Here is a 57,671-nt window from a genome sequence, read left to right as displayed (position 1 = left end):
GAAGAAGAAAGGTTGACACTCAGCGTATCGAGTGCAAAGGCTGGATAGTTGGCAGAAGGATGGTAGCTGAAAAAACAATTGGAAACTGTGTCTATGATTGATTTTGTAAGGACGGAACGGAAACCTATAGCGTTTGCAGGGGCCAGGGTATGGGCAAGGATATAAGCTTTTTTACCATCGGTAACAAAATCTCTGATCCGCAAATGTTGAGTTGTGCTTACAATCGAAGGCCGGATCAGCGAGATCGGATTATTTCGTTCGATGGTAATACGGTTGTCGGTCAGAAAGGCGATCTGGTTGCCAGATGCTTTGAGGCTTACCCGTGGGATGTTATTGGCTGCGGGGAACGGGTCGAGTCTGCCCCAAAGCTGGTTGCCATTGGCGTCGAGTTTGATCAGCCCTACGGCTCCAAGGAGGTTGTTGAGGTAAATAGCCAGGCCATTGTCGGAGGGCGTAAGTTCCATCGCGAGCATAGGCCGGGATTTGTATTGTTTTTCCCAGACGAGGTTGCCGGTATTGTCGAGCGCCTGAATGGAAATGCCCCGGTTGAGGACATTGGCGGCAGAGTCATAGCGGAAAAAATTCCACCCCGCGATGATCGTTCCGTTGTTCTGGATCACGAGGTTGGAGTTAGGACCATCAATAAGCAAAGGATTAGGCGTAATCAGGGCATTTCCCAGTCTTACTGCACGATGCCACATGATATTTCCGGCTGTATCGAGTTGCACTACGGTTCCGTGCATATTGAGGCCGGACGCTGTCAGCGGTATATACATATGCGCAGAAAATACGATGGTTCCGTCGCCATTGATTTCCAGTCCGGAAATGACACCTGCTTTGTGATTGGCTTTATAATAGCTGCGGGCCCACTGAAGCGCGCCGTTGGCGCCAATGCGGAGAATAACGATCTCCGAACTATCGGGGCTGGCCGGATCGAACAACGAATAACCACCGATGACATACCCACCGTTGGGATGATTGCGGATAAATGAAGCGTGGTCGCGGCCGGTATGGTGATAACCCACGGAGCGAACAACCGTCCCGGTGGTATCCAGCTTCATAAAGGAGAAGTCCGTCTGATTCTGGAAATACATATCACCAGCCACGATCAGGCGGTCGCCATCCCATTCGATATTTTGTCCTTTGACACGGGCGTCATAGACTTTCGTGAAGACAGCCTGTGCCTGGAGCAGACTGTGAGCAAAAGCGAGCAGAAAACTAAGCGTAAGGATCGAGCGTTTTGTATTCATGATTCCGGTATTTCTTTTTACAAAACTGAAAAAACATTTGCCAGACAACAATTACAAAAACGAGTGTTTATCGGGAAGGTTTATTTTAAAAAAATATTCAATTTAACACTATTGGCATTTTTATTCACAAAATTTATCCCATTTATCGATATTCCATTTTAACCAGGATCAAAACAATCAAAATTTCAGACAGAATATATGCCCAACCCCAAAGTGTAATTGTCTGAGAATGATAAATAGCTAACCCCAGGGACAAAACACAGTACAGCAAATTGGCAATGGCAATGGCGCGCAAAAAAACTGCGGGCCTTTCTTTTTGGGTCCGGTAGCAATAAAAATCATACACAGCAAAAAGAACCGGCAGTGAAGCCAGCAAATACAAGATGGACGCAGGAATGCCAAACACTTGCTCCCACCTGACAAGAATCACACCCAACAGAAAAGCTGATACCAATGCCCCGGCACCATCCACGAGGAATAGGATTTCAGGATGAGCGTTGAGCGTTTTTTGGAATGTTTTGATCCCCATTTTCCTGTATTTTTTATTTATCTGCCTGCGGTAATTTACGCACAATACCGGGAAACCCCTTTTTTCTTTCAGGCTTTCACTCCGGCATACCGGTTTCCCGGTAGAGGCTCCGTATTTTCCCGGTAATGTTTTCGGGCGATTCTCCTCCTACCTTTATCGTATCATTACTACAGGTAATCGAATTATTTTTTATATTTCTTATAGATTCCGGCAACCCATTAACCAAAATTCTACGATTATGATGAGTCTAAAGCCCTATCTCAGCATTCAGAAAAGAACCTACTATTCAGGTGATGCTTCACAAACGACGCTGTATATCGGTATTAATGTGCTGGTTCCCGATGGATATGTCCTGTATCTCCGCCACCCGGAATCAGGTAATACTACGGCAGCGGTATGTAACATTTACCTCGAACTTTTGCGTGCGACTTCTCACCAGCATACCAGCCCGCAGGACTATCTGATCGGACTGGACAAATCGCAATGGCCGGCTCTGACTTCGGTTGCTGTAAAGGTTGTGTATCATAAAAATAAAGCCCAAGGTGGCCTGCACAACCCCAACCAGCCCATTTCAGAAGATCAGGTGCTCTGTGTAGGAAGCGCCAGAGCTGAATATGCTACTGCCGGAGACCTCCTCAACGAGGAAGGACTCATAGAAGTACCCGGATATGATATCTCATCTATGAATGCCAGAGCCATTCCGCCATCCAATGGATATGATACAACGCTCGACGATCCTATGCCTATATTGACCCGACTGAACAAAAAACATGCGAATATTGGCAAGGCTGTAGGCGCGAAAGATCCGGTGGAGGGTGGAAACTAACCCTTTTTTACTCGCTTTTCAATCGCCAGCCGACAATGAAATTTTCAATATGAACTATGTGAGCAGGTATATTTTTCCCCTAAGAACCATACTTCTTTTTGGAGTATGGTTCTGCTTTTCTTTTGTATTTGCACAACCCGCCAGGCTTCAGGAAATAGAATCCCCCCGAATAGTTATACAAAAAATTAAGGCTCTTACCGACACAATAGCTCAATTGAATGATCTTCAACTGGAAAAAAAACTTGAACTGAGCAAACAAGCATACGAATTGGCCTTACTTCAAAATGACCAGACGGTGCTGGCTGAAGTATTATTTACCCTTGCCGGGATTTACCGAAGCCAGGCATTTTACGATATCGCAGGCAGCCACTACAACCAGAGTCTGGCGCTGTTTCAGTCAGCAGGAGATTCATTGGGACAAGCCCGCGTACTCATTGAAAGAGGGTTCAACTATCTTCAACGATCTGATTTTGATGCCGCACTCACCGATTACCAGGATGCTTTGCACGTCCATGAAGCGCGGAAAGACTCCGCAGAAATCGTAAATGATTACCTCAATATCTGTTCGCTGTTTCTGACTTATTTTCAGCGCAAAAAAAATGCTTCCGCCCTCGAAGATTCGACCCTGTTTATGGCGAAGGAATATTACAACCAGGTGCAACCTTATCTGAAAGGCGTTTCCCCGGCCATACAAGCCAAAGCCTATAACCTTCAGGGGCGGTTGTTGCGGTCTGAAAAGAAGTTTGATGAGGCAGAAGCCGCTTTTCTCGCCTGTATTCAGATTCGCAATGCTATCGGAGATTCCATCCGGCGTACCAGTTCAGAAATCAGCCTCGGGGTTCATTATCTGTATTGGGGTGATTATCTGCGGCAATCAGGCAAGCCGGAAGAAGCGAAAACTCAGTACAGGAAAGCGCATCCGCTGTTTACCAAAAGCCTGATTTTCAAGCAGAAAGCCAACGACAATCAGGGAATCGTAGATGCTTATATCAATCTGGGCGGAATGAATAAACGGATGCAAAATTACCCATCCGCCATCGACACCCTGCATCTCGGCGCCAAAATCGCATCCGACCTGAATCTGACCGGCGACCGGGCACATATCTCACGGTTGTTATCCGAAATTTTTGAGGAAAAAGGTCAGGCCGATTCGGCCCTTCACTATCACAAATTGTATAAAAAGATTCAGGATGAGATGTTTAATAATCAAAGCGAGCAGACCATCCGCTTTACGGAGGTACATTTTGAAACGGAGAAAATAGAAAAGGAAAAACTCATCGCCCAGCAGCAAAGTCAGCAAAAATCTGCCCAACTCCGCCTCGTTTTTATCGTCGGTACTTTACTGGTTATGATGATTGGCGGCATAGGGTTTTACTACTATCAGCGAAACCAGACACAGAAACAACTCATGGCCCAACAGCGGGAAATCAACAGTCAACTGGTCGTTGACCTGATGAAAGAACAGGCAATTGAAAACCTCAACTCCCGTCTCGAAGGTCAGGAGTATGAGCGCGAACGCATTGCCCGCGACATTCACGATCAGCTTGGGGGCACATTATCAGCAGTAAAGTTGAGTCTGGAGGGAATAAAAAACCGGCTCTCTCCTGGCAGTGAGTTGCATTTTGACCGCACCTACCAGTTACTCGATCAGGCCTGCACTGAAACCCGGCAGCTCTCTCACGACATGATGGCGCTTTCGCTCAAACATCTGGGCCTTGAAGCATCGGTAAAAGAACTTTGCCATACGCTCAACAACAGCGGAAAACTGCATATTGACTTTCAGACGCTTTATCCACAGCCCGTCAAACTCCCGCAAAAAACCGAACGCCACCTTTACCGGATTGTGCAGGAACTGATCCAGAATGTGATCAAACATGCAGAAGCAACCCGGATTGTTTTGCAGATTAGCATCAGTGAAGGTCTGCTTACCATGGTGCTGGAAGACAACGGCAAAGGATTTGATCCTGACAAAACCGGCAAAAAAAGCGGAATGGGAATTTCCAATATTCAGGCACGGCTGAAGGACATTTCCGGCCATATGGATATTGACAGCCAGCCCGGAAGAGGCACAACCATTATTATTGAAGCGCCCGTCAACCCTTAATACACACCTTCCATGACCCGAATTCTGATTATAGACGACCATCTGGTGTTTGCTCAGTCCCTGGCATTTCTGCTTCAGGATAAAGCAGATTTTGAAGTTGTCGCCATTGCAGGCAATGAAGATGACGCGGAGGAGATAATGCAGGAAAAAACCATAGACGTTGCCCTGGTGGATATCCGCATGTCGGCAGGAGAAACCGAGGGCCTCGATCTGGCCGAACATATCCGAAAAAACTACCGCCATACGAAGGTGATTATGCTGAGTATGCACAGACACGGAGCCTATATCCATCGGATGTTTAATGCAGGCATAGCGGGCTATCTGCTCAAACACGCAGAGGCAAAAGAAGTGATCGAAGCAATTGAGCAGGTGAGTAAAGGGCGGCGTTATTTTCCGCCAGAGATTCTGGCAGCGATGGATGAGTTTATTATGAACAGCGACGAGCCTGTGCCGCAGGATTTTCACCTGACCCCCACAGAGCAGTATATCCTTGAGCAGATCGCCGAGGGGCTTTCATCGGGAGAAATTGCCCAAAAGATGGGAAATAAGGAATCCACGGTTGAAGTTCACCGGCGAAACCTGATGGCCAAATTTGGCGTCAGTAAAGTTACAAAAATGGTTAAAGAAGCCATTCGCAGAGGCTTTCTGAATGTGGAGGGTTAATTATGCACCAAACCAAACTCATCCGCCTGCTCAAGACCTTTTCTGCCTGGGAAATCCGCGCTTTTGATGATTTTGTTCGTTCGCCTTTTTTTAATAAAAATCCTTCCGTTACGCGCCTCTGGCAACTGACTAAAGAATTTGCTCCCGCTTTTGACCAGCCCGAACTGGAAAGAAAACTTGTGTTTACCGTGATTTTTCCGAAGGAAGCATTCGACGAACAAAAACTCCGCTACCTCATGACCGACCTCACCCGGCTCATCGAAAATTTCTGGGTGTATAAGTACCGGGAGAATCATTCCGTTCGGTTTCAACAGGATATCACAGAAGTTTTCCAGGAAAGGAACCTCACCAAAGACCGGGAAGAATCTGCCGCAAAACTCGGGAAAATGCTCAATAAGCTTCCCGTCCGCAAAACTTCTGACCTCCTGCAAAAATTTCTATTCGAAGAAAACGAATATCTCCAACAAGCCCACTCCCGCGACCGCCATCACTCTTCTTCGGTGAGCCAGGTCATGGATTCGCTCGACCATCTCTACCTCGCCAAAAAACTCCGATACAGCTGTGAAGTGGTCAACCGGGCCAATATCCTGCAACAGGAAGCGCGTTTATTCCTGACAACAGAGATTCTCCAACAAATCGATTCCTTTTCTGCCAAAGATTCTCCCCTCATTCATCTCTATCACACTACCCTTCTTACGCTGACTGACGGCGCAAATGAAAACCATTACTTTACGCTCAGGCAACAACTGGAAAATTCACTCCAAACCCTCGACAAGGAAGAACTCAATCACCTCTATGCTTTTGCGCTCAACTACGCCATCAAACAATTTAATACCGGGCGCAGCGAATACGGAAAGGAAATATTTGACCTCTACAAAACCCTGATCGAAAACCGGATCATTTTTGAGGGCGAACAACTCCCTGTGCCACATTTCAAAAATATGGTCGCCATCGGCACAAGGTTGAGAGAATTTGTGTGGGTGGAATCCTTTATCGAAAACTATGAGAAACACCTCCCCGAATCCGACCGTTTCAACGCCTATACCTATAACCTGGCTTATCTCCTGTTTGAGAAAAAAGAATTCTCCCGCGTCCTGCGGATGCTCAGCAGTGTGGAGTTTTCCGACGTGTTTTACCAGACCGACGCCAAAACTGTATTGCTGCGCACTTACTACGAAATCGAAGATTTTGACGGGCTGACGTATCTTATGGGCAGTTTCCGGATGTTTTTGAGGAGGAATAAACAACTCTCTGACTACCAGCGCAAACTTTACCTCAACCTCATCAAAGTAACACAATTACTGATGCGCTACCGGTTGGGGGAAAAAGTAACCATATACCAGATCAATCAACAAATCGAAAAGACGCCAGACATCGCCGGCCTGAACTGGGTTAAAGCAAAAATTGGAGAGTTAGCGCAATAAGCCCCTCCCATAACCCGCTGTATGGTATTGTCTGCTTGCCTAAATTTTGACCAGCTATGGATTTAATATAATTTTGCGGTAGCGGCAATCCCATCCAGATACGGGGTAGGTTTCATCGAAAATTTCCGGTCAAATTTGCTGCTGTCAAACAGATAATCATCTTCATTTTGATATAACATCTCGATACTTTCACCTACAGGCGGGATAAAAAGCCCAACTAGCCGGAGCATAAACTTAGAAAGAACAGAATATTTGGGTGGCACACCAAAAGCAGCAGCAACGTTTTCTATAAACTCTTTGCCAGTGAGGACTTGCTTGTCCGTGGGAAGATGCCAGACCTGATTGTATGCGTCAGGCGTATTGCCGAGCATAGCAGTAGCTTTTCCCGCATCAGGAATATAGGTATAAGAGTGTCTGAATTTATCGCTGATCATACATTGGGCAGCTTTTCCTTTGGCATAATTTTCAAATACCATCACACTGGCTACGCTCAGTGGTGACTTTCCGTAAAAATCTGCAGCGCGGGCGATTTGGGCAGTGAGTTTTCCTTTGGCGACTTCTTCCATGATCATGTCGGCGATTTTTGCCCTTACGGCCCCTTTTTTGCTCGTGGGGTGATGCGGCGTTTCTTCAGTCATCCATCCCTTTACCTTACCATACATATATACATTGTCGAAGAACACCAGTTTGGCATCGTGTTTTTTACAACCCTCAATGACATTCTTCATGATTAATGGCCACTGGTTTTCCCAGATTTTCAGCTTATAAGTAAGTCCGGCGGTAAGATAAACCACTTCTGAGCCGGCGATCGCATCAGCGGTTTGCCTTGCATCAGTCAGGTCGGCGGGGAAAAGTTCATCGCTGGCGTTTACAGCTTTAGGATTACGGCTTACAAGGCGGATTTGGGAAGTATATTGCGGCAATGTGCGGGCAACTTCTGTCCCGATCACACCATTTGAACCAAGGATTGTTTGCATACTGGGTTGTATAGGGAAGTATAAATATGAGTAAATAGACGGAAACACAATCTTTTTATTGTAGGAATCCGTAATAAACTTTCAAAGATAAAAACGAATGTACAGGAATTCACAGTTCTTTAAATGAACCTACTTCCTGTTTTTTCTTTTGATTTTTTGATTTTGGAATAATTAATATATTTGGCGAAATCAATTAGATGAGCAGAACCAGTCATCATAAGTACTATGAGCGTAAATAAACCGAGGGTAGTAAAGGATTTTGAAAAATTATCCGAAGAGTTGCAGGAGCAGATCAAGCTGAACTATCCCGATGGATTCAGCACACACCTGATCAGATACAAAAACGCCGAAGGGAAAACCGTCAGCGCGCTCCCATTTGAAACCGAAGACCGGTATTATCTGGTAAGGATGACACTGGCCGAAGCAAAAGAAATCATCGAAAACGATGCGGATTATGATGATTCAGGGCAGTTGAAAGACGATGTCAAAGACGAATACGAAGATAAATATGGCGACGGGGATGGCGAAGAAGAGTTCGTTGACTATAACTCTGACAATGAACCTGCCGACGATTTTGACGATTATTAATCGGCCTCCCAATACTGGTCAGCCAGCCTGTGTGCGCGTCACTTGTATCTGACTGACATGCTGGCGCTTTCTATCATATTATATATTGCGGCAACCCTTCTTCTGGGCTTCCGTGCATCCCGAAGGGTTAAAAATACGCTTGACTATACACTTGCTGGAAGGAGCCTTCCTGCAATTATGGTGGGGATTACCATTTTTGCTACGTGGTTTGGGCCGGAAATGATCATGGGTGTCCCAGGTTTATTTGTTCAAAAAGGTATTCAGGGAATTATCATTGACCAGTTTGGTGTATGGCTCTGTCTGATTTTGCTGGGGTTATTTTATACCCGGCCGCTATACCGGCTGAAAATTGTCACCATCAATGACTTTTTCCGTCTTCGCTACAACTCCGGCATTGAGACTGCCTCCGCAGTCATTAATGTGTTTACCTATTTTTCCTGGATCGCCGCGCAATTTCTGGCCCTGGCGTTGCTATTCAACACCATCCTTGACCTGCCTGTCAACTGGGGGATTATTATCGCAGCCAGCGTTGTTCTCCTTTATACCTACATCGGCGGTATGTGGGCAGTCTCTGTCACCGATCTTGTTCAGTCTATCCTGATTGTCGTCGGTCTGTTGTATCTGATGTTTTTGGTTTTGGGAAAAACGGACGGGATCACCCCGCTGATAGACAAAACCCCTGAAGGTTTCTTTCGTTTTTTTCCCGAACCGGGATTCTACAACTGGATGGACTACATGAGCTATTGGATGGTATTTGGCCTCGGCACCATCCCCGCGCAGGAGCTGTATCAACGGGTACTGGCTGCCAAAACCGAACAGGCCGGCGTCAATGGCGCCTATATCAGTGGCATACTTCTTTTCGTATTCGGTTCGGTACCACTGGTAATCGGCCTCGCAATCAATCAGTTGTACCCGGAACTCATGCTGGAGAACGACGGCCAGAATATGATTCCCAACATGGTTTTTCAATATACCAGCCTGCCTGTCCAAATGCTATTTTTTGGTGCGCTGGTTTCTGCTATCCTGAGCACTTCCAGTGGTGCCATGCTGGCACCGGCAACAGTGATAGGTGAAAACCTCGTAAAGCCATATTTCCCGGCTATCACAGACAAACAACTATTGCTGGTAACGCGATTGAGCGTAGTATTGGTAGCTGTCATTTCATCAGTCATGGCTTTTTTTAATACCAACATTCACGGGCTGGTGGTGGATTCGGCGACTTTGATTCTGGTATGCCTGTTTGTGCCTTACACCGCAGGTATTTACTGGAAAAAATCATCCAATGCGGGCGTTTGGGCTGCGATAATGGGAGGAGGAATGATATGGGCGCTTTGTGAATATCTGCTGGAAACCCGAATTGACCCCATCATGTACGGAACACTGGCAAGCCTGATAAGTATGGTGGGCGGGAGTCTGATTTTTCCTGACGAGAGTTATGCTGACTTTGTAAAACAAACACAGCCTGGGTAAGAGAAATTTTAAAATGATAGTTGTTGATAATCAGGATTTTTCTATATTTAACCAACAACAATTTCATTCTATTTCACTGTTTCATCCTTATACTGGAGAGCTAGAGGAAAAAGCAGTGTTTTGCACCTACTCAAAACTCAAACGTATGAAAACTCTGTTACCCATTCTTTCTGTTTGCCTCATCTTGTTTAGCAGTTGTGCGCAAAAACAAATCATCCCGCCCATCGTCGAAGAAGAAGCTGCACTTACCTGCGGGTTTTCCACTACAGGTATTGTTCAGGTAATGACCCTCAACGAAAGTGGATCTGATTTTTTCTATTACCTCGAGCTCTCCACGCCTGCAGGTACTTCCAATGTGGTTTTTCCTGCCAGTCTTGACGCCAGATTCAAAGAAGCAGGTGTGAAAGTCACGGTTTCATTTAACCTGACAGAAGAACAACACAGCTATGTAATCTGCAAAGACGGACATGTATATGATCCGCTGAATCCCGACAGCCACGAGATGCCGGTAGTTCAGATTTGTACGGTGGAGAAGGCGCCATCGTAGGTAGGATCGTTTCTCAAAAGATTGAAAGATACACCTCTCTGGAAATAGACTTCAGAGAGGTGTTCTGCTTTATTAACCATAGATTTTTTCAGGAAAATTCCTCAAAATCTGCTCAATTTTCTATCTTCCCCCCATGTATCAGTCACTCACCACAGCTGTTGCCGGCACAGGGTTTATCGGGCCGGTTCATGTCGAAGCGCTCAAACGCCTTGGCGTACGTGTCAAAGGCATACTGGGAAGCAATCCTCCCAAGTCTGAAAAAGCCCGCCAGTCCCTGGCGCTGGAAAAAGCCTATACCTCATTTGAAGAAATTCTCTCCGACCCCGAAGTTCAGAGCGTCCATCTCGCCGTGCCTAACGTGCAGCATTTCCCCATGGCCCAAGCGGCCATTCTCGCAGGAAAACACGTCATGTGTGAAAAACCGCTGGGCATGAATTCTGCAGAAACCCGCGAACTCGTCGCGCTGGCAGCACAAACAGGGCTCGTCGCAGGGGTAAATTACAATATCCGATATTACCCGCTCAATCTCGAAGCGAGAAACCGCCTCCGCGAAGGCGGCGACAACCGGGTGTATTCTATCACCGGTAGTTATGTCCAGGACTGGCTGATGTACGACACGGACTACAACTGGCGCGTTTTGGCCGAACACGGTGGCGCACTCCGCGCAGTGGCCGACATCGGTACCCACTGGATCGACCTCGTCTCGTCCGTTACCGGGCTGGAAGTGGAAGCTATATTCGCCGACCTCCAAACAGTTTTTCCCGTGCGAAAACGCCCCAAAGGCGAAGTGGAAACATTCTCCGGGAAAATCGCTGCGCCTGAAAACCTCGAAGAAGTAACCATCGACACCGAAGACGCAGGCTGTGTGATGTTTCGCTTCAAAGGTGGTGCCCGCGGTATGCTCTGGGTATCGCAGATGACCGCAGGCCGCAAAAACTGCCTCCGCTACGAAATCGCCGGTTCGAAAGAATCTCTGGCCTGGAACAGCGAGTCCCCCAACGAACTGTGGATTGGCCACCGCAATACACCCAACGAACTCCTGCTCCGCGACCCGGCACTTGTGAGCCCGCTTTCCGGTGGATTTATCAATTACCCCGGCGGGCACAATGAAGGATTTCCCGATACCTTCAAACAATGTTTTCGCGCATTTTATGATGCGATCCTTCAGAAAGTTCCGGCAGAAAAGGTACTTTACCCCACGTTTGCCGAAGGACATAAGGAAGTAGCAATTTGTGAAGCTATTCTTCTCAGTCATCAGCAACAAACCTGGGTAACACCCCGATTCGACTGATTCAAACAAAACAGACATGAAAAAACTACTCACGATTGTACTCATGACTTTCTCGCTTTCACTTTTTGCAGAAGATTTCTCCCTTCAGTCACCCGACAAACAAATCACGGTGAAGGTAAAATCTACCGATAAGGTATATTATTCTGTAGATTTTAAAGGGGAGAATGTATTGTGGTTTTCTGCCATTTCCATGACCCTTGACGGAGGGAAGGTATTGGGACAAAATCCGGTAATCAAAAGTAAAAGCACCCGTAATGTCGATGGGAAAATACAGACTGTATGGGGTACGCGGGCAGAAATCACCGAACAATACAACGAGTTGACACTGGACTTTGAAGGCAACTATTCCCTCATTTTCCGCGCATACAATGACGGGGTAGCGTATCGCTTTAAAACCGATATCAACGGGCAGATCCAGATTATCGGTGAAGAGGCAAACTGGCGGTTTCTGAAAAACCACGCCCTCATGGCACATGTCGTGGGCGACTTTCAGACCTCCTACGAGAAACTCTACACCAAATACAAAATTTCGGATGTGGTGGAAAAGGATTTTATCAGCCTCCCGCTGGTCATGGACCAGGGAAACGCAAAAATTGCCATTACCGAATCAGACGTTTACGACTATCCCGGCATGTATATACAGCGCCAGGGCAACAATAACCGCTTTGACCTTCAGGGCATTTTTCCCGCCTACCCTACCCAATGGGTGCCCGGCGGCTGGTGCCAGTTTAACCTCACCGTCACTGAAAGAGCTGAGTATATTGCAAAAACCTACGGCAAACGCGAATTTCCCTGGCGGGTGATGATCATTGCCGATGAGGATAAAAAACTCGCCGACAACGACCTGGTGTATAAACTCGCACGGCCTGTCGCTATCAAAACTGACTGGATCAAACCCGGCAAAGTGTCATGGGACTGGTGGAATGCGTGGAATCTGGAAGGGGTAGATTTTGAAACCGGCATTAACAACAAAACCTACGAACACTATATCGATTTTGCCGCCAAAAACGGGCTCGAATACATCATTATGGATGAAGGCTGGTCAGACCAGTTTGACCTGTTCCTCTCCAAACCCGGCATTGATGTACAGGCGCTGGTAGAATACGGCAAAAAGAAAAATGTGAAAATTATTCTGTGGTGTGTCTGGCACCCGCTCGACCGGCAAATGGAAGCCGCAATGGATATGTTCCAAAAATGGGGCATCGCAGGGTTGAAGGTGGACTTTATCGACAGAGACGACCAGATTGCCATCAACTTTTACGAACGGCTGGTCAAAGCCGGAGCAGAACACAACCTGCTGATCGACATTCACGGATGCAGCAAACCGACGGGGCTTCACCGCACCTACCCCAACCTCATCAACTATGAGGCGGTGAGAGGAAATGAATACAATAAATTTGCCACCGACGAAACACCCGGGCACAATGTGGACATCGTTTATACCCGTATGCTGGCAGGGCCAATGGATTATACTCCTGGCGCAATGCGCAATTCAACCAAAGGCAATTTCCTGACCGACAACGAAAACCCCATGAGCTACGGTACCCGTTGTCATCAGCTGGGCATGTATGTGGTCTACTTTGCGCCTTTGCAAATGCTGTGTGATGCACCGACACAGTACAATAAATATCCCGATATCCTGAACTTTTTGTCCAAAGTGCCGGTAACCTGGGACGAAAGTGTGCCCCTCGCAGGCAAACTCGGCGAATATGTAGCCATTGCCCGCCGAAAAGGCAACAACTGGTATATCGGCGCACTCAATGACTGGACCGAGCGCACATTGGAACTGGATCTGTCCTTCCTTGGAACCGGCAAGTACCAGGCAGAAATGTTTGTAGATGGAATCAATGCCAATCGCAAAGCCGAAGACTACCGGATGGAGAAAAAAGAGGTAACAAAAAGTACAAAAATACCCCTTACACTCAAACAAGGCGGTGGGGCAGCAATAGTCCTGCGCAAACAATAAAACGTTTCAAACGCCAGTTTTTAGTTTTTTTGGGGGATTCTTTGGATATTAACCCTGCAAATACAAAGTGTCTGCTGCAAATACGCCCATAAAATGGCCAAAAAATTTCTAAACAGCCTGAAGAGCCTTTTTATAGTTGACGAAACGGAGATCGAAACACCTCCTGCATTCGACAAAAAAAACCCGTCGCCTAAACCGATGAATCAGAAACCGGTTGCTCCGACGCCCCGGCCAAATCCGATCATCAAAAAAGAGCAGCCCAAAGAATCCCCAAAACCCGATTTTCCGGAAATAGAACCGATGGAAAAAAATGTCGTGTCAGCATCTCCGGAACTAAAAGAAATCATCAAAACTGCAGCGCCCCCCCCGAAACCCAAACCACCGGCAAAAAAAATCAATCAGGAATATGCGGATGTGCTCTTCAAGGCCATGCAGCAGAATAACCAGGAAGGGTTTGACTATCTGGAATTTAAGGAATCACTGGAGGCATTGACCAAAATTACTGCGGATGAAGAAACCCGCTATAAGTCAGCGTATGCAGTTGTATCGGCCATGGGAACCAATGTGTACAAGCTGATCGAATCTGCACGGCATTATGTCGATGTGCTCAATAAAACAAGAGATAAATTCAACCAGACTGTATTGAAACAGATGCAGGACAAGCTGGTGAACAGAAAAAAAGCTGTAGAGTCACTGGAGAAAAGCATTAAAACTAAAAAAGAACAGATCCAGAAGCTCACGCAGGAAATCGACGAAACCCAGCGTCAGATGATTGTAGAGATGGCACAGACAGAGCAATATGCAGAAACTGTTGCATTGGCGGAGCTTGAGTTTGCCAACACTTTCGACATGATCAAAGGAAAAATAGATCAGGATGTAAAAAACATGCGCGAATACCTGACGACCAAAGCCGTAAACCCACTCGAAGAAGACCTGGATATTGAACCATAGGTTTACCCAGTTCCAACATTTATATTTGAAAGCAATCTTTTATAAAAACCGGCCAACCGGACAATAAAAACTAAACCACACATCTCAATATTTATGGCAACAACGTTTAAACTCACTAATTTTTCAAAATTCCTGATTTTTCTTTTTGTCGTTGCAGGAATTGTTTTTGGACTTTCCAAAATGAAAAAGTCGGGTTTTTTTGACAATCTCATTCCCAAAGACAAAGCAGAAGGCACCCATCATGCAAAAGATGCAGATGTCATTAATATTGGAGTAGTAACCTGGGGAGGATATGCAGGCGGGCAATACTTCAACGAAGGATTTGAAGCCAGTGAAGCTTCGCGGTTTTATAAAGATTACGGTTTACTGGTCAACTTTAAAGTACTGGATGATTACGACGCTTCAAGGGAAGCATTTAAGGCGGATGAGGTAAACCTTCTTTGGGCCACTATTGATGCGTTTCCGACTGAAGTTGAAGGGCTTAAAGACTATGACCCGCAGGTAGTATTTCAGGCAGACTGGTCCAGAGGAGGAGACGCGATCGTCGTTCGGCGAGGGATCAACAATGTCAGTGACCTGAAAGGCAAAAAAATTGCCGTTGCCCCCATGAGCCCTTCCCATACCTTCCTCATCTGGCTGCTCGAAGCCGGAGACCTCAAAACTTCGGACGTGGAAATCGTACAGGTTCCTTCTGCGATTGATGCAGCAGATGCCTTTAAGTCCGGCACCGTTGATGCGGCAGTCGTATGGAGCCCTGATGATCAGGACTGTGTGGAAAAAGTGCCGGGAGCAAAAATTCTTGAAAATACCAAAAATGCTTCTCACATCATTGCAGACGTATTTTATGCAAAAAAATCATGGCTGGATGCCAACCGTGATAAAGTAGCCAAACTCTATGAAGGCTGGATGATCGGTGCCGGAGAAATCAATAGCTCAGAGGAAGCCAAACAAAAAGCCGCAAAAATCCTGTCAGAAGGACTCAAGCAGCCCGAAGATTTTTGCTACAATGCCATCAATAATGTGCGGCTGGCTACCCACGGTGATAACCTCGACTTTTTTGGTCTCAATCCTGAATACAATGGCGTAACCGGCGAAGCGCTATACAATAAGATGAAAACCACCTATGCAGAACTGGGGTTTGCGCCTGAAAGAGTGCCGAGCTGGCGCCTCGTCGCCTATCAGGATCCTGTAGCCAGCAACCGCAACCTCAATACGCCGGAGCAGGCAGCAGAAGGACAAAAATCATTTGCAGCGCCTTCTACAGAAGATGTAAAACGCGAAGCGATTTCTACGAAAAGGGTAAGTATCAGTTTCCGCACCGGAGAGTTTATCCTCGACGAAAATGCCAAATATATCATTGACAAAGAATTTGTGGATATCGCCAGGGCATTCTCCAACTCCCGTATCCGTATTGAAGGAAATAGCGACAATGTAGGTTCGCCTCAGATGAATACCGAACTCTCCCGCAAGCGTGCGCAGTCTGTCGCTGATTATCTGCAAAAAGAACACAACATGCCTGCCAACCGGTTTATCGTTATCGGAAATGGCCCTAACAAGCCCGTAGCGGACAACAGTACCGAGGCAGGACGTTCGCAAAACCGCAGGACAGATTTCGAACTTGTCGCCAATTAATTGCTTATGTTCCGATCCTTATTTGAACTGGGCGGTGAGCTCGGGAAAAGAGAAAAATGGATACTGGTTTTTGCCGGGGGAATTATCCTGATCCTCTTCTGGGCTTTGCTTGCCGAAGTATTTGTACAAAAAAAACTGGTCCCGCTTGAAAATGCACCAGTCACAGATAAAACCTATCTTCAAAATGATTCTCTTCTCCGGGATGACTATGACAAACTCCTTGCAAAAACCAGTGATGAACTGGCTGCTTTGGGTCTGACAACCGAGAAGGTGTACCCTGTTTTGCCTACACCACTCAAGGTATTGCAGTCGTTTAAGGAGCTTCATTTTGAGGACATGCTGATTTGGAACAGCCTGAAATCCATTTGGCTCAACCTGTTAGGCTATTTCTTTGCCATTATTATCTCTATCCCGCTTGGATTTATGCTGGGATTGATTCCATTTTTCAGAGGACTTTTTGGGCGAATGTTTGATGCGTTGCGATTTATTCCCCTCACAGCAGTTACCGGTATATTTGTGATGTGGCTGGGTTTAGAAAGTGAAATGAAAGTGGCATTCCTCGCTTTTGGTATCGTTGTTTACCTGGTACCTGTGGTTGTCCAGCGTATTGATGAGGTAGATGAAGTATATGTTAAAACTGTCTTTACCCTTGGTGCAGGCAACTGGGAAAAAATCCGGACTGTTTATTTCCCTTCCGTAGTTTCGCGCCTCTCCGACGACATACGTGTGCTTACCGCCATTTCCTGGACTTATATCACCATCGCCGAAATGCTCAACCGGAGTGGAGGCATCGGCGAACTCATCTGGATCGCCCGGAGGCAAAGCCGGATTGACAAAGCTTTTGCCGTGCTGATTGTCATTGTCCTGATCGGAATTGTGCAGGATCGCCTGTTTTTATTCCTCGACCGGCTGATTTTCCCTTACAAATATGTACAGGACAAAGAAAACTAATATCGTCGCAGTTGATATTCAAATAGCTAATCACCATGGTCATTTTTAACGATACAGAGCTGGATAATATCATTGAGCTCCGCGATATTAAACAGAGTTATGATGAAGGCAAATCCTATATTATTCAGGATTTAAATCTTCTGATTGAAAATAAACCCGGGCAGGGCGAATTTGTGGTAATACTGGGAATGTCAGGCTGTGGGAAATCAACACTTCTCCGCTATATCGCCGGCTTGCAGGAGCCTACCGAAGGCACAGTGAAAGTAAATGGAAAACCTGTCGGCCCCGACAACCGGGTAAGTATGGTTTTTCAGCAGTACTCTTCCCTACCCTGGATGAGCGTTCTGGATAATGTTTCCCTCGGGCTGCGCTATAAAGGTGTACCCAAAAAAGAGCGGGACGAAAAGGCGATGGAAATCATTCGCAGTGTAGGACTCCTCGGTCATGAAAAAAAATATGCCCAGTACCCCAATCTCTCCGGGGGGCAATTACAACGGGTAGCCATTGCGAGAAGTCTGCTGGCCAACCCGGAAATCCTGCTCATGGATGAGCCATTTGGCGCACTGGACGTCAAAACCCGCCTGCAAATGCAGGATATGCTTGCCAAAATCTGGTCAGAATTTCACCCTACGGTGGTTTTTATCACCCACGATATTTCGGAAGCCGTTTACCTTGCCGACGATATCTATATTATGAAGTCTGCCCCCTCTCATTTTGTCGAACATATCCATGTAGATCTTCCCCTTGACCGGGACCGGTCCACGAAACGAAACCCGTTGTTTACAGAGCTGGTTCATCACATTGAAGACAAAATGATTGAGCTTGGAGATTAAGGTATCCTGGGTAAACCATCGCTTAAAAAATTATAGCAATCATTCCTGTATGAACCATCTCAAAGTAATTGCATTTGATGCGGACGACACCTTGTGGATCAATGAACCACACTTCCAGGAGGCAGAAAAACAATTCTGCGATATGCTTGAGGACTATCTTCCCCACCATACCGTCTCGCGCGAATTGCTAAAAACAGAAATCGGGAACATCAGCTACTATGGCTATGGGGTGAAAAGTTTTTTACTCTCGATGATCGAAACCGCCATTCGTATCACCGACGGAACCCTTGGCATTCACGCGATAGAAAAAATCATTCAAAACGGAAAAGCACTTCTCGACAAAGAAGTCGAAAATATCGAGGGCGTAGAAGAAGTACTCCAACAACTTCAGGGTAAATATCGCCTCGTCATGGCAACAAAAGGCGACCTGCTCGACCAGGAAAGAAAACTCATCAAATCAGGACTGGGCAAATATTTCCATCACATCGAAATCGTCTCTGAAAAAAAGGAATCTGAATACCAAAAACTCATCCGCCACCTCGATATTGCCCCCTCCGAATTTCTTATGATCGGCAATTCATTGAAGTCCGATATACTTCCTGTCCTGAATATTGGGGGCTACGGCTTCCACGTGCCTTTTCATACAACCTGGGAACTGGAAAAAGTAGAGAAAAACATCGAACATCCCAACTTCCGGGAACTGGCCAATATCAGGGAAACGCTTCAATATATCGCGTTATGATTCAAAAACTGGACATATCTTCATGGGCCAGAAAAGAACATTTTCAGTTCTTTAGAAAATTTGAAGAACCTTTCTTCGGTATATGTGCAGAAGTAGATTGTACGCAGACTTATCAGCATGCCAAAGAAAATAACCTTTCGTTTTTTCTTTCTTATCTCCACAAATCCATCGTAGCAGCAAACCAAACCGAGCCTTTTCGCTACCGGATTGTGGGAGAAGAAGTGATCATTCACGATACAATCGCAGCTTCCTCTACCATTAACCGTGACAATGGCACTTTTGGTTTCAGCTATATTCCCTATGCAGAAGATTTTGCAACATTTGTAACAGGTGCACAACAAGAAATAGAACGTGTAAGAAACAGTGACGGCCTGAAGCCAGCCAATTCTTCCGAAAATGTGATTCACTATTCCTCACTTCCATGGATAAAGTTTACCGCGATTTCACATGCCAGAAAATTTTCTTTTCCGGATTGTATCCCTAAAATTTCATTCGGAAAAATCACACGCGAAACAGGAAAAATCACCATGCCTGTATCAATTCATGTACACCACGCTTTAATGGACGGATTCCACGTTGGAGAACACCTTCACCGCTTCCAGGAATTGCTAAACCAACCATAAGAAAAGGTCGCTCCTGTCTGGAACGACCTTCTTGTACATTACTCAATTTAGGTTAGACTGTTTATTATCAGAACTGCCGTACGCGCTGGCGAATCTGCTCCTGTGATTGGATTGTTCTGCGGGGCGCTGTTCCGGTTTGTTCTTCCATTTTCGGTTTTTCTTCCACTTTGGGCTTTTCTTCTTCCATTTTTTGCACCTTATTTTGCTCAACCGGTGCGGGCTGTCTTTGCACTTCAGGCAGCTTTTGTACGGAAGGTCTTTGTTCAACTTCCTGCTTTTTCAGTTCTACCTGTGCAGGTTTTTGTTCTACAGGACTTTGGCGTACACTTCCTGATTCCATCTGACGTTTTTTCACGGACTGAATAATTGCCTTATCAAAAGTCTGTGCTTCTTCTACCTGTGGCTGCGGTTTTTGCATGGTCGTTCCCTGTGTAGAAGCAGGTGTCCGTACGGGTTGGGTTTTCACTTCCGTTTGTACATTCTGTTTGGCTGCGGAGCGAATGTCAGACTGAATACGTACCCGTTCTGCTTTTTTCTGAGCGATATAGTTTTTTCTCTGGGGAACACTCATGTTGCGCATTTCAGAAGGAAGGTCATTAGGCGAAATGTTTTCAATACTGACAATACCTGCATCAATCGCATCAATCAGATCCCATTCTTCATTGCGGTAGCTATTGGAAGCTTTGGTAAGCGTACGCTGAGACTGGTTTACCTTTCCATAGCGGTTGGCGTTCCGGTCCTGCTCAAGCTGCCGCTCCTGAAATTTCCGTCCGTTGGATCCATAAGGAATATAGGTAGCATTCAGCCGGGTATTCATTTCATAATAGTAGTTATCCTGTGGGGTAGGATCATAGTGAATATGGTAGTTGTGGTCAATATTCATATAATCACCATTTCCATAGTCGGCTGCACGTTTCCAGCCAAAACTGATCCCTTTCTGGTAAGTGCCACAATAGATGGTATTCACAATTACATCTTGTCTTACCGCCATTCTGATAGCATCGCGGAAATCAACTCTTCCCTGATCAAAATCCTCATTTCCGGCAATATACATCAGTTTCAGATCCGAAGGGCGACGGCTCCAGTTGAGCTGGTCCATAGCCATCATTACAGACTCTCCATAGTATTCATACCGGCCACCTGTACGGAGGTAAAACAATTCTTCGGAAAGCCAGTCAAGGTTTTGGGTAAATGGTACGACCTGGCGCATATACCCGTTGCGGGAGCCTAAATTTTCATTTCCCAATTCATAGAGGGCAATTTCCAGCACGGGTCCCCGGCCATATTCGTAGTCCATCATCAGACCATTGACAATGTACCAGAGTTGGGAGCGGGCCTGATCGAGCAATCCTTCCATACTTCCGCTGACATCCAGTATCAGTGCAATTTGAATTTTTTCCTGACTGCGATTCCCATTGTGATAGTGAGAGCCGCCTGCATGGTCATTGTACGAATAGTCGTCGTTGTTACTTCTGTAAGTTCCGCCATACTGAGCGCTGAGCCCAAGGGAAACAAACAAAAAAGCGAGGAGTAAAATATTCGATTTCATAAGCGTAAGATTACTGTGTCTGTTTGTTATTCTATACAGTTCTATACGCTTTCCAAAACCATGTGTTTTCTTTTTTGGTCATCGGAGTGTAGCCCAAAATGGGCACCTGCTGTTGTTTCAGGCGGTTTTGTTGTCGGGAAAAAAGGACAAATGTGAAGAAAAAAAATTATCCGTGATTTGAAAAAAAAATAAAAAAAGTGGGAGAAAGCCTATCAAAACCCTATTGTCCCGTAAGTTTTGCCTCTATTGTTTTGTATTTTTTATAGGTTGCCATTTCATTAAGCTGCAGAGATATTTGCAGAATGGCGCGGACGGTATTGAGTTCTTCGGGTTTTACAAGGTATGCTTTTTCCAACCAGGAAAGTGCCTGTTGAAAATACGCATTTCCTTTTCCGGCTAATTCGACTGCCAGTTTTGCGTCAGCAGTTTCATTGGACTGGCGTTGTAAAACCATGCCCTTATTGACCAATAAAGCACCAAGATTAAACAATGCCGTTTCCTGCTTATCATCCAAAGCGATTGCCTGCTGGTATTGCGAGATGGCTTTATCTATATCGACCGATTCGAGTAGCGAAGCATAAGCTACACGGAGCATATAATTTTGGGGGTCGTCTGCGATTGCTTTTTCAAACTTAGCCTGCGCCTCGGGATATAAATCCGGGGAATTGAGATATAAATCCAGCTCCATCGACCGCAGGTTGTTGATGGCATCCTTATATTGCCGGTCCATTCGTTGTACGCGGAGGTTTTCCATTCCCCCACTCCACTTCTGAAGTTTTTCGTATTCCTGGTCGAGCACGGCCAGTCCGGCCTGCAATTCAGCCAATGCCTTTTTCTTATCATTTTTCAGATATCGGTGGAGGATTGAGGCGCGATAATAAATATATCCCACAAGCAAATCCGGCATTTCGGGGGGGAATCTTTTGTAGAGATCAATCGCTGTCAGGAAGTCGCGCAGCGCACCCAGCGAATCTTTCTGAGCAAGCCGCACCTGTCCCAACAGGTCGTAATTGATATATCCGTGGGGAACAAGCTCCGTTAATGCTTCAAAATAGTCGAAGGCAAGGGTCAATACCACCGATTTTTCACGTCCGGAGAGAGAAGACCCTGTACCCATACTCATGTAAGTAAGCCCCGTTTGGGTAAGCATGGGCTCAAGCTCATTCATCTGAGCGAGTGTTTTTTCTTTCCAACGCCCGGAGGCATCCGTTTCCAGAGACCGGCGAAAATTGTGATACGCCATGAGGGAAGGTTCCGGATAATTTTTGAGAATAGCCGGATTATTCTCTAAAACAGAAGCCTGATATAACCGCACATAGGTCATGCCCAGATAATAATGTCCGGCAGCAAGATTATCCGGTTTTAATACTTCCGGTACCCCCAGCCCCTCTTCCAGCAGAGAAGCAGCTTTCTCATAATCCTGAGATTCATAGCTGACAATACCGGCTGTTATTTTTGTATCCCCCTGAGCAAACAGAGAAACAGAGAACAGATAGGTAAGCGAAATAATACAGAAAATCCGAACGAAGTACAGCATATAGTGAAAGGTTGATTGCATTAATGGTAAAGAAAAGTAATGGTTTTCAGCCGGTGTAACAAGGCCTCTGTCAGAAATAGGCCCTAATCATCCGGAAAAGCGGAAAATGAGTAATTAAAATACGAAAATCAATTGAAACGAGGAGTAAAACACCTGATACTGGTTATGTTACCATTTACACAAAATGGTATTTGCCCGGCCAATATTTGTCTCTAAGTTTGTAATAACAGGACGGTAATCCTGGAATTACAAGAGCAAGGGCTAGGGTCGATTCTGCTACAAGGCATTGAATCCCCTAGTTTTTTTTTGCCCTTTTCCCGACTGATTTTCCCCCTAAACATTTCATCCCGATAAATCATTCCTTTTTTTCTCCGAAAAAACCGAAATATTGTAAGAGTTTTTTAATGAATGGGTGTAATATTCCCACACTTCCCTTACAAAATATCGAAATTACCTCCACCCTGATTTATATTAAATAAATGAATATCAATACTTTAGGGCAAATTATACAGGGAAAGTACCCACCGCTGGGGTATGTAACCAATCACCCAAAAAGAGATTTGCCAACCTCCAATTCCTGCCTATGTTTGTATTGTAACAGGACGGTAATCCTGGAATTACAAGAGCAAGGGCTAGGGTCGATTCTGCCACAAGGCATTGAATCCCCTAGTTTTTTTTTGGTTGAAATTTCCTGTTTAATAAATATTTACCGGCGACCACTAATCCATAGACACAAGCACCTCCGGCATACAAATTAACCATTGATACAAAAACCCGACAATCGCATAGCGAAAAGTTATACGTTTGTATTATTACAGGACGGTAATCCTGGAATTACAAGAGCAAGGGCCAGGGCGACTCTCCCTGTGGGATCGAGTCCCCTGGTTTTTTTCAAAAAATGATTTCAGGGCAGAAAGTTGTTTGTCAATCGTGCGATTTGCATCTAATTTTACAGGATAAAATTCCATGCCTTGATCATCACTACCTATTCATTCCCCCGCGCCGCTTTGATCGGCAACCCTTCCGACGGATATTATGGAAAGACGATTGCTTTCGTCTTTAGAAACTTTCACGCGAAGGTACTTTTATACGAAACGCCCGAGTTGGAAATTATTCCACAGGAACGCGACCGAAGCACTTTTTTGAGTGTGGAAGGTCTGTGCCGGGATGTCGAAATGTATGGATACTATGGCGGTATCCGGCTGCTAAAAGCGGCAATCAAAAAGTTTTATGAACATTGCCAGGACAATGGGATTAAACTGTCGAATAAAAACTTCACGATTCGCTATTCGACCACCATTCCCAACCGCCTTGGCCTCGCAGGTTCCAGCGCTATCATTACAGCCTGTATAAAGGCACTGATGCGCTTTTATGAGGTGGAGATTCCTATTCCTATTCAGGCCAATCTTGTACTCTCTGTCGAAACAGAAGAACTCGGGATCGGAGCCGGCCTGCAGGACCGGGTTGCCCAGGCCTTCGAAACGCCAGTGTATATGGATTTCGACAAAACGGTGATGGAACTTCAGGGGTACGGCAATTATCAAACGATTGAACCCCGCGTACTTCCGCCCTTGTATATTGCCTATCGCACCGACCTGTCGGAAGGCTCAGAAGTCGTGCACAACAACCTGCGTGAACGCTACGATTTGGGCGATGAAAAAATTCACCAGGCGATTAAAGGATTTGCGGATCTTACCACTCAGGCAAAAGCCTGTCTCGAAAGTGGGGATTCTGCACGGCTGGGAGAACTACTAAATGCCAACTTTGACCTCAGATGCAGCATTATGGAAGTCAGTAGTGCCAATAAACGTATGGTTGAGCTGGCACGCTCTGTAGGGGCAAGCGCCAAATTTACGGGATCAGGTGGCGCGATTATTGGCACATATAAAGATGAGAAAATGTATAAAAAACTTGCGGATGTATTTGAATCAGAACAAATCGCCGTATTAAAACCAGAAATTATTTCCTATAAAACTCAGAAAAAGTAAGTCAACTCAATGGTTAAAAAAGCTGTTATTCCCGCCGCTGGCTTCGGCACCCGCTTGCTCCCGCTCACCAAATCACAACCTAAAGAGATGATCCCGATTGTGGATACGCCAACCATACAATACGTAGTGGAAGAAGCCGTCGAATCAGGAATAACGGATATTCTGATGGTCATCGGAAAAGGAAAACGTGCGATTGAAGAACATTTTGACCGTTCTTTTGAACTTGAGCTTGCACTCGAGGAAAAAGGAAAAATGGAAGAACTTGAGTCTATCCGGAATATTACCCGGCTGGCAGATATCCATTTTGTATGGCAAAAAGAACTCAACGGACTTGGCGATGCCATCAGCTATGCCCGACACCATGTAGGCAATGAACCCTTCGCGGTACTCCTTGGAGATACAATTATGGAGTCCTACTCCGGAATCCCTGTAACCAGGCAGCTGATTGATGTCTTTTCCAGCTACCAGGCGCCCGTTGTAGCACTCGAATCTGTAGATCCTTCTCTTGTGTCCAGATATGGCGTCATGGGCGGTAAAGAAGTAGACAATCATATCTACAAAGTCAATCAGTTTATTGAAAAACCAAAACCCGAAAATGCCCCCTCCAATCTGGTAATCGCAGGAAGATATGTGTTTACGGCTGATATTTTCAACTACCTGAAAGTTGTGCCAAGAGGTGTCAATAATGAAATACAACTTACTGATGCAATGAGCCTTATGCTGAAAGAGCGTGCCATGTATGCTTTACACTTCGATGGTTGCAGACACGATATCGGCAACAAGTTGGATTTCATCAAAACCAACCTGCTTTTTGGCCTTAAAAGAGAGGACATGTCTGAAGAATTAACCTCCTGGATCAAAGAACTTGCGCAGTCTTTGTGAAAAAGGTGCAAAAAAATTAATTTTCTTACATTACAAGGCTGCCCAGGTGGGCAGCCTTTTTTTTGGAGCTTTATGTACAAAGGAAGATAATATGGGGGATTTTGCGCTTTAAACCCATTTTTGGCACAATACCTCAAACATTTTATTCGTTATTTTCTGGCAATTCTGGTAAAAGAAGCGATTTCTCCCACCTCATTTTTCGCACAATATCAATTTTATCTTACACTTTAAAATTTGATATAAGTGTGTGCCAGCAAATAACCCATACTCAAAATCCGGATAAATAGCTTAAAAACAAGCATATACAAAATTATTCGCAGATATACCCAACCTCAAAATCCGGACATTCACATACACTTTATAAGGAAGGCATAAAAAATCTGCCAATTCACCCCGCCTGTGTAACCATTCCGACTAAAAAAATAACCATTTAATCAAAATTTAACGTGGTCCCCTCAAAATTGGTCGCTGTTTGCCATGTATCGGCAAGGTATTTGATATAGACCATACATATCACAGTCAGCTAAGTTAAATCACTCGAAGAGAAAATTGACTTAGTTTTTAGAGCAAGGGCTGGGGTTGATTCTGCCAATGGTATTGAGTCCCCCGGTTTTTTAGAGCAAGGGCTGGGGTTGATTCTGCCAATGGCGTTGAGTCCCCCGGTTTTTTAGAGCAAGGGCTGGGGTTGATTCTGCCAATGGCGTTGAGTCCCCCGGTTTTTTAGAGCAAGGGCTGGGATTGATTCTGCCAATGGTATTGAGTCTCCCGGTTTTTTAGAGCAAGGGCTGGGGTTGATTCTGCCAATGGTATTGAGTCCCCCGGTTTTTTAGAGCAAGGGCTGGGGTTGATTCTGCCAATGGTATTGAGTCCCCCGGTTTTTTAGAGCAAGGGCTGGGATTGATTCTGCCAATGGTATTGAGTCTCCCGGTTTTTTAGAGCAAGGGCTGGGATTGATTCTGCCAATGGTATTGAGTCTCCCGGTTTTTTAGAGCAAGGGCTGGGATTGATTCTGCCAATGGTATTGAGTCTCCCGGTTTTTTAAAAAAGGTAAACACGAATAGTTTCGGCTGTTCGTGTTTTGCTTTTTAACCCCACATCCTGCTGCCAGCCTGCCGTTTACTCGCCAAAAAAGACCTCTCATACCCCAATCCATACCAACAGAGACAAAGTGTTTTTTTATTGAATAACTGGTTAAGAAATTCACCTGTTCACTGCTGAAATCATGATATCAAGTTCAGAAAAAAGATCTTACAGATAGGTCCGGTAATGCTATTTTATCATGAGCAACTTTATTAGTACGGTAAGAGTACTTGTCAATCAGGAAAAATACCAGGATGCGACACAGCTACTTGCTGACTTCCTGAATTATGGCACAAAACAACTGCAGGAGCAGATAAAACGGCTACGGGAAAGGATTCGGCAGGCTGACAGGGAACCATCTTCTGTAGGGAAGGGAAAATTCAACCCTGCGGCAGCGTTGAATGCTTTTCTGGACTACCTGGAACAAAAAGAAACCGCACAGCTTCGGTTTTTGTCTCACCTTACTCTGGCCGCCGAAAAATTTTCAACCGGCGAATGGCAGGAGGCCAGGCTCAACTACGAACTCGCCGGCGAGCTTCATCAACCCGTTTATGCCATACCCATCGCTGAAATAAAAAGGAAATCGAGGCTTTGCGATGAAGCAATGATTTTCAACCAGTACATAGAAACTGCAAATGATTTTTTTGCGATAAAGTCATGGGAAAATGCCGCTAAAAGTTATCAGCAGGCAATCAAAATGATTCGGGAAGATTTTCACTACGATCCTACAGAGCTACATAATACGCTTGCACTTTGTCATCGTGGTGTGCGTTTTGACCAAAATATGGACCTTGCTAAAGGTTACGAATCACAGCGGATTTGGGGAGAAGCAAAAATGGCTTATTTCCGTGCACTAGAATTGCATGATGAAGCTTTTAATGTGAGAAAACAGGAGATTCAATCTGCGATTTCCTTCTGCGAAGAAAACCAACAGCAAAAAAAGCGTCTTCAATTTCCGTTGCCCCTACGCCATGGCACTATGGTTTTAAATCTGGGGCTTGTTGCGGCGATCATCTTTATCAGTATTCAATTTACCCGCAACAAATCAGAGGAGAAAAGAGGAAATGTTCATATAACCTATCCTGAAAAGTCATTGGTCTCTGATACCATTTCTTTTTCTACAAATGGGGCTTCCGCCCTTGCGATTATTCCATTTTGCAATAATATCAAGGATTACTCCCTATCAGCCAAGGTTTATTCAGATGCTATTTCTGCGATCAAAACCTCTGGAAATACAGAGATATCATTACTCTCCGAAAACCCTGTATTAAACTCAATAAAGAAACTGGGGCTGGTAAATGCCGATTTTTGTGAGGAGAAAGAAGCCCTCAGGATTGCGGAAGACCTGGGAGTAGAGAATATTATTATGGGTAGAATTGTCAGTTTGCCCGATAATCAACTTAGGATCGTCTGCCAGCTGTTGTATGTTCCGACAAGACAATACAGCAGAGAGATTGTACTTACAGACAGGGACATTAACCGGCTGCGTCAGAATCTGATTATGGAGTTGCGCCAGGTTTTCGAATAGCTTTATCGTATTTACCGAAATATCTGAATTTTCCGGCTTACCGCCTTCTCACCTGCATCAAAACGAAGGCTGTATATACCTGCGGGAAGATTGGAAACATGGATATCAGTCTGGTCGCCTGAGGTGATAACAGGAATTTCCTTCATAAATACCTTTTCGCCAAGCAGATCAAATATTTCGATCTTTGCAGGGGTGCGCAGTGGCATGCCCCAGTTAATGGAAAAAGATCCATAGCTGGGATTGGGGTAAATCAAAAAATCGCTTTCATTCAGTCCGGCCAACGAAGTATTCGCTTCGCAGGCTTCCATCGTGAGGTTAACATTATTGCGAAGCAAAGGAAGTTTGTTGTAAAGATTATTTCCCGGGCATAAGGTAGAGCAACCATCCTGGTGCCCAGAAATGGTCATAAGGGTCTTCCCTGAGGAGAGGTGATACGACGATGTATTGGGGCCGATATTGGCATCACAACTTTTCCACGCCAGCAACTGGGTAAGACTGGTCAGAGCGGCTGCTGTAGGTTCGGCATTTTCAAAATTACCCAACATACATACCCCCATAGTGCCGGAGTTGTAGCCACAAAAATGTGCACCTTTGACATTATTCCCCCCGCCACGGCCTTCGTAAATCATCCCATTGGGATCAATGAGCCAATTGTAGCCGATATCACACCATCCATTGGTATTGACATGGAGGTTCCAGATAGCGAGTACGACCGCTCCCCAGTTGTCGCTGGTATTAATACCGGCAGAATGATGAACAATCAGATGGGATACTGTTGTCGTCTCGACAACACTGCAAGATGGAGATGCACCATCGGGACAATTCCAATCAGATCGTGAAGCATATACGGGAAGCGGACACAGGCAATTGTTGTTCATTCCGGAAAGGGAGAGACCAGTAAGGCCCTCAGGATTCACGGACAGGAGTGAGCCCGGGCTGAAAAAATCAAACCGAATATTGCTCACTCTGGCAAATGGCAAGGAAGCCTGGGTAGTGTTAAATATGATTCTGTACTGAAAATAATTGTAGGAAGAATCTACAAACACCATGTTTCCGATAAAACGAGGATCGCCAGGGTCAAGATCCTGACTTTTTTCTACGGTTTCCCAGGAACCCCAACTGATCTGATCAGTAGAAAAACGCACAGCAATATCCACCAGTGCAGGGTCATAATTGACAATTGCCGCTACAGGGGTGAGGGTAAGGAAGGGTTTTGCGTTGAGAATAGGAATCGTCTCTGTAATTGACACATAATACGACTCTTCTCCTTGTCGCAAAGGCATTAACCCTTGTGAAGTGCTTACCACATTCAACTGATGTTGAGACAGTTGCGTTTGCGTAAAATCAATCTGATAGGAAGAATGTTCCGAAGAGGAGTCCAGGGACTGGCTCAACACCCGGGGAAAACAGCAATAAAAAGCAACTGCCGAAAAAGAAACAGACAGCCGAAACAATTTTTGCAGGAAATGCAGACCAGTCATGATCTTATCCATAATGAGTTGAAAGTTACGTATTTTACCTGAAAAAAAACTAACCATTATCTCTTTATTCCTGAAAAAACAGCGCAATCTCTCCCTGATTGCACCTAAAGTATTGGCGTATCAGTGATTTTGAATTAAATTTGCAGCCTGATTTGGCAGACAATTATTCTGGCAAAGCCAAAACGAACTGAATACCCATGGGAAAATACGACTTTCGAACCATAGAAAAAAAATGGCAGAAACAGTGGAAAGCAAACCGCACGTTTGTTGCTGAAAAGCTTTCCAGCAAACCGAAATACTATGCGCTTGACATGTTCCCCTACCCTTCCGGTGCGGGATTGCATGTAGGCCACCCACTGGGTTATATCGCTACAGATATTATTACCCGATACAAAAGATTAAAGGGATTTAATGTTCTTCACCCCATGGGGTTTGATTCGTTTGGCCTGCCTGCCGAACAATATGCCATCAAAACAGGCATCCATCCGGCGGAGACCACCCGAAATAATATCGAGGGTTATCTCAAACAGATGGAGAATCTCGGTTTTCACTATGATCCCGATGCTACCCTCTCCACGAGTGATCCCGAATACTATAAATGGACACAGTGGATTTTTATCAAGCTTTTTGAGCACTGGTACGATAAATCTCTCGAAAAAGCCCGGCCAATCACCGAACTGGAAGAAGTTTTTGCCGCCAGCGGTAACATTAGTATTACAGCGGCTACCAGCCAAAAGGAATATTTTTCCGCTGACGAATGGATAACATTCACCCCAAAAGAGCAGGCCGACATTCTGATGAATTATCGCCTGGCATACCTCGCCAATGCGACCGTCAACTGGTGCCCGGCTTTAGGAACAGTTCTCGCCAATGAAGAGGTAAAAGACGGCAAATCGGAGCGTGGGGGTCATCCGGTGGAAAAACGTCTGATGAAGCAATGGATGCTCCGCATCACCGCATATTCTGACCGGCTCCTCGACTCTCTCCAGCTCCTCGATTGGTCTGAGTCCATGAAATCCATGCAAACCCATTGGATCGGCAGGTCTGAAGGTGCCAGCATTATCTATCAGGTAGATGGGGTTAGCGACACCATTGAGGTGTTCACGACCCGCCCCGATACGCTTTTTGGCAATACATTTATGGTTCTTGCTCCGGAACATCCACTGGTAGAAAAGATCACGACAGATGCTCAGCGCCAGGCCGTGGAAGCCTATGTTGAGTGGGCCAAAAACCGTCAGGAGGTGGATCGTATTGCCAATACCACTAAAACAGGTGTATTTACAGGCGGGCATGCCTTGCACCCGCTGACAGGAAAAAAACTCCCTGTCTGGATTGCCGATTATGTCGTCATTACCTATGGCACCGGTGCCATTATGGCCGTTCCAGCTCATGATGAGCGGGACTATGAGTTTGCGCACAAGTTTGGAATAGAAATCATTGAAGTTATCTCCGGAGGGGATATCTCCAAAGAAGCCTTCCTTTCCAAAGAAGGGATTATGGTTCATTCTGATTTTCTCAATGGAATGAAAGCCGGAGATGCTATTTCTGCGATGATCGGAAAACTGGTAGAAATGGGAATCGGGAAAAAAGAAATTACTTACCGCCAACGCGATGTAATATGGTCCCGTCAACGCTACTGGGGTGAACCAACGCCGGTTTATTATAAAGACGGAATTGCCCACGCGCTCAAGGAAAGTGAACTTCCGCTTGTACTGCCTGATATTGACGAATATAAACCCTCTGAATCTGGCGAACCGCCGCTTTCCCGTGCCGAAAACTGGAAAATACGCCCCGATGGCGGTGAATATGACCTTAATACCATGCCCGGGCTGGCAGGTTCCAGCTGGTATTTCCTCCGCTACCCTGATGCGGCCAATGATACCCAACTCGTAAATCCGGAAATTGAAAAATACTGGATGCCTGTAGATTTGTATGTTGGCGGCACCGAACACGCGGTTGGGCACCTTATGTACTCCCGATTCTGGACAAAGTTCCTCTTTGACCTGGGGGTTATTTCTGTTGAAGAACCCTTTAAAAGGCTGGTCAACCAGGGGATGATTCAGGGTGTATCCCAACTCATGCACAGACATAAAGAGACCAATGAATATGTATCCGCTGATCTGATCCCGGAAAACGAAACCGATCAGTATTCACTCATTCATACAGATGTGAATATCGTGCGCAATCAGGTCATGGATGTCGATGCCTACCGCAAATGGACAAAAGATGCGACAGCAAAATTCCGTCTGAATGAAAAAGATGAATTCCGGACCACATCGCAGGTAGAAAAAATGTCCAAATCTTTGTACAACACCGTCAATCCAAACGATATGTGCGAGCAATACGGCGCAGATACCATGCGGTTGTACGAAATGTTTCTCGGACCTATCGAAATCGCCAAACCCTGGAGCACCGACGGCATTACAGGTGTTCATGCATTCCTGAAACGTGCCTGGAGTTTGTTTTTCGGAGAAAATGATGAGTGGCTTATTACGGAGGAAACCCCTTCTGCCGAAGAGTTAAAAATCCTTCATAAAACCATCAAAAAAGTGGAAGAAGGCATTGAAAGGCTTTCATTTAATACCTGTGTGCCTGCATATATGGTGTTTATCAAAGAAATTGCCCGGATGAATTGCCACAAGCGTGAAATCCTTGAGCCTTTCCTCAAAATTCTTTCTCCATTCGCGCCCCATGTCTGTGAAGAGCTGTGGCAACAATTAGGACATGATACGTCGATTCTTCTTTCTGCTTTCCCTCAATGGGAAGAGAAATATATTGCGGAAGAAGAAATTGAATACCCTATCCAGATTAATGGAAAAGTAAGGGTACGTGTAGCTGTTCCGGCAGATGCAACCGCCGAAGAAGTGGAAAAAGCTACCCTTGAAAACGAGGTCGTACAACAGTGGCTGAATGGCAATAAACCGAAAAAAATCATTGTTGTACCGGGAAGAATCGTGAACGTGGTAGTCTGATTCAGACAGATTTCCTTCGCCACCAAAGGCCTGCTGAAAAAGTAAACAATAAAAGTACAATACTGCCCGCCAACAGGCCGGCGGTATTGGCACTATTTGTCTCAATGGCTGACATATCTCCCATAGGCACAAATGCTGACCAGTAATATGGGTGAGCCAGCAGATTGTCGGCTTCGCCCAGATACAAAAGTTTTGCACTACGCAATGCTTCATCTTTGTTTTTGCCTTGTTTCAAAAACTGGTAAAACGCCTGAATAAGTTCTGTCGTAGCCGCGTCATTGACGCTCCAAAGGGTGGTTACCATACTTTTTGAACCGGCATAAGTAAAGCCCCGCGCCAGGCTGGCAATTCCTTCCCCACGTATCAGCTTGCCCACGCCCGTCTCACAGGCACTCAATACCACCATTTCTGCATTTATATGCAAGTGGTAAAGTTCTGACACTTCCAGAAATCCATCTTCAGTCGAATCTTCCGGAGCAGAAAAAACAATATGGGAAAACATCGGCTGATAATCATCCAACTGCGCATGGCTTGAAATGTGGATGATCTGATATTCTGGCGCGATTTGCTTAAATCTTTTTTCCGAAGCGAGGGAGTCGGTAAAAATATCCCCACCCAATAGTTTGCCAATTTCTATCACTTCCGGCTTGCTGTAAATCAAGGGTGCCAGCGTGTTTCGTACATGTTTTTTACTTTTATCTGCAAAACCGGTATTGCCAAACTCCGGAGAAAACGCAATCAGTTTTTTTTCAGCGGGTCGATGGCTACTCCTCTCCGCCATTTTTATCAGCAATGCGGAGGAAAATCCATATGCCAGCTGATGGGCTCTGATCATATAAGGCAGCATACGGAAATGGCCGGAATCAGAAACCGGTTGGGTCAATAAGGCATCAAAAGGCACATAGCCCAACACCCCATCGGGAATGATGACCAGTTTTTCAGGCAAATTTCCCAAAGGAAGTACCAGCCGCTGGTATAATTCCCAGGCTCTTTGGAGGTATTGCTCTTCAAAAAATTGATGATCCATTTCCCCGGATGTGTGTACATAGAAGGGCTTATATATGCTTTCCCGAAGCTCAGATACCGCTAATGAGAGGTCGCCAGCAGAAGGTGTTTTTACGATTCGGCCCAAATCATCGGAAATGTAAATGATGTACAGGTTTCGTTCACCCGAAAAATATTCAATCATTCCGCCAACGTTTTTTTGACGGATATAACTCCGAATGTCATTGACAGAAGGGGTTCGTTTTTCATATTTCAGGTTGTAGTAATCCGGATAATTGATTTCCATCTGGCGGATAAGGGAATCCTGGCCAAAAGAAAGTCGCAGTATCCGGGAGCGCCATCGGCTGATTTTTTCCAGATCTTTGTCTGTTCCTTTTTCTTCTTCTTCGAGAATTTTTTTATTGTAAAAATCAAGATCAGTAGAAAAATCACGCTCCAGGCGCAGCACATCTTCCGGAATACCTGCGTAACCACGGGCTTCATTTTCCTGAAGGGTTCCATATAGCAGCGTGTATTTTCCTTTTTCAGCAAAACTCATTGCCTGATTGACATACATTTCCGACTTAGAAGATTCGTACAGGGCAAATGCAGCCTCTATGCCTCCCTCATAAATTGTCATCGACTTGGCGGACAGAAACTGCCGCGCTTCACGGGTTTGGTACACAGTTTTGATTGAGTCTGCAAATTGTGCGGCCAGGCTGTATGTCTGAAGTGTTTTTTCCCACAATTCAGGATTCCGGAGGGCTTCTGTGCGGGAAAGTTCGGCTTCGGCGGTAAATATTTCAAGCAAAAAGATCGGAAGTGCTACCTCTCGTACCGCCGGAATCTGTTGTTGAACCGGTTGAAAAGAACCTGGCGGAATGAGGCTTTGACGGGCAAGTGAAAAATAATACCCTGCGCTATCCAGCTGATTCTGATTCTTATAATATTGTCCCAGCTCAAAATAGATCTTCCCTGTCGAAACAAATGCTTCATTGCGATTGCGCTGATTTAACTTCAAGGTTTTCAGCAGGGTGGAAAGTCGCTTTTTTGTGTTTCCCTGAGGCACATACACCCGGGAGAGAGAAATATATGCCGAAATCACATCCGGATGACCAACCAGCCCCGAATGCTGGAGCGTCTCTATACTTTTGCGAAAATGTATTTCCGCCTGGTTGTAATTTTTTTGCTGAAAATATATTTCGCCCATTTTGGCATAGCCTTTTGCCAGTTCAATCCCCGCTTTACCAGACTTCTCTTCAGCTATGCTCACTCCTTGTTGATATTGATCTGCGGCACCTTCGAGGTCGCCTTTTTCGATCAGCAAATCCCCCAAAGAATAATGATTGGCAATCTGATAAGGATGGTTTGTGCCAAGATCGCGCGTGTCAATCGCGATTACCTCTTCAAAATAGTGGCTTGCCTGAGTATAGTCTCCGATAGCTGCATAATAATTGCCCAGATATGCGTAGGTCGTTGACAAGTACGGATGATTTTCCACCCCCGATTTCTGAATAATGGCCAATGCTTCTCTGGCTGCCTTCAACATTTCGAGATCTTTGCCTCTTCGGTAATAGCCTGCCCCCATATTGATCAGGCTGGTAATCAGCTTGGGGTGATCAGCGCCATACATATTTTTGCGAATCGCCAGCGATTTTTCGTAATAAGCCATTTGGAGATCGTACTCTCCCAGCATGCTGTTTACCCAGCCCAGATTGGAATAGGTCATCGCGACCCGCTCATGGTTCTCTCCGTATTTTTTTAGAAAAATTGACAATGCGGCCATCATATATTCCCTGGCCTGGCTGTAGCCTGCCATTACATCTGCACAACCGGCCAGATTGATATAGGCAATGCCAATTTCAGGGTGCCCTGGCGGAAGGTTTTTTTCCAGCAATCGTACCCCTTCTTTCAAATGCTCCCATGCTTTTTCACAATCGCCTATTGCCTGATAAACACAGCCCAGCGACTTTTCAAGCTCTCCCACCTGACGTGACTCATGGCCAAACTCGCGCAGACAAATCGCCAGGCCTTCTGTCAGAACCGCCTCTGCCTTTTCATATGCACCGATCGTGTATAATCCTGTCGAGTATGACTCCAGGGCTTCAGAATAATGCCCCCAGAGTTTATCTTTTTTGAAAGTTTCGGCAGATTCGCGGAAATAAAAAATTGCACTGTCATACTCGGCAGAATCCATAAAACTTTCACCCATCAGGTGATAACAGGCACCTAGAGTAGTGTCCGGTGCCTGCGCTTTCAGATACAGTAGTTGGGGAAAAATAGAGAAGAACAGGGCTAATAAACGGAATATTGGCTTTACCATCTACCTGAATATACAAATTTATTGATTTGTCTCTTCCAGTAATTTCCAGCAATATAACTGCATACGGGGAATATGAAAAGGCCCTTTCCACAAATTGCCCTTCACCGTGGTGGAAATACGACCATCCCGGTGAAGGTAGCCCAGCCACTCGCCATATTGCGTGTCGGGAAAACGCCCGTAAGTCCAGTCGTGAATCATCCGGTGCTGGCGGGCATATTTTTCTTCACCGGTAAGTTGCCACGCCAGTAAATTGGCGATGATCGCTTCACACTGCGGCCACCAGAATTTCATATCATGCCAGTACTCGGTAGGAGGAAGGTTTTTGCAGTCCCGGAAATAGATAATTCCTCCATATTCTTCATCCCAGCCCCACTTCCAGGACCAGTCCAGCATTTTGAGACCGAGCTTCAACAGGTGAGGATCATTGCCTTTGTATTTCGCCTCGTGAAGCACAAACCATGACGCTTCAATCGCGTGGCCGGGATTGAGCAGACGCCCGTCGAGGTTATCCAGAAATTCACCATTCGGCCCTACGACTTCCATGACGGCCTGAAACTCCTCATTCATAAAATCTTTCTCCAACTCGCCGATCACCTGCATGATTCTCTCTTCCAACCACGGTTCGTCACATACTTCCCGCAGTATCTGCGCCGTCACAAGTGTAATCATGGGTATGGAAAGGCCCTTACTGTCCCGGGTTCCGGGAATTCCTTTGGGCGGAAGCAGGCCCGGCGTTTCAAGCTGATGCATGGTAAAATGAAAGAGATCGATGGCTTTTTGCACCGCCGTTTTGTCTTTTGCAGCTTTTCCATAAGCCGCATAAGCCGCAATAGCAAAAAACTCTGAGAATACATACCGCCGTTTCCGGAGAGGTTTTCCTTCCTGGGTAAGGGAAAAAAACATCCGCCCATCTGTGTCAAATGCATGTTTCTCCAGAAAATCAAGCCCATGTCGGGCGAGTTGCAGCCACTCCTCACGCGGTTCGACAGTCGCATAAGCGGTAGAAAGCAGCCACACAAACCGCCCGTGAATCCATACAGACTTATCAGTACTGATCACAGATCCATCCCGGTTGAGGTTGAAAATAAAGCCACCATGCGCTTTGTCCACAGCATTTTTTATCCAAAAAGGCAGGACATCTTCCAGCAGGCCGTCGCGGTATACAGGCAAATAATTCACAGGGTTCATAAGCTGATTTATTTCTATTCGAAACAACTAACTTTTCCTGCTTCGGCCAAAGGAATTCCCCTTTCAGTTGGTTTTTTTTTGTCCCGGCCAAAACGCACTGCTATTTAGGCTAAACCTTTACTCCATGAAACTTCTTCCCCACTATCTGTACAAACTGCTATTTGTAGTTCTTTCGGGTACTTTCACCCAGCTTCATGCAGGAAATCTCCCTACCGGATTTATTGAAGAAAAAATGGCTTCCGGCCTCAACCCTGTCGCTATGACCTTAGACCATCACAGCCGGATTTGGGTCGCAGAAAAACATGGAGCCGTGCGTATCATTGATTCTACAGGATCGATCTTGCCCGACCCCGTGATCCAGCTAGCCGTAGATGACTACAATGAGCGGGGGCTCGAAGGCATTGCCCTGCACCCCGATTTTGATAACTTTCCCTATCTGTATCTCTATTATACCCGCCCAGACGTGGCGCGAAACAGGGTAAGCAGATTCACTGTCATCGGCGACCTGGCGGTGCCCGGAAGTGAGATTATTTTACTTGAATTAGATTCGCTATACGGATTTATTCACAACGGGGGCGGAATGGTTTTTGGCAATGACGGCATGTTGTACGTAGCAACCGGGGAAGCGGCCAACCCGCCGCTCGCACAAAACATGACCAGCCTCCACGGAAAAATTCTTCGCATTGATCCCAATGGGGGAATTCCGCAGGACAACCCCTTTTACGCCAGCCTTTCCGGCAACTACCGGGCGATTTATGCTTACGGATTCCGCAACCCGTTTTCCCTCACCTATGACAAAGGACAGGGAAGGTTATTTGCCACAGATGTAGGTTCGGGCGAATATGAAGAAATCAACGAAATTTTTCCCGGCAAAAACTACGGATGGCCACTGGTAGAAGGGCCGATTGCCGCACAAAACCCTCCGTCAAATTATCAGAATCCTCTTTTTGCTTATGACCACAATGCAGGTTGTGCCATTGTAGGTGCGGCTATTTTCCACGGTACAGCTTTTCCACAGCGATATGAGGGTGCATTTTTTCACGGAGATTATTGCGACGGATATATCAATGCCATCAATCCGGAGACGGGCACGGTAATAGAGACATTTGCCACGGGTGTCAACCGCCCGTTGGCGATCCTGTTTGATGAAAACGACGGCAGCATGTTTTACCTTTCCAGGGCAGGTATAGGCGGCGGCTCTCCCAACGACAATACGGGCACCCAGACAGGAGAATTGTGGAGAGTGCGCTATACAGGAAGTGGTGCGCCGTTTATTTCGCGGCAGCCCGAATCAATACTTGTACCAGTGGGGGAAAGTGCTACCTTTTTTGTTCAGGCACAGGGCACGAGTCCATTTTCTTACCAATGGACCCGAGACAACCAGCCGGTGCCCGGGGCTGTGGCAGCACAACTGGTGGTTTCTTCCGTGTCGCTGTCAGACGATGGAGCCAGTTACCGGTGTGTCATCACCAATGCAGAAGGCGAAGAAACCAGTGAACCCGCCATTCTGTCTGTCACCCTCAACCAGCGTCCCGAACCCACGATTTTATCTCCCGATCCAGGCATCCGGTTTAAAGCAGGCGACACCCTGCGGTATGAAGGATATGCTACCGATCCGGAGGAGGGAAACTTGCCTGCGGCAGCCCTCAACTGGCGCATAGACTGGCACCACAACGATCACGTGCATCCCGGTGCAGGCCCGTTTCCCGGCGTAACGAGCGGCAGTTGGGAAGTTCCCCGCGTCAATGAAACCGACGTCAATGTCTGGTACAGGGTGTACCTGACCGCCACCGACAGCCAGGGGCTGAGCAAAACGACCTACAAAGATATATATCCACAGCTTGTGCCGATGGAAATAAACGGGCCCAAAGGACTTGTGGTGAATGTGGACGGAAGACTGCGGGAACTCCCCTACCATTTTCAGAGTGTGGAAGGAATACAACGGATTATACAGGCCCCGGAAAGGAAGGTTGCCGGCGATTCGATTTATACCTTTTTAAGGTGGACAAATGGACACACACAACCCGAATATACCCTCTTTGCCCCACCGGGAGGTACATCGCTGCGAATTATCTATGAGGCTGTTCCGGTTGGCAACGGCCCCGGGTTGCCCGGAGCATATTACAATGACCTAGAACTCGATCTCGACGGAGACCCCGTTTTTGAGCGGATAGACAGCGTAATCGATTTTCGCTGGGGCAACAGTTCGCCTCATCCTTCTATCACCAAAGACTACTTCACAGTACGCTGGCTGGGCGAAATCCAGTCCATATATGAAGATGAATATACCTTCTACATCCGCTCCGACGACGGAGCAAGGCTCTGGATCGGAGACTCACTGGTCATCGACAACTGGGTAGCTCAGGCGCCGAAAGAAGTTTCGGGAAACATCTATCTCCGCGCAGGGCGCAAATACCCGATCCGCATGGAATACATGGAAATCAAAGGCGGATCGGAAGTAAACCTCTCCTGGAGCAGTCCGCGGATCGAAAAAGAGATTGTGCCCCAGCGGCAGTTGTATCCACCCCCAATATTTTATCCATCCACCGTGCAAGGATATGTCTGGCTGGATGAAAACGGCAATTATGCCCGCGACCTGACGGAGCCGGGGATTGAGCATGTAACCGTATTGTTGCGGGTAATGGAAAGCGACTCAGTATATCGCAGCACAATCAGCGGAGCGGACGGCGCGTACCAGTTTGAGTTTCTCCCGGAGGGATTGTTTTACCTCCAGTTTCTGGGCGAATCGGCAGGCAGCGGCCTGGTTCCCGGCGCCGGGCTGGACACTGGCGGAAATACCCCCGCATTTTTTCTGGCGGCGGGAGAAACCCTTACCCTTCACACCTTTTTCACCAAACTGCCGGAGCAGGAAGCAGAAATCATCTCCGACCTCCGCCTTTACCCCATACCCGCAGGCGCAAATACCACCGTACAATTCCGGCTTTCCCTCGACCTTCCGGTATCAGTCGCCATATATAATCGCGAAGGGCGTGAAATGTTCACCCAAATCCTTTCCGGCCGGAAAGGCCAAAACCAGTTGACATTTCCCACCGGGCATTATCCCTCCGGCATCTATCACCTGCGGGTTTTCCACCCGCTGGTACACAAAAGCCAGAGTTTTGTGAAGGAATAGTCCGGGGCTTCGACTACGCTCAGCCACCGGACACGCGCCGTGCGGCGCACCTATGCGACCGGGGCTTCGAGTAACCTCAGCCACCGGTCGATATTGGCGCCGCAGCGCGCATCAAAACCGGTGGGTGAGGCTCTCGAACCCCACCGGACACGCGCCTTGCGGCGCACCTATGCTAGCCACGAAAGATTCCCCACCCACTTGAATCACCTTTTTTCCCGGTTCAGTTCTATTTATTTTATTACCAACAAATTGCCACCCAAATTTACCATCACACAACACGACCTGTTTTTCAACCATCAAATGAAACAACAGGCTATGAACAGTAAAGATTTACACCTGACCCTTTGCTTAATCTTGCTTTTTTGCGGGTTTGCTTTTGCTCAGCAACAGTGGACGCCCCAACAATCCCATACAGACCGCGATCTGGAGGAGATATTTTTTGTCAATCCGGCTACCGGATGGGCATTCGGAGAAACCGATGGCGGGCAGACCGGCAACAATATCCGCCATACCAGCAACAGCGGCATCAACTGGCTTTCTCAGGGAATCGGACGGGAAAACGCCGAAATCAATGCTGCATGGATGTTTGACACTTTGTCGGGAATTGTCGTGGGTCGACATTCTCCCGACCACAATGAAGGACTGATCGCCCGCACACAAAACGGAGGCATCTCGTGGCAGTCAGACATTTCCGGTTTTGAGGAAGAACTCAACGACATTTTTTTTACAGATCATGTTCACGGCTGGATCGCCGGAAGTGAAGGATATGTTGCGTTTTCATCAGATGGCGGCCAAAGCTGGCAATCCCAAAATACCCCTACAAACAGAGACCTGTACGGAATTTATTTTTCCGATACACTCAATGGCGTCGCCGTTGGCGACGATGGTACCGTACTTCATACGGCTGACGGCGGCCAAAGCTGGCTGAAAGTAAATGCAGGCACAGACAGGGATCTGGCAGCAGTAACTTTTTCGGGCCAGAATCGCGCATGGGCGGCAGGCGACAACGGCAAAATCATCACCTCCAACGATGGGGGCCTCACCTGGGTTTCGCAGTCCAGCGGCACAGGTCGCGACCTGGCCGACATCGACTTTGTCAACGACTCTACCGGCTGGGCCGTCGGAGACGGAGGAATGGTAAGACATACTACCGATGGCGGACAGACGTGGATAGCAGAAAACAGTGGCACCAGCCGGGATATACGTTCCATTTATATGGTTGCCGATACCTGCGGCTGGTTTTGTGGTGATCATGGAATTATCTTCATTTACAAACCGGTGAAGTGCACGACCGTTGCCGCTTTTGGCATGTCAGTCGATACACTTGATCTTACCACCGGCAACACGGTGAGTTTTAGTGACAGCAGCCAGAACGCCACCAACTGGTTTTGGGATTTTGGAAATGGCAATACCAGTACACAGCAAAGCCCGGCTGACAGCTTTCCGGTGAGCGGAAATTATCTCATCCGGCTTATCGCCTCCGACGGACTGTGCAGTGATACGGCAACCCAAACCCTGGTAGTGGTGGACTCATTGGGAATGAACCTGATGGCGTTGCCTTTCCATGTTCTGGTATTTCCCAATCCGGTGTCTTATCAGGCAAAAATAGATGTAGTGAAAACGCACCCTTCCACACCGGAAGGAGAATTCACCCTGATCATTTTTGATATGGCGGGAAATATTTCGCGTATTCAGCCTTTTTCTCCGGAGGAAGGATTTGTGATAGAAAAAAACGGATTACCCGCAGGCCTGTATTTTTATCGGATAATTAGCCCTGAGGGACAGGCTGTGTCGGGAAAAATTGTGTTTCAATAGGCACCCCTATGCCTGAAAGACAGGTTGTGTTGTGCGGTAAGGCAGAAAATCCAACGATTTCTCTGTCTTACCGTCTTTTCAAATCATCAGATTCTTAACCACCGACATCATTTCTGCTTCATTTTCCAGAATACTACGGGTAAGCTGAAACTGATTCCGGCAGCGATGAAGGTTGTGTTCGGGATAATGAATTTTGTAATAAATATCGCCGTTGAGGTAATCTGTCAAAAACCGTATCCCCATTATCATAGTGATAAGGCGGGCGCCAAAAACGAGATTTTCGATTTCTACCGGGAGAAGAAATTCTCCTGCGGAGGCAAGATACCCTTCGGTCAGCGCATGGAAAATATCCATCCGAAGATATACCTTTGAGAGATCCGTTTCGTCTTCAGGAGAAGGACTGGTAAAGGTACGTACCATGTCGCCAAAGTCATAAATCACTGAGCCCGGCATGACCGTATCCAGATCAATGACACAGACACCATCCCCTGTAGACACATCCAGCAGGACATTATTGATTTTGGTATCATTGTGAGTAACTCTGACAGGGATTGTGCCGGAATCGAGCAGACTGAGGATACCCATCAGCTGATCTTTCATTTGAAGCGCAAAATCTACCTCTGCTTTTACCCAATCAAGCCGTTTGGCCGGGTTTTCAGCAATGGCTTTTTCAAGATTCTCATAACGCCAGCCAATATGGTGAAATTGCGGGAGAGACTCACCGATGGCTGCCGGCGAAAGGTCGGATAGGTATCGCTGAAATTCTCCGATCGCATACGCGGCCTGATAAGCCTGCGCAGGGGATTCCACCTCATTGACTGCAACTGTACCTTCGATAAACAAAAACACCCGCCAGAAGTTGCCCTCGTGATCCTGATAAAATGCCAGACGATTGGTAGCGGGGATCACGGTCATACAACGGCGGGAAATATCGGGCATACGAAAATCAACCAGCCGGCGGTGGATATGCTCGCAGACTGTAGCGATATTTTCACAGACCATGCGGGTACGGGTAAATACCTCGTGATTTACCCGTTGAAGGATATAGCGAACCGGGATACCAGCCTGAGAAAATTCTACCAGCGAGGTATCATGGATGTGGCCTGAGCCAAATGGTTTGGCTGAAACAAAATCGCCATAAATGACAAAGTGTTTCAGAATTTCCTGAAGATACGCTTCTTCTGCTACGCCCATAATTTTGGGGGATAATCACCTTTTTCTACCAGTTCAGCAATCTTTCCAACCACAATCGGGCGGTCTTCTTTGTAAGTTACCCCAAACCAGGTAGCATCAGAACTCAGCACTTTTACTGATCCACGTTTTTCATCGATCATCCGGCTGAGGATAGAAGGCACATAAAATTCAGACTTGGGGTTAAAGCCATTTTCTCGGATGAATGCGGAAAAATACGATTCTGCCATCGGAAATAATGCAGGCGTAAATCCGAACATATTCATGGAGACAATCGTGTCGGGAGGAAGCGAAACTTCCGTTTCCCCTTCCTGATAGACAATTTTATCGCCGGAAACACCGATTTTTGTTCTCTCGGTAACTGTCAGCAGGAAATCATTTTCATCACTGACACAGACTCCACGGGACACAAAACCATGCTCTGAAAGCGTATTTTCCAGTTTATAGCCCACCATACAAAAAGTAGGCTGAGTGATATCGAGCGTCATAAGGAATCGGGCCATAGTTTCAAAGGCTTCTTTTCCGTAGAAATCATCGGCGTTGATCATGGCAAAAGGTTCCTGTATCACATCGCGGGCAACAAGCACTGCCTGGCCTGTTCCCCAGGGTTTGACTCTTTCGGGGGTATAGGAAAGCCCCTGGGGCACATATTCGATTTCCTGAAGGACGTAATCCACCTCGATTTCAGAAGAAAATTTGCCGGAAAAGCTATCCTTAAACTCTTGTTCAATACTTTTCCTGATTACAAATACAACTTTACCAAAGCCAGCGCGGATAGCATCATATACAGAATAATCTATAATTGTCTCTCCGCTGGGGCCCAGGCCATCAATTTGTTTTAAACTTCCATAACGACTTCCGATGCCTGCAGCAAGTATGAGGAGGGTTGGTTTCATTTGTTTTAATGATTTTGTGCCGAATCTCTTATCTTTTGAGCAGGATGACAAACTTTTAGAAAGGAAATTATTACGCAAAAAAAAAGTGGGAGCCGGAAAACATCCGCTCCCACAGAACCAAACTCAAACTACTTCACTACTTATCTTGCTAATTAATCGAATAATATTCAAAAAAACCAGCAGGAATTAAATTTTTGTAATACTTATTATTGCTCGAGTTCCTTCTTTTTCAGGGGCAAACCTTTTTTCATTTCGTCGCCCATCATGCTTGCTGCAGTAAAAGATGTTACCATTTGGTTCATCATGTCGCTGGCATTGGATGGAGAGTTAGGCATCAGGAGCACATTGGTTCTGGAGTTAGAGCCAATAGACTGCAAGGTGTCATAGTGTTGGGTAACGACGATCAGCGCGGAAGCTTCCTGAGAGTTGATACCTACTTTATTGAGTGCTTCGACGGAGTCTTCAAGCCCTTTGGCAATCTCACGACGCTGGTCAGCAATACCCTGTCCCTGAAGTTTTTTACTTTCTGCTTCGGCTTGAGCGATAGCGACAATTTTGATTCTTTCAGCTTCTGCTTCGTACATAGCAGCGACTTTTTCACGCTCTGCGGCATTGATCCTGTTCATCGACTTTTTCACTTGCTCATCAGGGTCAATATCGGTTACGAGTGCTTTGACGATTCCATACCCGTAATTGTCCATTGCTTCTTCCAGTTCGGCTTTAATGGCAATCGCGATATCATCTTTCCGTGCAAAAACTTCATCGAGTTTCATTTTAGGTACTTCCGCACGGACAGTATCAAAAACATAAGAGGTAATTTGCATTTGCGGATCTTCCAATTCATAGAAAGCGTCATAAACTTTACCAGGAACAACCTGATATTGAACCGAAATTTTCATATGAACAAATACATCGTCTTTGGTCTTAGTCTCAACTTTTACATCAAGTTGTTGTACTTTGAGACTGATTTTTCCGGCGACCTGATCAGCAAAAGGAATTTTAAACTGAAAGCCAGCATTCGCTACCCGTTGAAACTTGCCAAAACGCTGAATCACTACCGCTTGTTTTTGTCTGACAATAACCCAGCCGCTTCTGATAAACAAAAACCCGGCAAAAATTCCGGCTCCTACTAGTGCAAATGGTTCCATAGTTATAGATGATTAGTTAATATTGGGGAGATTATTTCTTTTGATTTCTTAATATGTCGGAAAACGAATTCTAATATTACAAAAAAAATTAGGATTTTTGCGGCTTAATGGATGATTTATGAGTCAACGACCCTCTATTCCGGCAGGTACCCGGGACTTCGGCCCGGAAGTAATGATTCGGAGAGAATATATATTTGAAACCATACGAAAGGTTTTCCGCAAATATGGATATGCACCTTTGGAAACACCGGCAATGGAAAACCTGTCTGTTTTGACGGGAAAATACGGGGAAGAAGGTGACCGCCTGATTTTCAAAATCCTCAATTCCGGAGACTTCCTGAAGGATGTTGACGATTTTTCCGATGCAAAAAAACTCAGTTTTCAGATCAGTAGCCGCGCCCTGCGCTACGACCTTACCGTGCCTTTTGCCCGGTTTGTAGTGATGAATCAAAACGATATTACCTTCCCCTTCAAACGATACCAGATACAGCCCGTATGGCGCGCTGACAGACCGCAAAAGGGTCGCTACCGGGAGTTTTACCAGTGCGACGCCGACGTTGTCGGGTCTGACTCTCTGCTCTTTGAAGCAGAGTTTATCTGCATCTACGACGAAGCGTTCTCCAACCTTGGGTTTGACGACTTCACCATTATGCTCAACAACCGGAAAATCCTCACCGGCTATGCGGAAGTCATCCATCAGAAAGAGAAGTTTATGGATATATGCACAGCCATTGACAAACTCGACAAAATCGGGGAAGAGGGGGTGCGCAAAGAACTTAGCGACAGGGGAGTTTCCGTTGAAGGTGCAGACAAACTGTTTGAAATTATTACCTTTGAAGGAACCGCAGACGAAAAACTCGGCTTCCTGGAAAAAGCTTTTACGGGCTGCGAAGAGGGGCTGAAAGGCGTAGCAGAAATTCGGGAAGTGCTTCAGACTTATCGCCATCTCTCCCGGTTTGCTGGAAAAGTGGAATTTAACCTGAAGCTCGCCAGAGGGTTAAACTACTATACCGGCACGGTGTATGAAGTCAAAGTCAATAATTTTGCCATGGGAAGTATCGGCGGCGGGGGGCGGTATGCAGACCTCACCGGCGTGTTTGGAAAAAGCGGACTTTCCGGTGTGGGCATTTCTTTTGGCGCAGACAGGATCTACGACGTCATGGAAGGACTTGGCTTGTTTGGGCAAATATCTGCCTCAACTTCCCGGGTACTGATCATCAATTTTGGTGAGGACACCCTGGTTGCGGCTCTCCACGCGCTGCGCACTCTGCGCGAAGCGGGTTTTGCAGCTGAACTATACCCTGAGAAAACCAAAATTGGCAAACAGTTTTCCTACGCAGACAAAAAGTCCATTCCTTACACTCTTATCATCGGTGAGGAAGAAATAAAAACGGGGAAATACCAGCTAAAAGATATGCTGTCAGGTGAACAGCTATCCGTAAATATGGAGGAGTTGATCCAACAATTGGGCTAAATTCCCGGCACGATCAGTCGATGGCATGATGGGTCACAAAAAACGGAATATCTGCGATTGCAGTACTTTTTCCCGGATCTGAAATATACACAAATATACGGTATGCGCCGGGTTTATCAGGTGCGAAAAAGGTCATTACGCCGTCCTCAACCGTTTCGATCAGCCCGGCAATAGGCTGTGGCCGCTCTTCTTTGTCCCCTCCGGTAATCTTGATATAACTTCCTTCAGGGCGAATTTCCCATTTATAATTAAGCGGCTGGTTTTCGGGATCTTTCGCCAGCACCTTTGCCGAATAACGCTGATTTTTATACAGATAGATGTTTTCAGAATCGATCCGGTTGTTGAGTTTTACAGAGTCAATGACGGGTGCGCGGTTATCTGGCCATTTCCCTGTCCAGTTGAAACGGGCTGCCTCAACCAGCGTGGTAGGATCCCCTTCTTCCGTGAAAAAGCTAAACCATGTATGTGTGCGCTCCTGCTTATTTCCCCAAAAAAACAGATAAGAACCTATACACCACGATGTATCTTCCTGCATAGATTCGGTATATACTTCCACCAGCTTTTGTGCCTTGAGTGTACCTGACATATCAATGGGCACATGCCACTGCGTGGTTTGTCTTTCCCACCAACCCAATCCGCCCCATTCTGAAATAATATAAGGCCCCTTCCAACCCCACCAGGGTTTTCGGAGGTTTTCATTGAGCTTGCCCGCTGCCCCAAAGACATTAAACGAAAGAATATCTATTTCAGGCGCTTTCTCAGCAATCAACCGTGTATTGCGGGCATTGGGCATGATCATGGTGGTGGTCGGGTGATTGGGATCAATCTCATGGATCATAGCTGCAATATCATTGACCGCTACCCATACGTCTTCATTGGCATACCCCAAATCCAGTTCATTCCCGATTCCCCACATCAACAGAGCAGGATGGTCTTTATAGGTGAGGACATCTTTGCGAATCCGTTCTTTCTGCTCAGCGACCATATTGGGATCATTGTAATCCATGCCCAGTCTCTCCGGCCAAAGGTCAAGTCCAGCCAGGACTGTCAATCCGTGTGCCTGCGCCTGGTCCAGGGTTTCTGTCAGTTGGTAGGTCGACCATGTACGAATAGAATTGCCCCCATTTGCTGCGAGTTCTGCAAAATACTGATCCCCTCCTGCCCCTTTTATATAGTATGGTTGGCCATTGCGAAAGAGCTGGTATTTATTTCCCACTTGCCGTATTTCTACGGTTTTATTAAATGATGCATCTACTCCGGGGAATTTTTTTTCCGGAAAGAGGCAACCCGTCCATACAAACATCACGGGCAGACATATGAGCAATATCGTGGCTTTATCTATTTTCATCGTCCACTCAGGGGTTTTGCATTTTCATGATTCTGAGATTGTTTCTCTTGAATATCAATGGGTTCAGAAGCTGTTACGACGTTGCCATAAAAGTCGCTGATATAGAGATAAAGCCGATACGAATACTTGTCGTCAGGTATATAAATGGACGCTTCTTTTCCATTGAATGCCAACTTCACATCGCCCGAATCATCGAGATATTTTTCACGCATGAGGAACCATTCGTAGGTCATATTCCAGCTCCGGTTGTTTTCAGTTACTGCCCGGAAGGTGTAGGTTTTGCCTCGTTCGAGGGCAAAACCCGGACCATTGATATAAGCTTCATATAAAGGCGGGGCATTTTTTTCCTCTTTCCACACATTTTTTAATGCATAATAGGAGGGTTTGAGCCTGCCTTTAAAATCAGTGATACCAAACCATGTTGCTGTGCCCTCCATACGGTCAGACCAGCAAAAGGCAATTCCACCTACATTAGAGCCTTTGTTTGATACGATATACTTCGTCCAGCTCTGTCCATAGTTCTGCGCTTTTTCGAAACTGGAATTTTCTTCCGGAATGAGGTTTCTTGCATAGTTGGGGGTGCTCGGGTCCCAATACTTAACCGGCCCGAATGAAGACACCAGGTACGGGCGGTCGGGAATATACGTATTGGCAATTCCTTCCAGTGTCTGAATTCTTTCGCCGTAATAGGTATTGATACCAATGATATCTACGGAAGGCGTAAATCTTCTATAAGCATCCAGACAGGCAGTCAGGTCCTGGTTATGTTCCAGCGCAGCAAAAACCGGGTGCGCAGGGTCAATTTTTTTAATCTCACGGGCCAGTTCTTCTATCAATCGGATGTGTGCGCGGCGTACCCTCGAAAGGTAGGGCGGAGCATAATGATACTTCAGACTCGCCCAGGTTTCGTTGCCGAGTGTCCACCCCAATACCGCAGGATAATCTTTGAAACGAGCTATGGTAGCCAGCGTATTCCTCCTGATTTCCTCTACAGCTAAAGTATCAGCATAATAGTCAACCGCAGGATCAAACCACAGGCCGTACAAAACTTTCAGGTTATGTTCTTGTGCGATATTGAGTACATTTTTTTCATAAACGCCGCTATTTCCATACCGACGAATCGTATTTGCCCCCATCTGGCTGATCCTTGAAAAATCTTTAGTCAGCTGTCTTCTTGTCAGAGGGAGATATCCGTCTCTCCAGTCATGGGTCGCATTGTAGGCTACCCCCCGGATATAAAAAGGTTTTCCATTTACCAGCAGGTCAAATCCATGGTCCGATTTTTTCACAAATTCTGAATGCCACTCTTTGAATGTTTCAGCCTGATAGAGATTTTCAGAAGGGATAAAAGGAGCTGCATGGCTAAACGAACGAGTGTTGGCAAACTGATCAAAAGCGTCCTGAAGATTATCAGGAATTTCACCGGAAACCAATCCATGAATTTCAGGGAATAATTCATCAATATCAGCCAGCGCTTCAGTGAGCCATTGACTGGCATTTCCCCCGGATACCCCTTCTGCAAAGTCTTGAATGATGACGGGCTGCCCCCTGTATCCGTCAAAGTTTCGCAAGGCCATCGCATAGCTTTCATACCTGTCATGAAAAGACCCGGGCGTATGATTGAGTGAAATACCAATCCAGTTTACAAAATTTTCTCCGGGATAAAAGGCAGGAATGGATTCGGGGAATGAAGGAGAATATACCCAGGTAACGTTTGATGCGCCGACATTGCCAAACTCTGTGACCAAATATACCCAGGCATCCTTAAAATCATTTACATAATCATCCCCCGGCCGGTACCATTCAGCGCTGGGATTGTCAGAACCCGGGGCAAAGTTCAGAAATATCGGGCGGTCGATTTGACGCAGTGCGTTGCCCAAGGTGCGTATTTCCCGGTCATATTTGTGATTAAGAATGGAAGCAAATACGGAGGTAGTATCTGAAATCTCCTCCTTTTTCATGATGGGTAACCAGTTGATCAGAGGTACAACGCCCAAATCAGAAATATTGCGCAGAAATGTATCGGTTACAGCAATACTAAACCCGCTGTAGTCAAGGGAAGCTACACCCGGATAAATACCAGAATCTTCCTTAAATTCTTTGAGTTTTTTGCCCGCAATCTGCTGATTTTCGCCTTCCAGATGAATCCCGGTATAATACCAGTTTACCTGACTGGTTTCCTGCATTGCGAGCTCTTTCATCAGTTGTCGCTGGTTCGTTTCATAAATCGCATAACTGCTCAAAGTAAAAATCAACACAACAGACAATACCAATGAACTATTTCGAATCAGGCGATAAAGAATATAATGCCGAAGATTCCACCAGAATGCACGTATTCCGGTGATCAATTCGTCCATCCCCATCCAGTCGTAAATGCTGATCATCATCTTTTGCTGGCTCATCAAAACCACAATAGAGAGGATTGTCGCATTCACCAAAGCATACCCTGCCATAAAAAAGCTGTAGGGATTCCAGTCAATCGACAACCCATAAATGACTGCGCCAACACTGGCGACAATGGCAATGATATTCGGAAGGCTAAGGAGCCATGCATTGGAAGGTTTGTCATCTTTGGGGGTAGGAATATAGGGCACTTTGATCCGGAAAATGCTGTAAATAAATCCTACGAGAAAAACCCACCAGGAACCAAAACGAAGGAAGCCTCCCAACACGTGAAAGCCTCTTTCATGTTCTTCCAGCATATACTTTTGGGCAAACTGCCTGATCAGCATAGACAAAGCCAACATAGGAGTAACGACCATCAGAAACTGATCCATTTCCACATGCCATGGCACTTCGGCCATCAAAAGGGAAAGAATCGGAATGAGGATATCAATCAGGCTGATCAGTCCGGATAAAAAATACAGCGGAATGGTAAAGTAATGAATATTCTGCCGCCAGGTAAGTTTCCGGATCAAACGGGGATATTCGAGAAACAGCAATTCAAACGCACCTCTGGCCCATTTCATTTGCTGCTTGTAGTAAGCCGAAAGCGTAGCAGGTACCAGCCCACGGGTCAACAATTCGGGCACATACAGTGATTTCCAGCCTTTGGCATGGATTTGCATGGCGGTATGCATATCTTCGCATAAACCGGCGGCATGTCCGCCGATGGAATCCAGGGCAGCCCTGCGAAAAGTACAATTGGCACCAATCGCCTGCGCAGTTCCGTACGAATTCATGCTCATCATCATCGGACCATAGAAATGGTAGGTCTGCTCCGCAGCACCTTTTGCGATAAAACTTTCGGTACGGTTGCTGTAAGCCTGTACACACTGTACATATCCGATCTCCGGGTCTTCAAAATAGTTGACTACCCGATCAATGAAGTCCGGTGCAGGCTCATGGTCCGGATCAAGGATAATGGCCAGCTCGCCTTTGGCAAAATTAAACAGCGTATAATTGATATTTCCGGCCTTGGCATTGGTTTTATTTGTACCCCGATAAACATGAATAACACCAAGTTCTTCACATATTTTCTTCAGGTAGGGATCATTGGCCTCGTCACATAGGTAAGTCGTGTGCGGATATGTCACCGCTTTCATCGCCCGAAGGGTATTGATAATCATAGGATATGGCTCCCCTGCGCAATAGGTAGTCAGCATATCCACCGTCCATGTACGGGTGGACTCAGGCATTTGAGGAACAGAGATCGCTCCATAGTGATACCACTCATGGAGTAATTCAAGTATTTTAAATCCCAGAGCGAAGGTCAATGGCCAGAAAAGAAGTCTGGTTCCAATATGTTCAGAATCAATAAACCACCATAAAAAGAGGATTACAGATCCTATACCCAGCAGAATAAGAAAACGTATCCCCCATGTTTCTGATGGAGAAGGGGGATCAATTTGCCGCCTCTGCAAGGCATGTTTTTGCCAACGTCCAAAGTCAATCATTCAGCCTATTAATCCGATATTTTTCAGTTCTTCAACCCCTGTGAATGCCGTATCAAAAAACCCATCACAGAGATGTATTGATCATTTACAGTTCAAACTTCTATTATTATGCCAAATTTTCCATCCCCTGCGGTTCAAATGGTAAGTTATGCGATCTCAACGGTAGGGAATGAATTTACTACTGTCGAAATAGTTAATCTTTCCGGAGTTTATAAAGCCAAAATCGCCCCAATTCATCATGGATGATATGACAAGATATGTAGTAATATGTTAAAAATCGAGAGTTTTTGTAGAAAAAATGCAAAATTATGGTTTGAGCCAGGCGGGGTGCTGTTCTTCAAAATCTGTCTCGTCCTGGAAAGCTTTCGCCAACCGGAGAATTTTTGCCTCTTCAAACAAATTCCCTAAAAAAGTGATTCCCGATGGGCTGCCATTGGCATAAAAGCCGTTGGGTACCACTACAGATGGGTGCCCTGTAAGATTCGTAATCAGCAACTGATCGCCCTCAAAACTGGGGGCTACCACCACATCAAAAGGCTGCATACATTCATTCATCTGCGATATCAGGATGGTGCGGATTCGATTTGCCTGGATATACTCTACGGCCGGAATAAATCGTGCGGTGCGAAATACATTGGGCCAGGCATTCTTGATCTGGCGCACGAGCAAGCTGTCGCGGTTTGAGCGTGTCAGCTCATCAAAAGCTGCGGCGGCCTCCGCAGAAAGTATAATACCCAAAGCATTTACCGGCAGGTTTTCGGGCAGGGTTACCGGTTCGAGGTTTATTCCCATGCCACGTAAGATTTCGAGCGATTTTATATCATTTGCTTTTCCCGGGTAGTCGGCATCAAATAAACTGGCCAGATACCCCACTTTCAATGCAGAAACCGGCAGGCGGGGGGTATAATTAAATGCCGCAGGTATCAGCGACAAATCTTTTTCATCCAACCCCCGGATGACATCAAATACAAGGGCACAGTCATTGGCAGTACGGCAAATAGGGCCAATCTTGTCCATACTCCAGCTCAGTGCCATCGCGCCGGAGCGGCTTACCCGTCCATATGAAGGCCTAAGTCCCGTATCGCCGCATCGCATGGAGGGGGACACGATAGACCCCCAGGTTTCTGTGCCGATAGAAAAGGCCACCAGCCCTGCGGCAGTAGCCGAAGCGGAGCCGGCGGAAGATCCGCTGGAGCCTTCTTTTACATTCCACGGATTGCGGGTCGTACCGCCAAACCAAACATCGCCCCAGGCGAGTGCGCCCATAGTAAGCTTTGCCACAAGTACAGCACCGGCAGAATCCAGCCGCTGAACCACTGTAGCGGTTTCACTCAAAACCTGATCCTGATAAGGTTTTGCCCCCCAGGTCGTCGGATACCCTTCCACCGAAAGCAGGTCTTTCACCCCATAAGGAATGCCATGAAGGGGACCGCGATATTTACCTGCCCTGATTTCCCGGTCTGCCTTTCTGGCCATTCGCAGTGCCCGGTCTTCGGTCAGGGTAATCACACAAGCCAGCGTATCTCCGTATTTTTTCAGCCGGTTGATATAGATCATCGTCAGCTCCTCTGAAGTGATTTTTTTATTTTTGATCAGTACCGATAATTCAGAAACAGAATAAAATGCCAGCGCTTCCCGGTTTTCAGGAACGATCACCTGTTTGGGTAAATCCCAGCGTATTTTTATCTGTTTGTCAGGAACAATAAACCCCGGTGGCAATGGCTGAAACCCGACAGAAGGAATAATGGCGTTGGGCAAAGCAACTGAACGAATCGCCTCATAGTCTTTTCTCTGATCTTCCAATCCACTCAACATCGAATCGATTTCGGCAGGTTCGAAGTGCAATCCCATCAGCGCCTGAGCTGAAGTCGGAAGTGCGGGAGAAATTTGTGCCGAAAGGACATTCAATAAAAAGAATTGAACGACGCAAAATGAGAAAAATCCTAAAAATCGCTTCATGTGTTAATTGTTTTTTAAAATCAACAACAATTTAATGCACAATTCTGACTAAATTACATGTTGTGTGGATGGTACACATTGGAAAATAATTTTGGTGGTATGAAATTGAGGATTCTCCCCTTTTTATTTGGCTTTTTTGTAATCTTTGGCTTTAAAAGTACTGCTCAGGACTCTGCAGAGTCATTGAAGATTGTGGAAATTTCCCGGCCACTCGATACGTTGGTTCAAAAGGTTATCCGCGACAACTTTATCTATACCGAAAGGTGGGATACGCTGGCGCAAATGCGCTTCTGGCGAAGGATAATGACCCTTTCCCCGGATTCGAGTGTGTTGAATGTAGCAGATACACGAAAGGTACTCCACACGTTTCCCACTGCTTTTTATGATTCGCTTTCCACTGATGCCAAATTGAAGTTTAAGGATTCGATGCTCACCCAATTTGGCTTGCCCAAGGGGACCCGGCTGTATGTAACTTACGGTAAAAGTGATTACTACCAACACAGAGCCGTACTGCCCGCCATCAGCAAAGCCATTGATGTATTTAAACAATACGAAACAGATCCCTGGTATGCACAGGCCATTCTCCTGATCGAAAGTCCGGGGCAGATTCGCAAATCTTATGCAGGAGCCAATGGATCTTTTCAGTTGATGAAATATGTGGCGGTTGAAGGAGGACTGACCGTCAATAGTCAGGTAGATGAGCGCGAAGATCTCGAAAAATCCGCCATGGCTGCCGCCAAATACCTCAAAAAAACCTGCATCCCTGAGGTCAGGGCTATGCTTAATGCCTACGGAATCAAATATCAGGAAAACGAACTGTGGTTCCGGCTCCTGGTACTCCATGTTTACCATGCCGGAGCGGGCAATGTAAGGGGCGCACTCCGACTCATTCAACCAAAGACCGGAGGTATAGACCTGATCCGGGAGCTTTGGACTACAGAATATAAAGGATTTCGCAACGCATCCCAAAACTACTCTCAGGTTGCGATTGCGTCTTTTCTTGAACTTGATCGTATCATCGAAACAGAATACAGCGTCCTGAACCGGCACTGATTCTGTTAAATATTGCTACTACTATGTTTCGTATGGGTCTGATGTTATGGATATTTTTCCAGGCATTTGTGCTTGCTGCGCAGCCTGCCGTTCCCTGTTTTTCGATCAAAGACTATGGGGCATCAGGTGAAAAAAGCCAAAAAGCGACATCCTTCATTCAAAAAGCATTGGATGATTGCACCGCTTCCGGTGGAGGAATTGTCTATTTCCCACCGGGTGAATACCTTTCCGGATCTTTGCGGATTTCCAGCAATACCACCCTATGGCTGGAAGCCGGAGCGACACTTTACGCCAGCCAGGACACCGCAGATTACCACATCTACAGAAGTCTGAGTGAGCCCGTACTACTGTTTGCAGACAGTGCGCATCATATCACTATTCGGGGGAAAGGTAAAATCCACGGGCAGGCCCGTCGGGTATATGAAGACCTGAAGTCTGTAGATGGTTTTATTCCGGATATAACAGAAAATGCCCGCAAAGCCGGAGTTGAGATGAAAATGTACTACAAAGTCAAACCTTATGTAAGGCTGGTAGTACTTGAGCATTCCTCAGATATTACCGTAGAAGACATTTCCCTGATCGAATCCTGTTCGTGGACACTGGATCTGAAACAATGCCAGCGGGTATATATCCGGGGCGTTTATATCGAATCAAGCCTCCAGGCAGGCGTAAACTCAGATGGGATTGATGTGGATGGCTGCCGGGATGTGGTAATTTCAGATTGTATTGTCACCACCGGCGACGATGCCATCGTGCTCAAAGCCAATTTTACCAAAGGGGTCCAACATCACTGTGAAAATGTAACCGTCACCAACTGCGTGGTCTCCTCCTCTTCAGCGGGGCTGAAGCTGGGCACCGAAAGCTATGGAGATTTCCGACACATTACTTTTAGCAACTGCGTCGTGCGAAATGCCAACCGCGGACTGAGTATTGTCATGCGGGATGGCGGGACTGTGGAAAATGTTTTATTTTCCAATATCACCATAGAAACCAGCCGGAGACATTTCAACTGGTGGGGAGATGGCGATCCGATCTCGATTATTTTGCGCAAACGCCGGCCCAATTCCAAACTGGGATTTATCCGCAACGTAGTGTTTGAAAATATTGTTGCCACCGGGCAGGGAACCAGCAGAATAGGCGGTTATGCCCCCGATTCTCTTCACCCGGAAGGGCGCCAGCTGGAAAATATTCAGCTTCGCCATGTGCAATTGAAAATGGAACCCGAAAATTATCTGGATAAACGTGCAGACTGGGGATTTGAAGCCCATGATGTAAACGGGTTAAAAATTTCCGGAATGGAAGTCTCCTGGGATTCAGTGCACACAGAACCCGCATGGAAAGGCGCCGTTCACCTTTACAATTGTGATGAAGTACAAATCAAAGATTTCACGGGTAGACAAGGGTTGATGGAAAATCGATCTCCCGTTATTCTACTGGAAAATGTACCCATAACCCTACTCGATGAGATCTATGCCTCGCCGGGATCTGGTACCCTGATCGCCATTTCAGGCGAAAAAACACGCACTGTGATTGCCTCAAATGTAGACCCGCTCAACCGCTCTGCAGAAAAAATCAAAGTAAGTAAGGAAGTAGGGAAAAACGTCGTCAGGAGAAAATAAATTAATTCGTAATTTGAACTATCTGACGATTCCGAAACTTTCACCATTAAGGCGGAAGTAATAACCGTATAAACATACGGAAGCAAATACAGGATAGTTGATACGTAAATTAGTAGGTAAGTGAATAATGGCCGAAATTATTCAATGCCTTGTTTTTGTACCTGAATACTGACTGTAACGTGAAAAGGATTTGGTCTATTTGGTTAATTCCCGGCTTTTGTGCCCTGATCTATCTCCCTGCTCAGCTTCTCACTTCCGACCCGGCAGCCCGGTTTGCTGCGGCCAGTATGATGGAAAATCCGGTAATTCCCGCCGGAATTGAAGTTACCCTGTTTAATAATGACAGTGTAGCCAATATTTTCGCTTCATTTGACACCCAATGTGAGGATCTTTCCGATACACTGAATCCAGGTTTTACGATAGAGGTCAACCCTCGCTTTCTGGGTTGCCTTACCACAGTGGTTGATACACAGCTCTATCGGCAAAGATGGGATACGCTCGCACAGCCAGTTTTTTGGCGAATGGTAATGAATATGGGATTGGATTCGTGTATTGTAAATATCGCCAGTTCCCGCAAAATCATCGAAGTGCGCCCCTCAGGCTGGTGGGAAGCCAAAACAGATTCCATGCAGGAAAATTACCGGGACAGTGTGCGCACCCTTTTTGGGATGGAAAACGATGTACCGGTTTTTATTACTTATGGAAAACGCCATTACTATAAATTCAACAAAGTCTTGCCCAGTATCACCAAAGGAATCAGGATATTTGAGGAAATGAATGTGGATCCCTGGTATGCACAAGCCATTTTGCTGATTGAAAGTCCCGGCCAATTGCAGTACTCACCGGTTGGTGCCTATGGTTCGTTTCAGTTGATGAAACAAGTAGCCCTTGAACACGGGCTTGTGGTCAATGATTCTATTGATGAGCGTGAAGATTTTGAAAAATCAGCCTCAGCTGCTGCCAAGCTTATCGCTTCCCGCTGTGTACCCCAGACCCGTTATATGCTCCGGAAACGGAATATCACTTTTCAGGAAACAGACCTTTGGTTCAGGCTGCTTGTACTGCATTCCTACCATGCAGGTGCCGGCAATGTAGAAGCCGTACTTCAAAAAATAAACCCCACCGAAGGTGGGCAGGGGCTGATGTTGCAGATTTGGAAAACCGAATCAGGCGGATTTAAAAATGCCAGCCAGAATTATAGCCAGGTGGCTTTGGCCTCCATTCTGGAACTCAACCGAATCATTGAAGCATTGCCTGATA

At 46.2% G+C, this 57,671-nt stretch carries 39 protein-coding genes (2 of these 39 running past the window's edge); 25 read left to right on the top strand and 14 right to left on the bottom strand.

Annotation, left to right across the window (positions count from 1 at the left end; genetic code table 11):
• Positions 1-1,250, bottom strand: the 5' portion of a protein-coding gene (locus tag R3D00_12410) for a T9SS type A sorting domain-containing protein (protein ID MEZ4773979.1). It extends 1,093 nt beyond the left edge of the window; the window shows 1,250 of its 2,343 coding nt (coding positions 1-1,250); it begins with the start codon at positions 1,248-1,250; its stop codon lies beyond the left edge, outside the window.
• A gap of 142 nt (positions 1,251-1,392) precedes the next feature.
• Positions 1,393-1,779 carry a hypothetical protein gene (locus R3D00_12405; GenBank protein ID MEZ4773978.1) on the bottom strand — a complete coding sequence of 129 codons (387 nt, stop codon included), beginning with the start codon at positions 1,777-1,779 and terminating at the stop codon, positions 1,393-1,395.
• A 238-nt stretch (positions 1,780-2,017) separates the two neighbouring features.
• Between R3D00_12405 and R3D00_12400 the strand changes: the two genes are divergently transcribed.
• The 4 genes from R3D00_12400 to R3D00_12385 all read left to right on the top strand — a co-directional run bounded on the left by R3D00_12400 (position 2,018) and on the right by R3D00_12385 (position 6,796).
• Positions 2,018-2,605 (top strand): hypothetical protein, encoded by a 588-nt coding sequence (locus tag R3D00_12400; protein MEZ4773977.1) that lies wholly within the window; start codon positions 2,018-2,020, stop codon positions 2,603-2,605.
• Positions 2,606-2,819: 214 nt separating this feature from the next.
• On the top strand, positions 2,820-4,709 hold the full coding sequence (locus R3D00_12395; GenBank protein MEZ4773976.1) for a sensor histidine kinase: 1,890 nt from the start codon (positions 2,820-2,822) through the stop codon (positions 4,707-4,709).
• Positions 4,710-4,721: 12 nt separating this feature from the next.
• Positions 4,722-5,372, top strand: a complete 651-nt coding sequence (locus R3D00_12390) for a response regulator transcription factor (protein ID MEZ4773975.1) — start codon at positions 4,722-4,724, stop codon at positions 5,370-5,372.
• Between the two features lie 2 nt (positions 5,373-5,374).
• Positions 5,375-6,796, top strand: coding sequence for a hypothetical protein (locus R3D00_12385; GenBank protein ID MEZ4773974.1), 1,422 nt, complete (start codon positions 5,375-5,377; stop codon positions 6,794-6,796).
• Positions 6,797-6,858: 62 nt separating this feature from the next.
• On the opposite strand, the gene R3D00_12380 is transcribed toward R3D00_12385, so the two are convergent.
• Positions 6,859-7,773, bottom strand: coding sequence for an NAD-dependent epimerase/dehydratase family protein (locus R3D00_12380; protein MEZ4773973.1), 915 nt, complete (start codon positions 7,771-7,773; stop codon positions 6,859-6,861).
• A gap of 225 nt (positions 7,774-7,998) precedes the next feature.
• On the opposite strand from R3D00_12380, the gene R3D00_12375 reads away from it, so the two are divergent.
• The 11 genes from R3D00_12375 (at position 7,999) to R3D00_12325 (ending at position 19,367) form a co-directional block, all read left to right on the top strand.
• Positions 7,999-8,361 carry a hypothetical protein gene (locus tag R3D00_12375; GenBank protein MEZ4773972.1) on the top strand — a complete coding sequence of 121 codons (363 nt, stop codon included), beginning with the start codon at positions 7,999-8,001 and terminating at the stop codon, positions 8,359-8,361.
• 57 nt (positions 8,362-8,418) lie between these two features.
• Positions 8,419-9,831, top strand: coding sequence for a sodium:solute symporter family protein (locus R3D00_12370; GenBank protein ID MEZ4773971.1), 1,413 nt, complete (start codon positions 8,419-8,421; stop codon positions 9,829-9,831).
• Between the two features lie 145 nt (positions 9,832-9,976).
• Complete coding sequence (locus R3D00_12365) at positions 9,977-10,378, top strand: hypothetical protein (protein ID MEZ4773970.1); 402 nt, start codon at positions 9,977-9,979, stop codon at positions 10,376-10,378.
• Between the two features lie 133 nt (positions 10,379-10,511).
• Positions 10,512-11,669 (top strand): Gfo/Idh/MocA family oxidoreductase, encoded by a 1,158-nt coding sequence (locus R3D00_12360; protein ID MEZ4773969.1) that lies wholly within the window; start codon positions 10,512-10,514, stop codon positions 11,667-11,669.
• Between the two features lie 16 nt (positions 11,670-11,685).
• Entirely contained in the window at positions 11,686-13,635 is a 1,950-nt protein-coding gene (locus R3D00_12355; GenBank protein MEZ4773968.1) for a glycoside hydrolase family 97 protein, read from the top strand.
• Positions 13,636-13,728: 93 nt separating this feature from the next.
• Entirely contained in the window at positions 13,729-14,586 is an 858-nt protein-coding gene (locus tag R3D00_12350) for a hypothetical protein (GenBank protein MEZ4773967.1), read from the top strand.
• Positions 14,587-14,679: 93 nt separating this feature from the next.
• The gene (locus R3D00_12345; GenBank protein ID MEZ4773966.1) at positions 14,680-16,218 is read left to right on the top strand and encodes a phosphate ABC transporter substrate-binding/OmpA family protein; all 1,539 of its coding nucleotides are present in this window, start codon (positions 14,680-14,682) and stop codon (positions 16,216-16,218) included.
• A gap of 6 nt (positions 16,219-16,224) precedes the next feature.
• A complete protein-coding gene (locus R3D00_12340; GenBank protein ID MEZ4773965.1) occupies positions 16,225-17,169 on the top strand; it encodes an ABC transporter permease subunit in 945 nt (314 codons plus the stop codon).
• Positions 17,170-17,204: 35 nt separating this feature from the next.
• Positions 17,205-18,002, top strand: a complete 798-nt coding sequence (locus R3D00_12335) for an ABC transporter ATP-binding protein (GenBank protein ID MEZ4773964.1) — start codon at positions 17,205-17,207, stop codon at positions 18,000-18,002.
• Between the two features lie 49 nt (positions 18,003-18,051).
• Positions 18,052-18,744: an HAD family hydrolase gene (locus R3D00_12330; protein MEZ4773963.1), complete on the top strand. Its 693-nt coding sequence runs from the start codon at positions 18,052-18,054 to the stop codon at positions 18,742-18,744.
• Complete coding sequence (locus tag R3D00_12325; GenBank protein MEZ4773962.1) at positions 18,741-19,367, top strand: chloramphenicol acetyltransferase; 627 nt, start codon at positions 18,741-18,743, stop codon at positions 19,365-19,367. Before R3D00_12330 ends, R3D00_12325 begins: the two co-directional genes overlap by 4 nt.
• Positions 19,368-19,434: 67 nt before the next feature.
• Here R3D00_12325 and R3D00_12320 read toward each other — a convergent pair whose 3' ends face one another.
• Both R3D00_12320 and R3D00_12315 read right to left on the bottom strand, forming a co-directional pair.
• A complete protein-coding gene (locus tag R3D00_12320) occupies positions 19,435-20,916 on the bottom strand; it encodes a hypothetical protein (GenBank protein ID MEZ4773961.1) in 1,482 nt (493 codons plus the stop codon).
• Between the two features lie 220 nt (positions 20,917-21,136).
• Positions 21,137-22,453: a tetratricopeptide repeat protein gene (locus tag R3D00_12315; protein ID MEZ4773960.1), complete on the bottom strand. Its 1,317-nt coding sequence runs from the start codon at positions 22,451-22,453 to the stop codon at positions 21,137-21,139.
• A gap of 971 nt (positions 22,454-23,424) precedes the next feature.
• On the opposite strand from R3D00_12315, the gene R3D00_12310 reads away from it, so the two are divergent.
• The 3 genes from R3D00_12310 to R3D00_12300 all read left to right on the top strand — a co-directional run bounded on the left by R3D00_12310 (position 23,425) and on the right by R3D00_12300 (position 27,931).
• Positions 23,425-24,441: a GHMP kinase gene (locus R3D00_12310; protein ID MEZ4773959.1), complete on the top strand. Its 1,017-nt coding sequence runs from the start codon at positions 23,425-23,427 to the stop codon at positions 24,439-24,441.
• 9 nt (positions 24,442-24,450) lie between these two features.
• Entirely contained in the window at positions 24,451-25,323 is an 873-nt protein-coding gene (galU, locus tag R3D00_12305; protein MEZ4773958.1) for a UTP--glucose-1-phosphate uridylyltransferase GalU, read from the top strand.
• A gap of 1,279 nt (positions 25,324-26,602) precedes the next feature.
• Entirely contained in the window at positions 26,603-27,931 is a 1,329-nt protein-coding gene (locus tag R3D00_12300; protein MEZ4773957.1) for a hypothetical protein, read from the top strand.
• Between the two features lie 11 nt (positions 27,932-27,942).
• On the opposite strand, the gene R3D00_12295 is transcribed toward R3D00_12300, so the two are convergent.
• Positions 27,943-29,424 carry an N-acetylmuramoyl-L-alanine amidase gene (locus tag R3D00_12295; GenBank protein ID MEZ4773956.1) on the bottom strand — a complete coding sequence of 494 codons (1,482 nt, stop codon included), beginning with the start codon at positions 29,422-29,424 and terminating at the stop codon, positions 27,943-27,945.
• A gap of 185 nt (positions 29,425-29,609) precedes the next feature.
• Here R3D00_12295 and leuS point away from each other — a divergent pair, with 185 nt between their 5' ends.
• Positions 29,610-32,384 (top strand): leucine--tRNA ligase, encoded by a 2,775-nt coding sequence (gene leuS, locus R3D00_12290; protein MEZ4773955.1) that lies wholly within the window; start codon positions 29,610-29,612, stop codon positions 32,382-32,384.
• A gap of 1 nt (position 32,385) precedes the next feature.
• Here the strand turns inward: leuS and R3D00_12285 are convergent, their stop codons facing one another.
• Together R3D00_12285 and R3D00_12280 are read right to left on the bottom strand one after the other, a co-directional pair.
• On the bottom strand, positions 32,386-35,691 hold the full coding sequence (locus tag R3D00_12285) for a CHAT domain-containing tetratricopeptide repeat protein (protein MEZ4773954.1): 3,306 nt from the start codon (positions 35,689-35,691) through the stop codon (positions 32,386-32,388).
• Positions 35,692-35,709: 18 nt separating this feature from the next.
• On the bottom strand, positions 35,710-36,879 hold the full coding sequence (locus tag R3D00_12280; GenBank protein ID MEZ4773953.1) for an AGE family epimerase/isomerase: 1,170 nt from the start codon (positions 36,877-36,879) through the stop codon (positions 35,710-35,712).
• A gap of 124 nt (positions 36,880-37,003) precedes the next feature.
• Here R3D00_12280 and R3D00_12275 point away from each other — a divergent pair, with 124 nt between their 5' ends.
• Both R3D00_12275 and R3D00_12270 read left to right on the top strand, forming a co-directional pair.
• Positions 37,004-40,012 (top strand): PQQ-dependent sugar dehydrogenase, encoded by a 3,009-nt coding sequence (locus R3D00_12275; protein MEZ4773952.1) that lies wholly within the window; start codon positions 37,004-37,006, stop codon positions 40,010-40,012.
• A gap of 315 nt (positions 40,013-40,327) precedes the next feature.
• The gene (locus R3D00_12270) at positions 40,328-41,827 is read left to right on the top strand and encodes a YCF48-related protein (GenBank protein ID MEZ4773951.1); all 1,500 of its coding nucleotides are present in this window, start codon (positions 40,328-40,330) and stop codon (positions 41,825-41,827) included.
• A 78-nt stretch (positions 41,828-41,905) separates the two neighbouring features.
• Here the strand turns inward: R3D00_12270 and R3D00_12265 are convergent, their stop codons facing one another.
• The 3 genes from R3D00_12265 to R3D00_12255 all read right to left on the bottom strand — a co-directional run bounded on the left by R3D00_12265 (position 41,906) and on the right by R3D00_12255 (position 45,062).
• Entirely contained in the window at positions 41,906-43,021 is a 1,116-nt protein-coding gene (locus tag R3D00_12265) for an aminoglycoside phosphotransferase family protein (protein MEZ4773950.1), read from the bottom strand.
• On the bottom strand, positions 43,012-43,914 hold the full coding sequence (locus tag R3D00_12260) for a sugar phosphate nucleotidyltransferase (GenBank protein MEZ4773949.1): 903 nt from the start codon (positions 43,912-43,914) through the stop codon (positions 43,012-43,014). Before R3D00_12260 ends, R3D00_12265 begins: the two co-directional genes overlap by 10 nt.
• A gap of 206 nt (positions 43,915-44,120) precedes the next feature.
• On the bottom strand, positions 44,121-45,062 hold the full coding sequence (locus R3D00_12255; GenBank protein ID MEZ4773948.1) for an SPFH domain-containing protein: 942 nt from the start codon (positions 45,060-45,062) through the stop codon (positions 44,121-44,123).
• A 118-nt stretch (positions 45,063-45,180) separates the two neighbouring features.
• Between R3D00_12255 and hisS the strand changes: the two genes are divergently transcribed.
• Entirely contained in the window at positions 45,181-46,536 is a 1,356-nt protein-coding gene (gene hisS / locus R3D00_12250) for a histidine--tRNA ligase (GenBank protein ID MEZ4773947.1), read from the top strand.
• 13 nt (positions 46,537-46,549) lie between these two features.
• Here hisS and R3D00_12245 read toward each other — a convergent pair whose 3' ends face one another.
• The 3 genes from R3D00_12245 to R3D00_12235 all read right to left on the bottom strand — a co-directional run bounded on the left by R3D00_12245 (position 46,550) and on the right by R3D00_12235 (position 53,739).
• Positions 46,550-47,884: a glycoside hydrolase family 2 TIM barrel-domain containing protein gene (locus R3D00_12245; GenBank protein ID MEZ4773946.1), complete on the bottom strand. Its 1,335-nt coding sequence runs from the start codon at positions 47,882-47,884 to the stop codon at positions 46,550-46,552.
• Positions 47,881-51,780, bottom strand: coding sequence for a glycosyltransferase (locus R3D00_12240; GenBank protein MEZ4773945.1), 3,900 nt, complete (start codon positions 51,778-51,780; stop codon positions 47,881-47,883). The genes R3D00_12245 and R3D00_12240 overlap by 4 nt, the downstream gene beginning before the upstream one ends.
• 306 nt (positions 51,781-52,086) lie before the next feature.
• Positions 52,087-53,739, bottom strand: a complete 1,653-nt coding sequence (locus tag R3D00_12235) for an amidase (GenBank protein ID MEZ4773944.1) — start codon at positions 53,737-53,739, stop codon at positions 52,087-52,089.
• Positions 53,740-53,838: 99 nt separating this feature from the next.
• Here R3D00_12235 and R3D00_12230 point away from each other — a divergent pair, with 99 nt between their 5' ends.
• The 3 genes from R3D00_12230 to R3D00_12220 form a co-directional block, all read left to right on the top strand.
• The gene (locus R3D00_12230) at positions 53,839-54,792 is read left to right on the top strand and encodes a transglycosylase SLT domain-containing protein (GenBank protein MEZ4773943.1); all 954 of its coding nucleotides are present in this window, start codon (positions 53,839-53,841) and stop codon (positions 54,790-54,792) included.
• A 23-nt stretch (positions 54,793-54,815) separates the two neighbouring features.
• Entirely contained in the window at positions 54,816-56,411 is a 1,596-nt protein-coding gene (locus R3D00_12225) for a glycosyl hydrolase family 28 protein (GenBank protein MEZ4773942.1), read from the top strand.
• Positions 56,412-56,590: 179 nt separating this feature from the next.
• Positions 56,591-57,671, top strand: the 5' portion of a protein-coding gene (locus R3D00_12220; protein ID MEZ4773941.1) for a transglycosylase SLT domain-containing protein. It continues 53 nt past the right edge of the window; only the first 1,081 of its 1,134 coding nucleotides appear in the window; it begins with the start codon at positions 56,591-56,593; its stop codon lies beyond the right edge, outside the window.

It is taken from the genome of Bacteroidia bacterium (assembly GCA_041391665.1).
In the GTDB taxonomy this organism is placed as follows: Bacteria; Bacteroidota; Bacteroidia; order J057; family J057; genus JAGQVA01.
Note: the sequence above shows the minus strand (reverse complement) of the source record. Positions and strands in the feature narration are given on the sequence as shown.

What these genes read in the sequence shown, in the direction of transcription:
- R3D00_12405 (MEZ4773978.1), bottom strand. Translation starts at nt 1,779, where the DNA reads ATGGGGATCAAAACATTCCAAAAAACGCTCAACGCTCATCCTGAAATC.
- R3D00_12400 (MEZ4773977.1), top strand. Translation starts at nt 2,018, where the DNA reads ATGATGAGTCTAAAGCCCTATCTCAGCATTCAGAAAAGAACCTACTAT.
- R3D00_12390 (MEZ4773975.1), top strand. Translation starts at nt 4,722, where the DNA reads ATGACCCGAATTCTGATTATAGACGACCATCTGGTGTTTGCTCAGTCC.
- R3D00_12385 (MEZ4773974.1), top strand. Translation starts at nt 5,375, where the DNA reads ATGCACCAAACCAAACTCATCCGCCTGCTCAAGACCTTTTCTGCCTGG.
- R3D00_12380 (MEZ4773973.1), bottom strand. Translation starts at nt 7,773, where the DNA reads ATGCAAACAATCCTTGGTTCAAATGGTGTGATCGGGACAGAAGTTGCC.
- R3D00_12375 (MEZ4773972.1), top strand. Translation starts at nt 7,999, where the DNA reads ATGAGCGTAAATAAACCGAGGGTAGTAAAGGATTTTGAAAAATTATCC.
- R3D00_12370 (MEZ4773971.1), top strand. Translation starts at nt 8,419, where the DNA reads ATGCTGGCGCTTTCTATCATATTATATATTGCGGCAACCCTTCTTCTG.
- R3D00_12365 (MEZ4773970.1), top strand. Translation starts at nt 9,977, where the DNA reads ATGAAAACTCTGTTACCCATTCTTTCTGTTTGCCTCATCTTGTTTAGC.
- R3D00_12360 (MEZ4773969.1), top strand. Translation starts at nt 10,512, where the DNA reads ATGTATCAGTCACTCACCACAGCTGTTGCCGGCACAGGGTTTATCGGG.
- R3D00_12355 (MEZ4773968.1), top strand. Translation starts at nt 11,686, where the DNA reads ATGAAAAAACTACTCACGATTGTACTCATGACTTTCTCGCTTTCACTT.
- R3D00_12350 (MEZ4773967.1), top strand. Translation starts at nt 13,729, where the DNA reads ATGGCCAAAAAATTTCTAAACAGCCTGAAGAGCCTTTTTATAGTTGAC.
- R3D00_12345 (MEZ4773966.1), top strand. Translation starts at nt 14,680, where the DNA reads ATGGCAACAACGTTTAAACTCACTAATTTTTCAAAATTCCTGATTTTT.
- R3D00_12340 (MEZ4773965.1), top strand. Translation starts at nt 16,225, where the DNA reads ATGTTCCGATCCTTATTTGAACTGGGCGGTGAGCTCGGGAAAAGAGAA.
- R3D00_12335 (MEZ4773964.1), top strand. Translation starts at nt 17,205, where the DNA reads ATGGTCATTTTTAACGATACAGAGCTGGATAATATCATTGAGCTCCGC.
- R3D00_12330 (MEZ4773963.1), top strand. Translation starts at nt 18,052, where the DNA reads ATGAACCATCTCAAAGTAATTGCATTTGATGCGGACGACACCTTGTGG.
- R3D00_12325 (MEZ4773962.1), top strand. Translation starts at nt 18,741, where the DNA reads ATGATTCAAAAACTGGACATATCTTCATGGGCCAGAAAAGAACATTTT.
- R3D00_12320 (MEZ4773961.1), bottom strand. Translation starts at nt 20,916, where the DNA reads ATGAAATCGAATATTTTACTCCTCGCTTTTTTGTTTGTTTCCCTTGGG.
- R3D00_12315 (MEZ4773960.1), bottom strand. Translation starts at nt 22,453, where the DNA reads ATGCTGTACTTCGTTCGGATTTTCTGTATTATTTCGCTTACCTATCTG.
- galU (MEZ4773958.1), top strand. Translation starts at nt 24,451, where the DNA reads ATGGTTAAAAAAGCTGTTATTCCCGCCGCTGGCTTCGGCACCCGCTTG.
- R3D00_12300 (MEZ4773957.1), top strand. Translation starts at nt 26,603, where the DNA reads ATGAGCAACTTTATTAGTACGGTAAGAGTACTTGTCAATCAGGAAAAA.
- R3D00_12295 (MEZ4773956.1), bottom strand. Translation starts at nt 29,424, where the DNA reads ATGGATAAGATCATGACTGGTCTGCATTTCCTGCAAAAATTGTTTCGG.
- leuS (MEZ4773955.1), top strand. Translation starts at nt 29,610, where the DNA reads ATGGGAAAATACGACTTTCGAACCATAGAAAAAAAATGGCAGAAACAG.
- R3D00_12285 (MEZ4773954.1), bottom strand. Translation starts at nt 35,691, where the DNA reads ATGGTAAAGCCAATATTCCGTTTATTAGCCCTGTTCTTCTCTATTTTT.
- R3D00_12280 (MEZ4773953.1), bottom strand. Translation starts at nt 36,879, where the DNA reads ATGAACCCTGTGAATTATTTGCCTGTATACCGCGACGGCCTGCTGGAA.
- R3D00_12275 (MEZ4773952.1), top strand. Translation starts at nt 37,004, where the DNA reads ATGAAACTTCTTCCCCACTATCTGTACAAACTGCTATTTGTAGTTCTT.
- R3D00_12270 (MEZ4773951.1), top strand. Translation starts at nt 40,328, where the DNA reads ATGAACAGTAAAGATTTACACCTGACCCTTTGCTTAATCTTGCTTTTT.
- R3D00_12265 (MEZ4773950.1), bottom strand. Translation starts at nt 43,021, where the DNA reads ATGGGCGTAGCAGAAGAAGCGTATCTTCAGGAAATTCTGAAACACTTT.
- R3D00_12260 (MEZ4773949.1), bottom strand. Translation starts at nt 43,914, where the DNA reads ATGAAACCAACCCTCCTCATACTTGCTGCAGGCATCGGAAGTCGTTAT.
- R3D00_12255 (MEZ4773948.1), bottom strand. Translation starts at nt 45,062, where the DNA reads ATGGAACCATTTGCACTAGTAGGAGCCGGAATTTTTGCCGGGTTTTTG.
- hisS (MEZ4773947.1), top strand. Translation starts at nt 45,181, where the DNA reads ATGAGTCAACGACCCTCTATTCCGGCAGGTACCCGGGACTTCGGCCCG.
- R3D00_12245 (MEZ4773946.1), bottom strand. Translation starts at nt 47,884, where the DNA reads ATGAAAATAGATAAAGCCACGATATTGCTCATATGTCTGCCCGTGATG.
- R3D00_12240 (MEZ4773945.1), bottom strand. Translation starts at nt 51,780, where the DNA reads ATGATTGACTTTGGACGTTGGCAAAAACATGCCTTGCAGAGGCGGCAA.
- R3D00_12235 (MEZ4773944.1), bottom strand. Translation starts at nt 53,739, where the DNA reads ATGAAGCGATTTTTAGGATTTTTCTCATTTTGCGTCGTTCAATTCTTT.
- R3D00_12230 (MEZ4773943.1), top strand. Translation starts at nt 53,839, where the DNA reads ATGAAATTGAGGATTCTCCCCTTTTTATTTGGCTTTTTTGTAATCTTT.
- R3D00_12225 (MEZ4773942.1), top strand. Translation starts at nt 54,816, where the DNA reads ATGTTTCGTATGGGTCTGATGTTATGGATATTTTTCCAGGCATTTGTG.